52 protein-coding genes and 2 pseudogenes (2 of these 54 running past the window's edge) are annotated in these 57,019 nt (G+C 64.1%); 28 read left to right on the forward strand and 26 right to left on the reverse strand.

Going from position 1 to position 57,019, the window contains the following annotated elements; translation table 11 throughout:
- Nucleotides 1-47, forward strand: partial view of a GlxA family transcriptional regulator gene (locus OKW45_RS32300; RefSeq protein ID WP_429472984.1) — the final stretch only. It extends 889 nt beyond the left edge of the window; only the last 47 of its 936 coding nucleotides appear in the window; its start codon lies beyond the left edge, outside the window; its stop codon occupies nt 45-47.
- 102 nt (nt 48-149) lie between these two features.
- Entirely contained in the window at nt 150-575 is a 426-nt protein-coding gene (locus OKW45_RS32305) for an HIT family protein (RefSeq protein ID WP_026225530.1), read from the forward strand.
- Nucleotides 576-779: 204 nt separating this feature from the next.
- Here the strand turns inward: OKW45_RS32305 and OKW45_RS32310 are convergent, their stop codons facing one another.
- The gene (locus OKW45_RS32310) at nt 780-959 is read right to left on the reverse strand and encodes a hypothetical protein (protein WP_429473399.1); all 180 of its coding nucleotides are present in this window, start codon (nt 957-959) and stop codon (nt 780-782) included.
- Between the two features lie 618 nt (nt 960-1,577).
- Here OKW45_RS32310 and sap1 point away from each other — a divergent pair.
- Nucleotides 1,578-1,916, forward strand: a complete 339-nt coding sequence (gene sap1, locus OKW45_RS32315) for a surface attachment protein Sap1 (RefSeq protein ID WP_018418921.1) — start codon at nt 1,578-1,580, stop codon at nt 1,914-1,916.
- 252 nt (nt 1,917-2,168) lie between these two features.
- Here sap1 and araH read toward each other — a convergent pair whose 3' ends face one another.
- The 4 genes from araH to OKW45_RS32335 form a co-directional block, all read right to left on the reverse strand.
- The gene (gene araH / locus OKW45_RS32320) at nt 2,169-3,173 is read right to left on the reverse strand and encodes an L-arabinose ABC transporter permease AraH (RefSeq protein ID WP_026225528.1); all 1,005 of its coding nucleotides are present in this window, start codon (nt 3,171-3,173) and stop codon (nt 2,169-2,171) included.
- A 74-nt stretch (nt 3,174-3,247) separates the two neighbouring features.
- Entirely contained in the window at nt 3,248-4,807 is a 1,560-nt protein-coding gene (gene araG, locus OKW45_RS32325) for an L-arabinose ABC transporter ATP-binding protein AraG (RefSeq protein WP_429472985.1), read from the reverse strand.
- 92 nt (nt 4,808-4,899) lie between these two features.
- The gene (locus OKW45_RS32330) at nt 4,900-5,904 is read right to left on the reverse strand and encodes an arabinose ABC transporter substrate-binding protein (protein ID WP_018418917.1); all 1,005 of its coding nucleotides are present in this window, start codon (nt 5,902-5,904) and stop codon (nt 4,900-4,902) included.
- 151 nt (nt 5,905-6,055) lie between these two features.
- Entirely contained in the window at nt 6,056-7,513 is a 1,458-nt protein-coding gene (locus OKW45_RS32335; RefSeq protein ID WP_429473400.1) for an aldehyde dehydrogenase family protein, read from the reverse strand.
- 173 nt (nt 7,514-7,686) lie between these two features.
- Between OKW45_RS32335 and OKW45_RS32340 the strand changes: the two genes are divergently transcribed.
- Together OKW45_RS32340 and OKW45_RS32345 are read left to right on the forward strand one after the other, a co-directional pair.
- Nucleotides 7,687-8,664 carry a LysR family transcriptional regulator gene (locus OKW45_RS32340; protein ID WP_429472986.1) on the forward strand — a complete coding sequence of 326 codons (978 nt, stop codon included), beginning with the start codon at nt 7,687-7,689 and terminating at the stop codon, nt 8,662-8,664.
- 142 nt (nt 8,665-8,806) lie between these two features.
- A complete protein-coding gene (locus OKW45_RS32345; RefSeq protein ID WP_026225527.1) occupies nt 8,807-9,361 on the forward strand; it encodes a YaeQ family protein in 555 nt (184 codons plus the stop codon).
- A gap of 44 nt (nt 9,362-9,405) precedes the next feature.
- Here the strand turns inward: OKW45_RS32345 and OKW45_RS32350 are convergent, their stop codons facing one another.
- Nucleotides 9,406-9,831, reverse strand: coding sequence for a VOC family protein (locus tag OKW45_RS32350; protein ID WP_018418913.1), 426 nt, complete (start codon nt 9,829-9,831; stop codon nt 9,406-9,408).
- A 488-nt stretch (nt 9,832-10,319) separates the two neighbouring features.
- Here OKW45_RS32350 and ada point away from each other — a divergent pair, with 488 nt between their 5' ends.
- The 4 genes from ada to OKW45_RS32370 all read left to right on the forward strand — a co-directional run bounded on the left by ada (nt 10,320) and on the right by OKW45_RS32370 (nt 14,966).
- Nucleotides 10,320-11,480, forward strand: coding sequence for a bifunctional DNA-binding transcriptional regulator/O6-methylguanine-DNA methyltransferase Ada (gene ada / locus OKW45_RS32355; RefSeq protein WP_429473401.1), 1,161 nt, complete (start codon nt 10,320-10,322; stop codon nt 11,478-11,480).
- Nucleotides 11,477-12,397, forward strand: a complete 921-nt coding sequence (locus tag OKW45_RS32360) for a DNA-3-methyladenine glycosylase family protein (RefSeq protein WP_429472987.1) — start codon at nt 11,477-11,479, stop codon at nt 12,395-12,397. Before ada ends, OKW45_RS32360 begins: the two co-directional genes overlap by 4 nt.
- Nucleotides 12,398-12,610: 213 nt before the next feature.
- Nucleotides 12,611-14,227 carry a glutamate--cysteine ligase gene (gshA, locus tag OKW45_RS32365; protein WP_429472988.1) on the forward strand — a complete coding sequence of 539 codons (1,617 nt, stop codon included), beginning with the start codon at nt 12,611-12,613 and terminating at the stop codon, nt 14,225-14,227.
- A gap of 223 nt (nt 14,228-14,450) precedes the next feature.
- A complete protein-coding gene (locus tag OKW45_RS32370) occupies nt 14,451-14,966 on the forward strand; it encodes a hypothetical protein (RefSeq protein ID WP_429472989.1) in 516 nt (171 codons plus the stop codon).
- A gap of 51 nt (nt 14,967-15,017) precedes the next feature.
- Here OKW45_RS32370 and OKW45_RS32375 read toward each other — a convergent pair whose 3' ends face one another.
- Nucleotides 15,018-16,580: a DHA2 family efflux MFS transporter permease subunit gene (locus OKW45_RS32375; protein ID WP_429472990.1), complete on the reverse strand. Its 1,563-nt coding sequence runs from the start codon at nt 16,578-16,580 to the stop codon at nt 15,018-15,020.
- Between the two features lie 211 nt (nt 16,581-16,791).
- On the reverse strand, nt 16,792-17,298 hold the full coding sequence (locus OKW45_RS32380) for a MarR family winged helix-turn-helix transcriptional regulator (RefSeq protein WP_018418907.1): 507 nt from the start codon (nt 17,296-17,298) through the stop codon (nt 16,792-16,794).
- Between the two features lie 258 nt (nt 17,299-17,556).
- Here OKW45_RS32380 and OKW45_RS32385 point away from each other — a divergent pair.
- Together OKW45_RS32385 and OKW45_RS32390 are read left to right on the forward strand one after the other, a co-directional pair.
- A pseudogene (locus tag OKW45_RS32385) lies at nt 17,557-17,748 on the forward strand (hypothetical protein); the annotation flags it as partial.
- Nucleotides 17,749-18,084: 336 nt separating this feature from the next.
- The gene (locus OKW45_RS32390) at nt 18,085-19,695 is read left to right on the forward strand and encodes an efflux transporter outer membrane subunit (protein ID WP_429472991.1); all 1,611 of its coding nucleotides are present in this window, start codon (nt 18,085-18,087) and stop codon (nt 19,693-19,695) included.
- A 138-nt stretch (nt 19,696-19,833) separates the two neighbouring features.
- On the opposite strand, the gene OKW45_RS32395 is transcribed toward OKW45_RS32390, so the two are convergent.
- From OKW45_RS32395 to gspG, 8 genes are all read right to left on the reverse strand, one after another.
- Nucleotides 19,834-20,613: a type II secretion system protein N gene (locus OKW45_RS32395; protein ID WP_429472992.1), complete on the reverse strand. Its 780-nt coding sequence runs from the start codon at nt 20,611-20,613 to the stop codon at nt 19,834-19,836.
- 28 nt (nt 20,614-20,641) lie between these two features.
- The gene (locus tag OKW45_RS32400) at nt 20,642-21,145 is read right to left on the reverse strand and encodes a type II secretion system protein M (protein WP_429472993.1); all 504 of its coding nucleotides are present in this window, start codon (nt 21,143-21,145) and stop codon (nt 20,642-20,644) included.
- A complete protein-coding gene (gspL, locus tag OKW45_RS32405) occupies nt 21,142-22,551 on the reverse strand; it encodes a type II secretion system protein GspL (RefSeq protein WP_429472994.1) in 1,410 nt (469 codons plus the stop codon). The genes OKW45_RS32400 and gspL overlap by 4 nt, the downstream gene beginning before the upstream one ends.
- 28 nt (nt 22,552-22,579) lie before the next feature.
- Entirely contained in the window at nt 22,580-23,695 is a 1,116-nt protein-coding gene (gspK, locus tag OKW45_RS32410) for a type II secretion system minor pseudopilin GspK (RefSeq protein WP_429472995.1), read from the reverse strand.
- Between the two features lies 1 nt (nt 23,696).
- Nucleotides 23,697-24,371, reverse strand: a complete 675-nt coding sequence (locus tag OKW45_RS32415; protein ID WP_184003028.1) for a PulJ/GspJ family protein — start codon at nt 24,369-24,371, stop codon at nt 23,697-23,699.
- Nucleotides 24,349-24,741, reverse strand: coding sequence for a type II secretion system minor pseudopilin GspI (gspI, locus tag OKW45_RS32420; protein ID WP_429473402.1), 393 nt, complete (start codon nt 24,739-24,741; stop codon nt 24,349-24,351). The genes OKW45_RS32415 and gspI overlap by 23 nt, the downstream gene beginning before the upstream one ends.
- A gap of 52 nt (nt 24,742-24,793) precedes the next feature.
- Nucleotides 24,794-25,330, reverse strand: coding sequence for a GspH/FimT family pseudopilin (locus OKW45_RS32425; RefSeq protein WP_429294222.1), 537 nt, complete (start codon nt 25,328-25,330; stop codon nt 24,794-24,796).
- 177 nt (nt 25,331-25,507) lie between these two features.
- Nucleotides 25,508-25,972, reverse strand: coding sequence for a type II secretion system major pseudopilin GspG (gspG, locus tag OKW45_RS32430; RefSeq protein ID WP_429472996.1), 465 nt, complete (start codon nt 25,970-25,972; stop codon nt 25,508-25,510).
- A gap of 134 nt (nt 25,973-26,106) precedes the next feature.
- Here gspG and OKW45_RS32435 point away from each other — a divergent pair, with 134 nt between their 5' ends.
- A complete protein-coding gene (locus OKW45_RS32435; RefSeq protein ID WP_018418897.1) occupies nt 26,107-26,520 on the forward strand; it encodes a type II secretion system protein N in 414 nt (137 codons plus the stop codon).
- Between the two features lie 76 nt (nt 26,521-26,596).
- Here the strand turns inward: OKW45_RS32435 and gspF are convergent, their stop codons facing one another.
- The 3 genes from gspF to gspD are packed head-to-tail and all read right to left on the reverse strand — an operon-like array spanning nt 26,597 to nt 31,726.
- Nucleotides 26,597-27,814, reverse strand: a complete 1,218-nt coding sequence (gene gspF / locus OKW45_RS32440; protein WP_018418896.1) for a type II secretion system inner membrane protein GspF — start codon at nt 27,812-27,814, stop codon at nt 26,597-26,599.
- A 4-nt stretch (nt 27,815-27,818) separates the two neighbouring features.
- Nucleotides 27,819-29,339 carry a type II secretion system ATPase GspE gene (gene gspE / locus OKW45_RS32445; RefSeq protein ID WP_429472997.1) on the reverse strand — a complete coding sequence of 507 codons (1,521 nt, stop codon included), beginning with the start codon at nt 29,337-29,339 and terminating at the stop codon, nt 27,819-27,821.
- Nucleotides 29,336-31,726: a type II secretion system secretin GspD gene (gene gspD / locus OKW45_RS32450; protein ID WP_429472998.1), complete on the reverse strand. Its 2,391-nt coding sequence runs from the start codon at nt 31,724-31,726 to the stop codon at nt 29,336-29,338. The genes gspE and gspD overlap by 4 nt, the downstream gene beginning before the upstream one ends.
- Before the next feature lie 496 nt (nt 31,727-32,222).
- Here gspD and OKW45_RS32455 point away from each other — a divergent pair, with 496 nt between their 5' ends.
- Together OKW45_RS32455 and OKW45_RS32460 are read left to right on the forward strand one after the other, a co-directional pair.
- Entirely contained in the window at nt 32,223-32,666 is a 444-nt protein-coding gene (locus tag OKW45_RS32455; RefSeq protein WP_429472999.1) for a lytic transglycosylase domain-containing protein, read from the forward strand.
- 145 nt (nt 32,667-32,811) lie between these two features.
- Complete coding sequence (locus tag OKW45_RS32460) at nt 32,812-34,104, forward strand: GTP-binding protein (RefSeq protein WP_429473000.1); 1,293 nt, start codon at nt 32,812-32,814, stop codon at nt 34,102-34,104.
- A 147-nt stretch (nt 34,105-34,251) separates the two neighbouring features.
- On the opposite strand, the gene OKW45_RS32465 is transcribed toward OKW45_RS32460, so the two are convergent.
- Complete coding sequence (locus tag OKW45_RS32465; protein WP_018418891.1) at nt 34,252-34,530, reverse strand: HU family DNA-binding protein; 279 nt, start codon at nt 34,528-34,530, stop codon at nt 34,252-34,254.
- A 446-nt stretch (nt 34,531-34,976) separates the two neighbouring features.
- On the opposite strand from OKW45_RS32465, the gene mnmC reads away from it, so the two are divergent.
- From mnmC to OKW45_RS32500, 7 genes are all read left to right on the forward strand, one after another.
- Nucleotides 34,977-36,944 (forward strand): bifunctional tRNA (5-methylaminomethyl-2-thiouridine)(34)-methyltransferase MnmC2/FAD-dependent 5-carboxymethylaminomethyl-2-thiouridine(34) oxidoreductase MnmC1, encoded by a 1,968-nt coding sequence (gene mnmC / locus OKW45_RS32470; RefSeq protein ID WP_429473001.1) that lies wholly within the window; start codon nt 34,977-34,979, stop codon nt 36,942-36,944.
- Nucleotides 36,945-37,893: 949 nt separating this feature from the next.
- Nucleotides 37,894-39,099, forward strand: a complete 1,206-nt coding sequence (locus OKW45_RS32475) for a cation:proton antiporter (RefSeq protein ID WP_429473002.1) — start codon at nt 37,894-37,896, stop codon at nt 39,097-39,099.
- 87 nt (nt 39,100-39,186) lie between these two features.
- Nucleotides 39,187-40,302, forward strand: a complete 1,116-nt coding sequence (locus OKW45_RS32480) for a YbdK family carboxylate-amine ligase (protein ID WP_018418887.1) — start codon at nt 39,187-39,189, stop codon at nt 40,300-40,302.
- Nucleotides 40,303-40,873: 571 nt separating this feature from the next.
- Nucleotides 40,874-41,512: a MarR family winged helix-turn-helix transcriptional regulator gene (locus OKW45_RS32485; protein WP_026225525.1), complete on the forward strand. Its 639-nt coding sequence runs from the start codon at nt 40,874-40,876 to the stop codon at nt 41,510-41,512.
- Between the two features lie 142 nt (nt 41,513-41,654).
- Nucleotides 41,655-42,368 (forward strand): glutamine amidotransferase, encoded by a 714-nt coding sequence (locus OKW45_RS32490; protein WP_429473003.1) that lies wholly within the window; start codon nt 41,655-41,657, stop codon nt 42,366-42,368.
- A 109-nt stretch (nt 42,369-42,477) separates the two neighbouring features.
- Nucleotides 42,478-43,590: an NADH:flavin oxidoreductase/NADH oxidase gene (locus OKW45_RS32495; RefSeq protein ID WP_018418884.1), complete on the forward strand. Its 1,113-nt coding sequence runs from the start codon at nt 42,478-42,480 to the stop codon at nt 43,588-43,590.
- 212 nt (nt 43,591-43,802) lie between these two features.
- Nucleotides 43,803-44,336 carry an SET domain-containing protein gene (locus OKW45_RS32500; protein WP_018418882.1) on the forward strand — a complete coding sequence of 178 codons (534 nt, stop codon included), beginning with the start codon at nt 43,803-43,805 and terminating at the stop codon, nt 44,334-44,336.
- A gap of 83 nt (nt 44,337-44,419) precedes the next feature.
- Here OKW45_RS32500 and OKW45_RS32505 read toward each other — a convergent pair whose 3' ends face one another.
- Together OKW45_RS32505 and OKW45_RS32510 are read right to left on the reverse strand one after the other, a co-directional pair.
- Nucleotides 44,420-45,934: a sensor histidine kinase gene (locus OKW45_RS32505; RefSeq protein WP_018418881.1), complete on the reverse strand. Its 1,515-nt coding sequence runs from the start codon at nt 45,932-45,934 to the stop codon at nt 44,420-44,422.
- Nucleotides 45,935-46,101: 167 nt separating this feature from the next.
- Nucleotides 46,102-46,788, reverse strand: a complete 687-nt coding sequence (locus OKW45_RS32510) for a response regulator (RefSeq protein WP_013090980.1) — start codon at nt 46,786-46,788, stop codon at nt 46,102-46,104.
- Nucleotides 46,789-46,937: 149 nt separating this feature from the next.
- Here OKW45_RS32510 and OKW45_RS32515 point away from each other — a divergent pair, with 149 nt between their 5' ends.
- Nucleotides 46,938-47,162 carry a DUF3717 domain-containing protein gene (locus OKW45_RS32515; protein WP_018418880.1) on the forward strand — a complete coding sequence of 75 codons (225 nt, stop codon included), beginning with the start codon at nt 46,938-46,940 and terminating at the stop codon, nt 47,160-47,162.
- Nucleotides 47,163-47,266: 104 nt separating this feature from the next.
- On the opposite strand, the gene OKW45_RS32520 is transcribed toward OKW45_RS32515, so the two are convergent.
- Both OKW45_RS32520 and phhA read right to left on the reverse strand, forming a co-directional pair.
- A complete protein-coding gene (locus tag OKW45_RS32520; protein ID WP_429473004.1) occupies nt 47,267-47,557 on the reverse strand; it encodes a 4a-hydroxytetrahydrobiopterin dehydratase in 291 nt (96 codons plus the stop codon).
- 116 nt (nt 47,558-47,673) lie between these two features.
- Nucleotides 47,674-48,565: pseudogene (gene phhA / locus OKW45_RS32525) on the reverse strand (phenylalanine 4-monooxygenase).
- Between the two features lie 150 nt (nt 48,566-48,715).
- Between phhA and OKW45_RS32530 the strand changes: the two are divergent.
- Nucleotides 48,716-49,207, forward strand: coding sequence for an Lrp/AsnC family transcriptional regulator (locus OKW45_RS32530; protein ID WP_026225524.1), 492 nt, complete (start codon nt 48,716-48,718; stop codon nt 49,205-49,207).
- Nucleotides 49,208-49,293: 86 nt separating this feature from the next.
- Here OKW45_RS32530 and OKW45_RS32535 read toward each other — a convergent pair whose 3' ends face one another.
- Both OKW45_RS32535 and OKW45_RS32540 read right to left on the reverse strand, forming a co-directional pair.
- On the reverse strand, nt 49,294-49,830 hold the full coding sequence (locus OKW45_RS32535; protein WP_429473005.1) for a class IV adenylate cyclase: 537 nt from the start codon (nt 49,828-49,830) through the stop codon (nt 49,294-49,296).
- A gap of 236 nt (nt 49,831-50,066) precedes the next feature.
- Nucleotides 50,067-50,966, reverse strand: coding sequence for a LysR family transcriptional regulator (locus tag OKW45_RS32540; RefSeq protein WP_429473006.1), 900 nt, complete (start codon nt 50,964-50,966; stop codon nt 50,067-50,069).
- A gap of 145 nt (nt 50,967-51,111) precedes the next feature.
- Between OKW45_RS32540 and OKW45_RS32545 the strand changes: the two genes are divergently transcribed.
- The 5 genes from OKW45_RS32545 to OKW45_RS32565 form a co-directional block, all read left to right on the forward strand.
- On the forward strand, nt 51,112-52,665 hold the full coding sequence (locus tag OKW45_RS32545; protein WP_018418874.1) for a CoA-acylating methylmalonate-semialdehyde dehydrogenase: 1,554 nt from the start codon (nt 51,112-51,114) through the stop codon (nt 52,663-52,665).
- A 128-nt stretch (nt 52,666-52,793) separates the two neighbouring features.
- Entirely contained in the window at nt 52,794-54,509 is a 1,716-nt protein-coding gene (locus tag OKW45_RS32550) for a GMC family oxidoreductase (protein WP_429473007.1), read from the forward strand.
- 289 nt (nt 54,510-54,798) lie between these two features.
- Complete coding sequence (locus OKW45_RS32555) at nt 54,799-55,578, forward strand: ABC transporter ATP-binding protein (protein ID WP_184003068.1); 780 nt, start codon at nt 54,799-54,801, stop codon at nt 55,576-55,578.
- A complete protein-coding gene (locus OKW45_RS32560) occupies nt 55,575-56,333 on the forward strand; it encodes an ABC transporter ATP-binding protein (RefSeq protein ID WP_018418871.1) in 759 nt (252 codons plus the stop codon). Before OKW45_RS32555 ends, OKW45_RS32560 begins: the two co-directional genes overlap by 4 nt.
- A gap of 62 nt (nt 56,334-56,395) precedes the next feature.
- Nucleotides 56,396-57,019: the 5' portion of an ABC transporter substrate-binding protein gene (locus tag OKW45_RS32565; protein WP_018418870.1), read on the forward strand. 591 nt of this gene lie beyond the right edge of the window; only the first 624 of its 1,215 coding nucleotides appear in the window; it begins with the start codon at nt 56,396-56,398; the stop codon falls past the right edge of the window.

Here is a 57,019-nt window from a genome sequence, read left to right on the forward strand (position 1 = left end):
TCGGCCAGCCGCCTCAAGCGATCCGGCGTGCCGCACGCGTGGCGTAAGCGTTCGGGGAGAGAATAGGAAACCCGCGGTGCGAAGCTACGCAAAAAACAGTATCCCGCTCGACCCGTGAATCGAACCCAGCCCAAATGAAAGGAAACGCGATGAGCTACAACGACAGCAACCCGTTCGCCAAAATCTTGCGCGGCGAACTACCGTGCATCAAGGTGGCCGAAAACGACCAGGCGCTGGCTTTCATGGACTTGATGCCGCAAGCCGACGGCCATCTGCTCGTCGTGCCGAAGGAAGCGGTCGCGGAAATTTTCGATCTGTCGGATGCGGCGCTCGTCGCGTCGACGCGCATGGCGCAAAGGCTTGCGATCGCGGTGCGCGCGGCACTGCGTCCTGACGGCGTGTTCATCGGCCAGTTCAACGGCGCGGCGGCGGGACAGACAGTGCCGCACGTCCACTTCCATGTGATTCCGCGCTGGGAAGGCCAACCGCTGAAGCTGCATGCGCGCGAGGTCGCCGATCCGGACACGCTCGAGGCGCTCGCCAAACGGATTCGCGCGCACTGGCGCGCCCATTGACGCGCGACGCGAGGGCTGCCGACGCAACATCGCGCCCCACATTACGGTCACGCCCGGTAACAACTGTAAAAGCCGTTGAAACCACCGATTGGCGCGTCGCGACTAGACTGCTATTGCCTTGTGTTCAAGGCATTGAGTGTGGATCTCTTTTTTCAGCCTGCCCCTGTGGCAGACTTTTTTTTCTTTGGGACCCGCTTCGCAATCTCAGAGCCGCTTGCGCGAACGGCGTAGCGGATGCCGCCAGTCGATGCGTCGGGGACGCGCTGGCAACGGCCGTCCGTCGTGCAGGTCTCGATGCTCCTGCCACAGTTCGTCGGAAAAAAGAAACATGACGATCAGCAGCGGAACGACCAGAAAAATCCCGAGTATTACGTGCTCGTTCACGATAGCCTCCAATGTCGGAGATTCGTTTTCATTGTAGAGCACCGCCTGTACCCGCATGTCGGCTCAACGAAGATCGACTTGGATTCAGGCGGCACGCGAAGGGTACATCGCACTACGATTGCGCCCCCTCGCCTGTCCATGTGCCTTTGCGCCGCGCGGCTTTTTTCGTGCGTTTTCGGCAATGGCGCGTTGCAAGCGTGTCACCGAAACCCGTGATAGACGGCTGGCACTGTTTATTTTCTGCACCTGCCGCGTTATTGCGCATCGCAGCTTTTGCCTGCGGATTGACTTTGTGTGCGATGCACAAACCATTGATTAAATTGTATTAAATTTCTTAATTGACGCTACGCGTTTACGTGAATGCGCGCGCAAAGCTTTACCAGTTAAAGCCATGCAAGGATCGGCTTTTTAGTTATTCGTTTCATTGCCATTCGATCACGCGCGTGCTCAAGCTTTGATTAGCTTCGACAGGAGGTGCGACAATTCGCCACTGTTGCGACCGCACACAAGATGTGCTTGTCGTTTTCATCGGTTCTCCTAGAGTGCGAGATGCGGGTCCACCGTTAAAGTTAAATACATAGCTAACCGAGATTTTTTTCGGCCCGCCCGGAGGAACGAATGAAAACTCGAATTGCCGTTGTTTTCGCCATCGCGGGTTTGGCTGCCGCTAGCGTTCAGGCGCAAGACGTCGTGATCAAGCCGCAGCAAACGATCCAGTTCAAGGCCAATGCCTATGGCTGCGTATCGAAGGACAAGCTCGATGCCGCCGATCACCACGCGCAAGCCGGTGAACAGCAGCAGATGCAGGAATTCTTCTCCGGATATCAATGCGTGTCGACTCCGACCGACTCGAGTTTCCGCGTGGTGCGCGTGGTCGGCCACGACGTCGAGTTCGTGAATTCAGCCAACAGCGATACCGAGGGGCTCTGGGCGAACGACCGATTCATCAAGCAATAAGTACAACACCGGTATTCCGGCAAAAGCCGGAATACGGTCGCATGCGTATCCGCTGCGGCTTTAAAAGTCGCAGGCGTGAACGCGTGAGCTAAAAGAGACGGCTTGGGCATTCCGATGCCAAGCCGTTTTTTATTGCTATTGATACTTGCCAGGCTTCAACTGCAATAAAAAAGCCGATGCGGATTTTATCGACCCGCATCGGCAGTACGCCTTCTCGCAAAGCGCAGGAAACCGGCCACGAGCAACGGCGCGTCAGTGCACGCGCTTGCTGCGGCGGAACTGGTCGAACAGAACCGCGAGCAGCAGGATGCCGCCGCGAATCAGATACTGATAGAACGTCGGCACGTTCAGCAGGCTCATGGCGTCCTGCACGGAGCCCATGATCAGCACGCCGACCAGCACGCCGGAGATCGTCGCGACACCTCCCGTCAGCGACACACCACCGAGCACGCACGCGGAAATCACGCCGAGCTCGAGCCCGACCGACGTCTTCGGATCGCCGAGGCTCATGCGCGACGCGAGCATCACGCCCGCGAAGCCGGTCACGAGGCCTTGCAGCACGAACACGGTGATCTTGATCCGCGTGACGGGTAGCCCCGCGAGCACAGCCGCTTCGCTATTGCCGCCGACGGCCAGCACGTTCTTGCCGAACACGGTCTTTTTCAGCAGGAAGCCGAACAGAACGAAGCCGACGATGTTGCTCCAGATCGGATAAGAAATGCCGAGGAATGAGCCGCCGCCGAGATCGAAAAAGCGCTCCTCGGAGATCATCACCGCGTCGCCGTTCGACGTGATGTACGCGAGGCCGCGCACGACCTCCATCATCGCGAGCGTGACGATCAGCGAGTTGATCTTGTAGCGTGCCACCAGCGTGCCGTTGACGAGCCCGACCGCGCCGCCCGCGAGCACGCCGGCCGTGATGCCGACTAACACGCTGTGCGTCGCGGTGATCAGCACGGAAGCCACCACGCCCGAAAACGCGACGATCGACGCCACCGACAGGTCCACCTCGCCGAGCGCGAGCACGAACATCATCGTGACGGAGATCGAGCCGATCAGCGTGACCGACAGCAGCAGGCCCTGGATATTGCGCGTGCTCAGAAAGTCTGGGACCGTGAACGACAGCACCGCGAACAGGATGACGAACACCATCACGATGCCGGACTTGTTAATGAGGTCCCAGATGCGCGCGGCGCGCGCGGTCAAGCCCACGGAGGCGACGGCGGGGGTCGAGGAATCGGTGGAAGGTGTATTCATGATGTCTGTTCCATTCAATGCCGTTTTCGTTGCGGTATTCGGTAAGAGGTCTGGTGGCGCGATCCGTTGGGCGATCAGCGCGGCAATGCCAGCTTGATCAGCGCATCCGGCGTGGCCTGCGCCTTCGGCAGATCGCCGACAATGCGGCCTTCCTTCATCACGATCACGCGATCGGTCACGCCGATCACCTCGGCGAGATCGCTCGACACGACGATGACCGTGCGGCCTGCCTCGGCGAGCCCATACAGCAGTCCATAGATCTCGCTGCGCGCCCCGACGTCGATGCCGCGCGTCGGCTCGTCCATCAGGAACACGTCGATCTCTTCGGCGAGCCAGCGCGACAGGATCACCTTCTGCTGATTGCCGCCGGACAGCGTGCCGATCGGCGTATCGCCGTTGCGCGTCTTGATCGCGAGCTTGCCGATGAACTCACGCGTGGTCTGCGCTTCCTTGCGGCTGTTGAGCACGTTGAAGCGGCTGAAGTGGCGGCGGCAGCTGATGTTCAGGTTGTCCGACACCGACGCGATCGACACGATGCCTTCCTGCTTACGATCCTCGGGACACAGCGCGACACCGGCGCGCACCGCGTCGCGCGGCGTGGCGAACTGCACGCGCTTGCCCTTCAGCGCGACCTCGCCGGCGCTCGGCTTGACCGCGCCGTAGATCAGCTTCATCAACTCGGAGCGGCCCGCGCCGACGAGCCCGAAGAAGCCGACGATCTCGCCCTTGCGCGCCGAAAACGATGCCGGTTCGCGCAGGCCCGGTCCCATCAGGCCGTCGACCTGAAGCTGCACGTCGCCGTGCTCGCGCGCGCGATAGCCGTACACATCGGTGATCGAGCGGCCCACCATGCAGCTGATCAGCCGATCGCGATCGAGTCCCGCGCCGGCCTCGAAAGTGTCGATGCGGCGGCCGTCGCGAAACACGGTGACGCGATCGCACAGTTCGTAGACTTCGTCCATCCGGTGCGTGACGTAGACGATCGCGCGGCCTTCAGCCTTCAGCGCGCGGATGATGCGGAACAGTTGCGTGGTTTCGCGCGACGACAGCGAGCTGGTCGGTTCGTCGAACGCGATCACGCGCGCGTCGCGCATCAGCGCCTTGCCGATTTCGATCATCTGCCGCTGACCGATCGACAGATGCTTGACCTGCTGCGACGGATCGAGCTTTTCGCCGAGCCGTTCGAGCTCACGCATCGCACGCGCGACCAAAGCCTTTTCGTCCAGTACGCCGAAGCGATTCGGCAGGGCGCCGAGCATCAGATTCTCGGCGACCGTCAGCTCCGGCACCAGATGCAGTTCCTGATAGATGATCGCGATGCCCGCGGCGATCGCCGCCTTGGTCGTCGCGAACTGCTGCTCGATGCCGTCGAGCGACAACGCGCCCGAGACAGGATGATTGACGCCGGACAGCACCTTCAGCAGCGTCGATTTGCCGGCGCCGTTTTCGCCCATCAGGCCGTGCACCTCGCCGCGGCGCACTTCGAGCGAGACCTGGTCGAGCGCGAGCACGCCCGGAAAGCGCACGGTGATGCCGTCGAGCCGGAGATAGGGGGCGTCGGATGCGGGCGTCGATGCAGGCGAGGGCGCGAGCGCCGCCTCGCTGGCATGAGACCCGGTGAATAAGGACGTCATCGAAAAACCTCGAACGGATGAAACCTGAGCGGGCCGCGCTCGCGCTAAACGCGAGGCACGAGGCGGCCCGCCGTCTGCTGCGAGAACCTCGCTTAAATACCCAGTTCCTTGCGCACGTCCTGCCAGTTGCCGCGCACCATCAGCTTGCCGGTGGTTTGCGTGTCGGCGGGCGGCTGCTTGCCGTCCTTGATCCACTCGATAAGGTTCTCGGTGCTTTCCTTGCCGTGGTTCGTCGAGCTGACCGCGATCGTGCCGTAGAAGCCCGTCGGTTCCTTCTTCTGGAACTCGGCGAACGCCTCGCCCGCGCCGTTGATGCCGACGCCGATCACGTCCGCGGCCGGAATATGCAGCTGTTCGGTCGCGCGCACGCCGCCAAGCACGCTTTCCTCGTTGAGCGCGAAGATCACCCACTTCTTGATGTTCGGATGCTGCGCGAGCACCGGCGATACCGCGTTGAAGCCGCCTTCGTCGTCGGTGGTTTTCTGCGGCGCGTCGAAGACGTTTTCCTTCTTGAAGCCGCCGGCGAGCAGCGACTGCGTCGCGCCGTCGGTGCGCAGCTTCGCGGTCGGCAGTTCATAGTCCGTGATACGCAGCGCGCCGACTTCCTCAGGCTTCCAGCCGCGGCGCTTGATTTCGTCGGCGATCGCCTGGCCCACCTGGTTGCCGATCTTGAAGGCCGACATGCCGAGGTGCGGCACGTTCGCAAGCGGCTTGCCGGTCGAATCGACCAGCTGGTCGTCGACGGTCACGAACTTCATGTTGTAGCGCTTCGCGCGCGCCTGAATCGCCGGTCCGAGACGCACGTCGGGCGCGCAGATCACGAAGCCTTTCGCGCCTTGCGCGCCGAGGTTGTCGATCGCGGCCAGCACCTTTTCGCCGTCGGGCGTGCCGATGTTGACCACCGAGAATCCGTCCTTCTTACCGAGCGCGGTCGCGGCTTTCTGTTCGTTGATGAACCACGCCTGTTCGGGCATCTTCACGAGGAAGCCGACTTTGAGCGGCTCATCCGCGTGGGCGGACAGTTGTGCGGCGAACGGGGCGGCGAGGGCGGCGGCGGCCATCGCGGTCAGGGTCAAACGGCGAAGCTTGCTGGTCATCTACTGTCTCCTGTGGGTGAAAAGCTGCATTGATGTCGTGTAGTCGCAGCGGGGTAACGCGGGCGGCGTCAGCCGTCGCGCGAATCGGGGCGGATCTGCGCGCGGCATGCCGGGCGGTTCGCGCAAGTCGCGGTGAAAACGGTGGCGCGGCTCATTGCTTGTAGCTCGCCAGGTACGCCGTTTTCGCGGCGGTCCAGAACGCGGCATCGCTCGCGCCATAGGCCGACGCCTTGCGCCCGCCGCCGGGTCCGTGATGCTCGACGGCCGTGGTCGGCAGATTGATCGTGACGAGACCGCTCTGCACGTGGCGGCGAAAATGCCGCGCGCGTTCGAGCGAGCGCGTGCAGATGCCGGCGCACAGTCCGTAGGCGGTGTCGTTCGCGAGATGTAGCGCTTGTTCGTAATCGTCCGCGCGCAGCACGACCGCGAGCGGCCCGAAAATCTCTTCACGCGCGATGCGATGCTCCGATTCGCCAATAAACAGCGCCGGCTCGAAAAAATAGCCGCGCGTCGCGCGCTCCAGTTGCCGCCCGCCGCGCAGCAACTGCGCGCCTTCCTGCTCGCCGACGCGCACGTAGTCGAGGTTGCGTTCGAGCTGCGCGGCGTTCGCCACCGGACCGATATCGGTGCCGTGCTTCAACGCGTGATCGACGGTGAGTTTCGCGAGCTTCGCCTGCAACGCGTCGACGAACGGCGCGAACACCGCGCGTTCGACGATCAGCCGTGCGGCCGCCGTGCTGCGCTGGCCGGTCGCGCTGAAGGCACCGGTGAGCGCCGCGTCGACCGCGCCTTCGAGATCGGCGTCGGCCAGCACGACGAACGAATTCTTGCCACCCATCTCGAGCTGCACGCGCGCCTGGCGCGTCGCGGCGGCCTGCAGCACGCGCGTGCCGGTATCGGACGAACCGGTGAAGCTGATCGCGGCGACGAGCGGATGCGCGACGATGCGCGCGCCGACCTTGCGTCCGCTGCCCATCACGAGATTGAACACGCCGGCCGGCAAGCCCGCGCGACTGACGATCGACGCGAGCGCCGCCGCGCAAGCCGGTGCGGACTCGGCCGGCTTGTAGACGACGCAGTTGCCGTGCGCGAGCGCGGCGCCGATCTTCGCCGCGGCGATCGCGAGCGGCGCGCTCCACGGCGCGATGATGCCGACCACCCCGAGCGGCTCGCGCGTCACGTCGATTTCGACGCCGGCACGCGCCGACGCGAGCGGCTCGACGAACGCGCGCAGCGCCTCGGCCGCGAACAGCTTGAACAGTTGGCCCGCGCGTGTCGCTTCCGCGAGCGCCTCGGGCAATACCTTGCCGACTTCACGCGCCAGCAACCGGGCCAGTTCCTCGCGGCGCGCGAGCATTTCGCTGCCGATCGCGTCGAGCGCGTCGGCGCGGCGCTGCGCGGAGGCGAGCGACCAGTCGCGAAACGCCGCGTGCGCGGCCTCGATCGCGCTGTCGGTCTGCCGCACGTCCGCGCGCACGTATTCGCCGACCGGCTCGTCGAGATCCGATGGATTGAGCGACACGCCCGTGGTCGCGCCCGTCTCCCATCCGCCATTGATGTAATGGCGAAACGGGCTGGCAACGAGGGGGACGAGCGGATCGCGGTTCATCGGCGGGAAAAGGCGCACCGGAAGTTCACAAAAGTCCACGAATGGTATGAGCGGTGCCAATAACTTTCCAATCCCTTTTTAGGCTTATCCGATATCAGTTTCGGTATGGCATCATGGGAACTTCAGAGGAAGAACGTACAAACATCGCTCGTAAAAACCCAGGAGACCCTGCGATGACGCGTAGCTATTCGAACTGGTTCGTGCGCGCGCGGCTAAAGACGCGCCAGTTGCTGCTGCTTGCCGCGATGGAGGAGGAGGGCAACGTTCGCCGCGCGGCCGACGTGCTCGGCATGACGCAGCCGGCCGCGTCGCGCCTGTTGAAAGAGCTCGAGGACATGCTCGGCGTGAGCCTGTTCGACCGCACGCCGCACGGCATGCACGCGACGCTGTACGGCGAGGTGATGATCCGCCATGCGCGCATGGTGCTGTCGAACCTGAGCCAGGCGCACGACGAAATCTCGGCGCTGCGCTCGGGGCTCGCGGGTCAGGTGCGTATCGGCGTGATCGCCGCGGCCGCCGCGACGATGGTGCCGCGCGCGATCGCGAGCGTGAAGGAGCGTTATCCGCAGTTGCAGATCTGGACCGAGGTCGAGACCTCCGACGTGATGCTGCCGCGGCTCGCCGAAGGCGATCTCGACATCATGATCGGCCGCGTGCTCGAACGGCAGAACCAGTTCAAGACCGACGTGCGCTACGAACCGCTCGCCGACGAACCGCTCTGCGTGGTCGCGCGTCCCGGCCATCCGCTCGAAAATGAAACGGGATTGACGCTGCGCGGTATCGTCAACGCGGCGTGGGTGCTGCATCCGCCGGGCAGCGTGCTGCGCCATCGCTTCGATCTGATGTTTTCGCAGATCGGCCTGAATCCGCCGCAGAACGTCGTCAATACGAACAACTTCCTCGCGATTTCGAGCCTGCTGCTGCAAAGCGACATGTTGGCGGTATTGCCCGATGAAGTGGCGCGTCAGTACCAACAGTACGGAGTATTGAAGCGCGTACCGATCGATTTGCCTTGCAGGATGGATACATTCGGTATCATCACGCGCCAGTCGCATCTGTTGTCGCCGGCGGCCGCCGTCGTGCTCGAGGCGCTGCGAGATGCGGCTCGGGACGTGTACGGCACGGCCACGGAACTCGCGGTGGCCCGGTAAATGCTTCCTTCTGTGTCATAGGCACCGGCTGACGGCGCGGGAGGAACATACGATGTACAGCAAACACAAGAAACGGCAACGCGCCGTCGACGATTCATTTTCGCTGCGCTCCGGTGGAGCGAGCGCCTGGTTTAGCAACGGCATGGCTCTCAAATCGACGATATACAAGGCGGAACTGCAGATCGCTGACATGGACCGGCACTATTACGCCGACCATTCGCTGACGATCGCCCGTCACCCCTCCGAAACCGACGAACGGATGATGGTTCGCGTCGCCGCGTTCGCGCTGTTCGCGCAGGAACGGCTGGAGTTCTGCAAAGGTTTGTCGGATGTCGACGAACCGGATCTGTGGGCGAAGGATCTGACCGGCGCGATCGACACGTGGATCGAGGTCGGCCAGCCCGATGAACGCCGCATCGCCAAGGCGAGCGGGCGGGCGAATCACGTGGTCGTGATCGCGTATGGCGGGCGTACTTCGGAAATCTGGTGGCAGGGCGTGCGCAACAAGGTCGAGCGTCTGCGCAACGTGACGGTCTGGACGCTCGGCGAAGACGTCGCGGCATCGCTCGGCTCGCTTGCCGAACGCACGATGCGGCTGCAATGCACAGTGCAGGACGGCGAAGCATGGCTCGGCAGCGCCGAAGCCGATGCGGTGAAGATCGACTGGACCGTACTGAAGGCGCAAGCCGATGCATGATGGCTCAGGTCTGAACCGGTTTTTGCGCCGCTTCGTTCTCGCATTCAGAGCGACGTGACCCGCGCCGCTTCCGGCGCCCCCTTCAGTTCGACCATATTGCCCTCCGGGTCGAACAGATACAGCGACGGCCCGAATCCGTCCGCGCCATAACGAACTCCCTGTTCGCCGAGCCGCGCACCATGCGCGCTCAGATGCGCCTTCAGCGCGTCGGCGTCGAACGACTCGACGCGCAGACACAGGTGGTCCATGTTGCGCCCCGTGCCCGCCGCGCCGTTTTCCGCGCGATCGAGCTTCGCGCCGACCTGCAGCAGATCGATCAGCGATCGGCCCGCGCGCAGTTGCGTGAGGCCGAGTTCGCGCTGCTCCTTTTCAACGCTGCAACCTAGTACGTCGCAGTAAAAGCGCGCGAGGGTTTCGACGTGCGTCGCCCGGATCACGACGTGGTCGATCTCGCGAATGTGGATTTTCATGTCGAACGCCCTTTCGCTAGTTCGGAGATCCGATTAGGAAGTGTAGGAGAAAGGGCGGGGGTAGATCGGCGGGAAGTCGTGGGCGAACCGGACCAAATGCGGACCAGGCGCGGACAAAAAACGTAGGCAAAAAAAAGCCCGCTCAAGTGGAGCGGGCTGAATCCATATCAGGAGGAGACATGGAGGAGACAGGTACTAATATACACATGGGCTTGGTGCGACGCAATAACTTTTTAAGGGAAAACCCGATATCGTGCGAAATTGCCGCACTTTGAGGCAAAACGCCCGGCCGCAGGCATTCCAAGGCGCTTCGGATTGTGGTTTGCCGGGTTCGACCCCACCATGGGTAAGGACAAGCGCGTCCGAATGACAGAGCAAGAACCGGCGCGTACTGTGTAGCGATCGGGCCTAAATTGATGAGCATCGACACTGCCTGCCCGTCTGGGCCCCAGGACATCATGAACGCCTCCACTCGCCGTTCCGCCCTCATGCGCACCGCCGCCGACGTCGACACCACCCAGTGGCGCACCGACGACGAACGCTGGGACGCCGTCATCCACCGCGACCGCGATGCCGACGGTGCATTCTTCTACGCGGTCAGGACGACCGGCGTGTTCTGCCGGCCGTCGTGCGCGTCGCGCCAGCCGCGCCGCGAAAACGTCGCCTTCTTCACCGATGCCGCCGCCGCGCGCGCCGCGGGCTTTCGGGATTGCAAGCGCTGCCAGCCCGGTGGTCTGCCGCGCGAGCTCGACATCGTCGCCAGAGCGTGCGCCGCGCTCGACGCCGATCCGCAGCAGCGCCTCACGCTCGCGCAACTGAGCGATGCCGTGCACGTGAGTCCGTTCCATTTGCAGCGGCTGTTCAAGCGCGTGGTCGGCGTCTCGCCGCGTCAGTACCAGGCCGCGCGGCGCGGCGCCGCGTTGCGCGATGCGCTGCAGGGCGGCGCCGACGTCACGCGCGCGACGCTCGACGCCGGTTTCGGCTCGCCGTCGCGAATGTACGACAGCGCGCCGGCCGAGCTCGGCATGGCGCCGTCCGCGTATCGCCGAAAGGGCGCGGGCCTGACGGTGCGCTATGCGAGCGCGCCGACCTCGCTCGGCTTCGTGCTGGTCGCCGCGACTGACAAGGGCATCTGCAAGATCGGTTTCGGCGACGACACCGCGCTGCTGATCGACGAATTGCGCGGCGAGTTCGCGAATGCCGAGCTGCGTGAAGACGCCGGCCGGCTCGCGCCGTTCATCGCGCAGATCGACGCGTATCTGCGCGGCACGCGCCAGGACTTCGAGTTGCCGCTCGATATCGCGTCGACCGCATTCAAGCAGCGCGTGTGGGAGGCGCTGCGGCGGATCCCGTACGGCGAGACACGCAGCTATTCGCAGATCGCCGAGGCGGTCGGCTCGCCGCGGGCGGTGCGCGCCGTCGCGAGCGCATGCGCGACCAACCCGGTCGCGCTCGCGATTCCTTGCCATCGCGTCGTGCAGAAGGGCGGGGCGCTCGCCGGCTATCGCTGGGGGCTGCCGCGCAAGGCCGCGTTGCTCGACAATGAGGCGCAGCACGCAGGCGGCGTTTCAGCCAGCGATGCGCCCCGCCGCGACGCAAGCCGCACGGATGCCGACTCCCACAACTCCCAACTGGATCACGCCGCTTGAGCACGCTTAACGAGGTTGCAACTCTCGAATTACCGTTCAAGGCACCGTTCGACTGGCCGCGGCTGCTGCGCTTTTTCAGCGGCCGCGCGACGCCTGGCGTCGAAGCCGTCGAGGACGGCGCGTATCGTCGCGCGATCGACTGCAACGGCGACGGCGGCACACTCAGCGTGCGGCTGCATCCGCGCAAGCGCTGCATCGTCGCGAGCATCGAAGGGCCGGCGAGCCGCCACGCCGATGCACTGGCCGCGCCAATCGCAAGAATGTTCGATCTGCGCGCCGATCCAAAGAAGATCGCCGCCGGACTCGCGGCGGACCCGTGGCTCGCGCCGCTCGTCGCCGCGGTGCCCGGCCTGCGCGTGCCGGGCGCGTGGTCCGGCTTCGAACTGGTGGTGCGCGCGATCGTCGGTCAGCAGGTCAGCGTGAAGGCCGCGACGACCATCATCGGACGGCTCGTGCAGCGAGCGGGCGAACGCATCGACGGGCATCCGCACGAAAACACCGCGTGGCGTTTTCCGACGCCGGCCGCACTCGCCGAAGTCGATCTCGCGCAGATCGGCATGCCGGGCAAACGCGTCGCCGCGTTGCAGGGCTTCGCGCGTGCGGTCGCGAGCGGCGACGTGCCGCTCGACAGCAGCGACACCGTCGACGCCGCGAGCCTGCGCGCCGCATTGCTCGCGCTCGCGGGCATCGGCCCATGGACTGTCGAATACGTCGCGATGCGTGCATGGCGCGATCCCGATGCATGGCCCGAGTCGGATCTCGTGCTGATGCAATCGATCTGCGCGCGCGATCCTTCACTCGTACGGCCCGCGCAACAGCGCAGCCGCACCGACGCGTGGCGGCCGTATCGCGCGTATGCCGCGATGCATCTGTGGAACGAGGTGGCGGATCGGGCGGGCGCGGCGCGCGGGGGATGAGGTGAGGGTCGTCGCGACGTGCTGATGGGGATGGCGTAGTTCAGCGCGAACTCGACATGCCTGCTGAAACTCCGGCGAAGCGACCGCAAGCAGCGGTTCTGGCGAGATGTTAAAGTGCCCGCTACTGAAAATTCCGCCGAACGTTGTCAGCCGCTATACCGTCTGTGAATCGTCCGGCGATACACGGCGACCGGCAACGCGCGACTTGCATCAATGCCAAACACCACACCCTCCTGCACGACCGACGCGCTTTCGCACCGCCTGTCCGTGCTCGACTCGAGCCCGCATCGCGATGTGCTGATACGCGGCCTGCGCGGCATCGAAAGGGAAAGCCTGCGCGTGACACGCAACGGCCAACTCGCGATGACTCCGCATCCGCGCGCGCTCGGCTCGGCGCTCACGCACCCGTCGCTGACGACCGACTACTCCGAGGCGCTGCTCGAGCTGATCACGCCGGCTGAGCAGGACGCCGCCGAAACCCTCGCGCAACTCGACGTGCTGCATCGTTTCGTCTACGCGGAGCTCGGCGACGAGATCCTGTGGAACCACTCGATGCCGGGACTGTTGCCCGCCACCGACGATGGCATTCCGATCGCGCACTACGGCACGTCGAACATCGGCAAGCTGAAGTACGTGTACCGCGTCGGCCTCGCGCTGCGCTATGGCCGCACGATGCAGTGCATCGCGGGCATCCACTACAACTATTCGCTGAGCGAAGACGTGTGGCGCCTGCTGCACGCCGATCAGCAATCCACCGCGAACGCCGTCGACTTCCAGTCCGACCGCTACCTCGCGCTGATCCGCAATTTCCGCCGCACGAACTGGCTGCTGATGTATCTGTTCGGCGCGTCGCCGGCGCTCGATCGGCGCTTTCTCCGCGATCGCAAACCCACGCTCGACACGTTCGACGCCGACACGCTGTACCGCCCGTACGCGACCAGCCTGCGCATGAGCGATCTCGGCTATTCGAACACGACCGCGCAAGCCGCGCTGCACGCCGACTACGACACGCTGCCCGGCTATCTCGACGCGCTCGCGAAAGCCGTGAGCCAGCCGTATCCCGCCTACGAGCAGATCGGCACGCAACGCGACGGCGAGTGGGTGCAGATCAACACCAACGTGCTGCAGATCGAAAACGAGTTCTATTCGACGATTCGCCCGAAGCGCGTCACGTATCCGGGTGAGCGGCCGTTGCACGCGCTCGCCGCGCGCGGCGTGCAATACGTCGAAGTGCGTTGCATGGACATCGATCCGTTCGAGCCGATCGGCATTTCGCTCGAAACATCGCGCTTTCTCGACGCGTACCTGCTCGTGTGTGCGCTCGACGACAGCGCGCCCCTGCCTCCGCCCGCGTACACCGAAGCGAACCAGAACTTCGGCCGCGTGACGATGGAAGGTCGCAAGCCAGGCCTCGAACTGGTTCGCGACGGCAAGCCGGTCGCGATGATCGACTGGGCCGACGAACTGCTCGTGAAAATCGACGCCGCGGCGGCCGTGCTCGACAGCCTGAAGGGCGGCGACGAACACGCGCGTGCGGTCGCCGCGCAACGCGCGAAGCTCGCGGACGTGTCGCTGACGCCGTCGGCGCGCGTGCTGCAAACGATGCGCGACCAGCAGCAAAGCTTCCTCGCGTTCGGCCTCGCGCAAAGCGAAGCGCACGCCGCGTACTTCCGTGCGCGTCCGCTCGATGCCGCGCAGTCCAAGGCGTTTGCCAACCTCGCGGTGCAATCTCTCGACGAACAGGCGAAGCTCGAACGCGACGAGGTTGGTTCGTTCGATGCGTTCGTCGCTGCGTATCGGGCCTATACGCTCAATCGCTTCAGCGTCTGAGCGTTCGGACCACAGCATTTCGGAAGTGCTTCAAGCGGCCCGCGTGGCCGCTTTTTCTTTGCCCCGAGTAACGCGCAGGTAACCTCTACGGATTGAGCTCTTCAGGCGTCCGCGGAATCGGCAAATACTCCGCGCGACGTCGCGATTCTCTGATCTGGGTGAAACACCGCTTCGATGGGGTGGTCCAAAATGTTATGACGTGCTCCACAGGGGAGGTATCGACGTGAAGAACAAAGCTCTGTTGGCCGCGCTTTGTCTCGTGGCGACGGCGGCATGCTCGACCCAGGGTCAGGTCGATCCCGATGTCATGCAGATCGCGACCAGGCCGTTGACGTGTTCGAACAAGGCCGAATGCGACCTCTGGTGGCAACGGGCGCAAACGTGGGTCGCGAGTCATTCGAAGTACAAGATCGAGACCGCTAACGACTCGCTGATCCAGACCGCCGGCCCGGACGGCGGCACGCGCGCGCTCGCGTTTCAGATCACGCGCGCCGCAGGTCCCGATGGCACCACCACGATCGGCTTTTCGGCGCATTGCGACAGCTCGCTCGGCTGCAAGCCGAATCCGTGGGAAGCCGGTGCGGATTTCAAGCAGTATGTGAGAGGCACCGCGGGCACAGGCGCCAGCGCGCCGCAAGGCAGCGCGACGCCATCGCAGAACGCGCCCGATGCGACGCATCCGGAGACGATGCCCCGTAACACGACCAGGCTGCCGAATGGCGAGGCGATGTCGCAATAGATCGAGCGGTGGCCGCAGCGGCGATGCATTCGCCGCTGCCGCGCATTTGCTTCAGTGTCCTAATGAAGGCCCGGTGCCTTCGCGCGGCTTCGTGATCCACACGAGCACCGCCAGCACGATAAACGCCGCGCCCGAGATGCGGAAGAAGTCGTTGGTGGCCATCATGTACGCCTGACTCGTCACCACCTGGTTCAGCTGCGCGGTCAGGCTGTCGCCGGACAGCCCGGCGCCCGCCAGCGCATTCGTATAGGCGTTGGTGTTCGCCGAATACGTGTTGACCGTATCTGCAAGCATCGCGTGGTGATAGATCGTGTCGTTTTCCCAGAACGTCGTGCTGATCGCGGTGCCGATCGCGCCCGACAACGTGCGGAAAAAGTTCGACAGACCCGACGCGCTTGCAAGACGCTCGTCGGACACGCTCGACAGCGTGATCGTCGTCATCGGCACGAAGAAGCAGGCGACGCCGATCCCCTGCACGAGCCGCGGCAGGATCACGTGGCCGAACGGCACGTCGAGCGTGAACGTCGAGTTCCAGATCGATACGATCGCGAAAACGATGAACGCGAAGCTCGCGACCATGCGCAGATTCAGCCGATGCATGTTCTTGCCGATCATCGGCGACAGAAACAGCGCGAGCAATCCGACCGGTGCCGTGGCGAGACCCGCGAGGCCGGCCGTGTAGCCCATCACCGTTTGCAGCCATAGCGGGAAGATCACCACCGAGCCGAAGAACGCCATGAAGCCGAACGAGATGATCACGACGCCGAGCGCGAAGTTGCGATCCTTGAACAGCGACAGGTCGACGATCGGCTCTTTCTCCGTCAACTCCCACACGAGCAGAAACGCGATCGACACGAGCGCGATCACGGCGAGCGCCACGATGAACGTCGAGTTGAACCAGTCGCGGTCCTTGCCGAGGTCGAGCATCATCTGCAGGCACGACACGCCGGTCACGAGCAGCACGAGACCCACCGCGTCGATGCGCTGGTGCGTCGTCTGCGTCTCGCGGCCACGCAGCAGCAGATACGCGCAGAACGCCGAGAACAGGCCGATCGGCACGTTGATGTAGAAGATCCACGGCCATGTGAAGTTATCGGTGATGTAGCCGCCCATCACCGGGCCGAAGATCGGCGCGCAGATCACGGTCATCGCCCATAAGCCGAGCGCGAGTCCACGTTTGGCGGGCGGGTAGGAGCGCATCAGGATCGTCTGCGACAGCGGCACCATCGGCCCGGACACGAGCCCTTGCACGAGCCGGAAGGCGATCAGCGATTCGAAGTTGTGCGCGAAACCGCAGGCCGCCGACGCGATCGTGAACAGCAGCACGGACAGCGTGAAGAGTCGTACCTCGCCGACGCGTCGCGCGAGCCAGCCGGTCAGCGGCACGGCGATCGCCGAGGCGACCGAGTACGACGAGATCACCCAGGTACCCTGGCTTGCGGCAACGCCGAGGCTGCCGGAAATGGTCGGCACCGCGACGTTCGCGATCGAGGTGTCGAGCACCTCCATGAAGGTGCCGAGCGCAAGGCCGACGGTCAGCAGCGCGAGCGTGCCGCCCTGGAGCGGGGCGAGTTCTGCTGCGGGCAGCGTGGCGTTGGAAGCCGTGGCATCCATAGGTTTGTTCTCCTCAGGCGGCGAAAGCTTGTCACGGCAGCCTTATCGCGTGTTTCATACACGATGCTTGCATGCCGCATCACCCTCTGCCCAGACAGATATCTGATGACAATGACGCCTTGGAAAAGCGCCTCGTGATTGTCCTGCTAGTACTTCGTGATGACGCGCCGTCGCCATCCGACGACGACCGTTGTTTGACACATGCTTCGGCTCATCCCGGCGGCTCGTCCGGCGGTGGCGCCGGGCCGCAACCCACGTCGGCATCTCCCTCGGGACCGTTTGCGATGAAACGGGCGAGCAGGTGAATCAGCGTCGCGTGCTCCTCGGCGGTAAAGCCGCGCAACTGGTCGTTCAGCACAGTTGCGCCGAGGTTCGGCAACTGGCGCGCGGCCTCGTGGCCCTGCTGCGTCAGCTCAAGTTTCACCATGCGTCGGTCGTCGCTGCTGCGCGTGCGCACGACGAAGCCCTTCTTTTCCAGCCGGTCGAGCAGACGCGTCATCGAGCCGCTGTCGTACGACATCGCGCGCGACAGCTCGAATGGCGTGCTCGCGCGCCGCGACGACAGCATCAGAATCACGCCGATCTGCTGCGCGGTGAGCCCGAGCGGCTTGACCGCACGGTCCGTGCGCTCGACCAGCACGTTGCGCGCTTTCGTCAGGTAGTAGCCGAGACTGCTCGTGAGCTCGACCTCGTCCGCTTTATAGGGGCCATCAGTCATGGGGTATCCGCAACATCCAGGCAAAACGAAGTTTAGCTGCCTAAGCAGACAAGTCAAACCGCATTTTGCGGTGCGCAACGAGGCCAACCGAAATACAACAGTCGAATCATTTCCGCCGCACAGTATCTTGAAATTTAATTGCATAGTCAATATTATGACAAGCAATGAGTTTCGCGCGTCCTGCGCCATTCGAGACCATGTTCTGACCGATCGACCGCACGCCGCCCGCCTCGCGACGCGCGCCAAAGGATTTCACCGATGCTGTACCTCAAAAACACGCTTGGCGGCCTCAGCCGCTCACTGACCGATTCCGCACTCCATAGCTTCCAGGGCCGGCACCGCTGGTGGAAGCTCGCGCTGTTTGCGGGACTGTTCGTGCTGCCGGGTGGGTCGGTTGGTGTCGCGTTGCTCGCGTGGGCCGCGCATCGAAGGGGGGACGAAGCGGGCGAGGCAAGGCAGGGTCAACGTCAACGCCAGCAGACCCAATCAACGGAATCGCGGCTCTGACGATGCACCGATTCGCAGCGCGCTTTTCGGCACACAGTTTCGCTTCGTCTCGCCATCTGAACCAGCGCGAACCCGCAGCCCCTCGCGCCGCCGGTAACAACGCGTAACCATCGCGTCACCGCAAGTAACACACCTGCGCACCGCCTCGCATTAACCTTTCGGCTTTCAGTTTCCCGCGCTCGCGCGGGCTCATACGCTAACATTCCGGCAGACCACGATCTCGCCCGGCCGGTGGCGCCATTCCCGGCCGCGCCGCGGCGTCCAGAAGGAATTCATTGCATGCAGTCTGATCGAATCTCGCGCGCGCGGGCGCTTGCGCCGCGCGTCCTGTCCCTTGCCGTCAGCGCGGCCTGCGCGACGCTCCTGGCCGCCTGCGCGGTCGGCCCGAACTATCAGCGGCCGGCCACCGAGATCCCCGCGTCGTTCAAGGAAGCCGCACCCGGCTGGAAGGTCGCCGAACCCGCCGATCAACACGACCGCGGCGACTGGTGGGCGATCTACGAAGACCCGAAGCTCAACGAACTCGAAGACAAGCTCAACACCGCGAACCAGACCATCGCGCAATTCGCCGCGAGCTACCGGCAGGCGCGCGCGCTCGTCGGCGAAGCGCGGGCAGCGTACTTCCCGACGATCGGTGCGTCGGCGGGCGCGACGCGCTCGGGCAACGGCACGCAAACCAGTGGCAATGCGACTACGGCGACCAGTCGCGAGGGCATCACCAACAGCTTCAACGTCCAGATGACGGCGAGCTGGGAGCCCGACCTGTGGGGCTCGGTCACGCGCTCGGTCAATGCGCAGAAAGCCGGCCAGCAGGGCGCGGCCGCCGACCTCGCGAACGCGCGCCTGTCCGCCCAGGCCACGCTCGCGCAGACCTACTTCCTGCTGCGCGCGCTCGACTCCACGCAGAAGCTGCTCGACGACACCGTGATCGCCTATCAGCGCTCGCTGCAACTCACGCAGAATCAGTACGCGGCCGGCGTCGCCGCGCGCTCGGACGTGATCCAGGCGCAAACGCAGCTGCAATCGGCGCAGGCCGCCGCGATCGACAACGGCATCCAGCGCGCGCAGGACGAGCACGCGATCGCGGTGTTGGTCGGCGTGCCCCCGTCGATGTTCTCCCTGCCGCCGATGCCGCTCACCGCGACGCCGCCCGCCGTGCCTGCGCAGATGCCGTCCGCGCTGCTCGAACGCAGGCCGGATATCGCATCGGCGGAACGCAAGGCCGCGGCGGCGAACGAGCAGATCGGCGTGGCGATCGCCGCCTTCTTCCCGTCGCTGACGCTGTCGGCGACCGGCGGCTTCGAGAACTCGGTGTTCTCGCAATTGTTGACGTTGCCGTCGCGCTTCTGGACGCTCGGCCCGCAACTGGCCGGGACGATCTTCGACGCCGGCCTGCGCAAAGCGCAAACCGAGGCCGCGCGTGCCAGCTATGACGCGGATGTCGCGACCTATCGGCAGACGGTGCTCGCCGCGTTCGAGGACGTCGAGGACAACCTCGCGTCGCTGCGCATCCTCGAACAGGAAATCGTCGTGCAGCGGCAGGCGGTCAACTCGGCGCGCCAGGCGCTCGCCATCGTGACGAACGAGTACAAGGCGGGTACGGTCGGCTTCGTCAATGTGCTGACCGCGCAGACCACGGCGTTCACGGCCGAACAGAAGCTCGAGAATATCGCCGGGCAGCGGATGGTGTCGTCGGTGGGGCTCGTGAAGGCGCTCGGCGGCGGCTGGGACGCGTCGCAGATGAATCGCGAGACCGGCGATGTCGCGGCGCCCGCGCCGCTGCCGGCATCGGCGCCGACGGCTGCGGCCACGTCAGTCGGCGCGCCGTCCATCGCACAGAGCACCGCGTCGGGCACAGACGCGCCGCAAGCGCGGGTGCAGAGCAAATAATGTCCGCTGCGCTCGCCGCGCAGCAACGCCACAAAATAGAAGAGGCATGGTCGCAACTCGCGGCCATGCCTCTTTTTTCGTCGCGCCACGCGCGCGAAACACGCGCCTCGGCACACATCAGCGCGCGTCAGCCCCACCTCAGTGCACGAACGTCAGCGCCACCGTATCCGGCCCGCTAGGCCGGCCAAGCAGATTCAGCAGGCCGGCGAGGTTATCGTGCTGTTCCGGCGCGGCGCTCGCCGTGCCACGAAACGACGTCGATGCGGCCGACACCGTGCCGCTGCCGGTCAGCGTCAACGGACCCTTGATCGTGCTCAGATCGAGCGCCGACGACGCGCCCTGCGCCTGAAACCTGACCCGGTACGACCCGAGCGGCTTCACGAGCGACACTCGCGAGCTGACGTTGTCGAGCATCATCGTCAGCTGGCCGAACGCTTCGCCGTTGAAACTGCGCCAGTCGGACCACGACAGCTGCACGTTGCCCTGCAGATCGAGCGTGTTGAATGGCGCGCCAAGCCCCGCGAGCAGCGACGCCGGCACCGCGAGCACGCCTGGCGTGACGGTTGCGCCGCGCGGCGTCGCTTCGACCGTGACCGGGTCGGGCATCGCCTCGCTATGGCGCATGACCATGCGCACGCGTCCGGTGAAAAGCGGCCAGAACGCCGTGCGCCATTCGATCCGGCCAGGCAACAGCGTCGCCGCGCTCATATCGGCGCCGGCGGCCAGCATCACGGTCGCCGAGCCGTGCCACAGCGAGCCCTCGGCGTCGACGAGATTGACGTGCCCGTGCGTTTGCCGCGCGAACTGCGGCGTAATCCAGGCGGCCGGCAGTAACGCGAGCGTCACGGCCCCCACCGACAAAACGGCGACCACCAGCCACGGCAGCGCCGCACGCAGGCGCCACATCCAGTAATTCATGCGAGATCCTGTAGCGAGCGGGGCGTTGCTATTTCGCGGTCGACGGTTGCAGCGCGACCGTCAGATCGACCTGGCCGTCGTCTTTCAACGCGGTGATGTGCGCCTCGGAGACCTGCACCTTGAACTGCTTGCGCACGTCGTCGACCCACGCGGTCCAGGCCGGAAACGCCACGTTTTTCATTTGCACCTGCACCGCGTTGCCGACGAACTGCACCTGCGTCGCGGCGAGGCCATGTTCGCCGAGCGATGCGGAAAGCGCGTCCTTCAGCGCCGCGCCGGTCGGCGCGACACCTTGCGCGGCCGCCGACAGCGAGCGCGCCTCGTTCGACTGCGCGGTCATCTGCGCGAGCTGCCGCTGCAGGCTGGGCAGCGAATCACGCAGGTGCGCGCGGCCGTCCTGCGCGGGCGCCCACAGCACCGACCAGGCAATCGCCACGGCGAGCGCGGCGCCGCCCCACGTCAGCAGCGCCTTTTCGCGATCGGTGCGCTGGTCCCAGAAGCCAGCCCAGGTTTGAGCGAGTTCAGCTTTCATTGTCCGTTCCTGATGGTCCACTTGCCGGTACTGCTGTCGATCGCGCCGGTGAGGCCGTTGCGCGCGAGGCGCTTGGCGAAGTCGGGGTCGACCTTGACCGCGGGTTTGAAGGTCACGTCGAGGCGGTGCTCGTGATAGTCGAGCGCGGCAATGCCGTTGACCGGCAGCGGCGACAGCGAGCGCGCGAGGCCGTCGGCGAGCGACAGGAAATCCTCCGGCGACAGCTCGCCCGCCGCCACGCGCAGCTGTTGCACTTGACGCGCCATCTGACCGGGCGCGTCGAGTACGACGGTCGTCTTCGGGAACGTGTTGAGCAGCAGCTCCGTCATCTGCGTGTTGATCGCGTCACGCTGACGCGCAAGCATCAGCCACTGCACGTTCGCGCCGATGATCGCGACGACGAGCGCGGCGACCGCGAGCACGATCGGCAGACGCAGACGCCGCAGCGTCGCGCGATCGAGACGCCACGGCTGCGACGCGAATTCGAACTGGCACAGGTCGAAGCGGCATTCGAGCGCGCGCCGCGCGAGCTGCTCGAACGGCAGCGGACTCGCGCCGTGAATATGCGAGGCGAGCCGCGCGGGACTCGTCGTGGATTGGTTCGGCTCGTTGCCGGGCACCTCGGTCAGCATGTACAGCGACACCGGCGCCGCACCCGCTAGCGCGGACAGCGTCGCGTTCACCGCATCGGCCGGCGCCGCGAAACCCTCGCCCTGGACACCGCGTGCAATCGCCAGTTCTACGCGCGGCACGCCGCTGTCGAGCGCGCCTTCGATGAGCAGCGCGGGTGCGGTCTGCACGACCGCACCGAGCACCGCGGCCACCATCGGCACGACGGACGGCGCTTCGGGCGCGACCACCGGCGCGACGCCCGGTAGCGACGTCGCGACGCTCGCCGCGCCGGCCATCGCCGGCTCGCGCGCTTCGGCTGTTTCATCGGCGTTCGCGGCAATTTCGGTCACCGGCGGCAGCGGCAGGCAACGCGTGACCGGCACCGCGCGCAGACTGCGATGACCGGCCGCCGTGAACGCCTCATAGATGAAACGGAACCAGCCGCGATCAATGACCGCGAGCAGGTGCCGACCTTCACCAAGCCCCTGCGGATCGACCGCGATATGGCAGGTCTGCGGGTCCTGGATCAGTTGATCCTCGACGATATTGGGCAGCGCCTGGCGCAGCTTCGGGCCACGCAGCGGCGGCAGCGTCGCGGGCATCAGCAGCAAGTCGCGCGCGGCGAGCATCAGCACCGTCGTGCCGCCGCGCGGCAGCAGCGCGAGCGCCGAGCGGCCGGCGCGCTGCGTGCGCCCCGTCTTGTCGAGCAGCACGAACGGCAGCTCGGGCAGTTGCCATTCCTGCGAGGGCACCGCCGGATCACGCGGCGGCAATAGGACGATCAGCGTGCTCAAAGGCCACTCTCTCTATGGATTGCGTTGTTCACAGTTGGTCTTGTACCCGCACGATACGCGTGGTGTGAGTCAGTGGATCGCGATAGACGAGCGTCGTGCGATCCACTTCGGCGCGCTCGTGCTGCACACTGCCGTGGACTAAAAAGTAGCTCGAATTGACGTCGAACTGATTCGGATCGATCGACACCGATTGCACGCCGGCTGCGGTCAGTGCGAGCTGCACGTCGCCGACGTTGCGGAAAAACACGCTCTGGCGCCGCGCGACGAGTGCTTGCGCCTGCGACACGGTCATGCCCGGCACAACCGCCGCGATCACTTCGGCCGACGCGGTGTTCATGTTGATCGCGGTGGTCGTAGGCAGCACGGTGACGAACGGCCGCAGCTTCGCGACGATCTCCGGCGTGTAGCCCGGAATGTCGAGCAGCGAATCGACGCTCGTCATCAGCAGCGGCGCGACCGCCACGTTGTCGTCGCCGTCCTCGATGCCGGGCTGGTTCGTGAAGTTGCCGCCCGTCATACCGCCGCCGCCGCCCACCTGCGGCGTGCTGCTGATCGACGTGCCGGTCTGAAAGCGCGTCGCCGATTGCGACAGCCCCGCGCGCACGTGCAGCGCGGTCGCTTTGGCGAGCTGCCCGCTCAGGCCGAGCGACACCAGCAGGCGCTGATACGCGGCCATCTGCTCGGCGCTGATTTGCGTCACGCCGGGCGCCGGACTTGCGACCAGATTGCGCAGATTGAATCGGGACTGCGCGTCCTCGATCGAGCCCGACAGGTAGGTGGCCGCGCCTTGTTCAGCGCGTACCTCGCCAATCTGGCCGAGAAAATCCGACAGCCGGGTTTTCGCGATCGGCACGCCCCACAAGCCGCCCAGATACGTGATGCCTGCCGACGTATCGCCTTCGGAGCGCAGGATCAGCCGGGTCCAGTCGAGCGCGCCACGCGCGACCCATTGCGCCTGCGACAACAGCCGCTGATTCTCGATGCGCCGGATTTGCACCTGCTGGCGCCACAACATGCCGGACACGAGGATCGCCGACAGCGCGACGACGAGCAGCGCGCTGATGATGGCCACACCGCGCTCGCGCGCGCCGGCCACGCGCGAACCGGATGCCGGCTTTTTCGACGACGACGAGGAGAACGTCATGTCATTCTCCGACCAGAAAAACGCGCGTGACCGGCCGCGCGAGCGATGTTGCGCCGATGCTGACCTCGAGCCCCGTCACCGAGCGTGGCATCGGCGCGTTGCCGAGCTGCGGCACCTTCAGGTTGTTGACGGCCTCGTTCATCGCGGTTTGTACGTCGTTCATCCGTATGGTCCAGCCGAGCTTCGGCACGTACATGCGCGCCGAGATCGAGCCGACGCCAGCCATCAACGGCACCGCGCTCCAGCCTTCGTCGCTGCCGTGCAACGCGCGCCGCAATTCGCCGACGTTGCCGAGCGGCGGCGACGCGTAGCGCACCACGCGGCCGTTCGAGATCTGATAGCGCACCACCTGCAGACGCGGCGCGGTGGCCGGCAGCACCATGTGCCGCACGATCTGCAGCGCGTTGCCGGACACCGAGACCGCTGCCTGGCTGGATTCGTCGTCGCTGGCGGCCTGGCGCGCATCGATGCGCATCTGATCGAACAGCTGCGCGAACACGCGTTCGTCTTCCATCGCGTTCGTGATCGTGGTGCGGCCGCGGATGATCTGATCGAGCCCGCGCCATGACAGCACCGCTATCACCGCGAGGATCGCGATCGCGACCAGCAGTTCGATCAGCGTGAAGCCGCGCTCGCCATAACGGCGGCGGCGCTCACAGCGAGCGGTTGTTTTCATTCGCGACCACCGTGACCATCTGCGCGAGATTGCCGGACTGCCCAGGCATCGTCACCATCACTTCGACACGGCGAAACACCGGATTCGGCGTCGCCGTCACATGCTCGGTACAGCGCAGTTGCAGATTGCCTTGCGAGCAATCGAAGCTCGTTGAGCCGATGCTGGGCCATGCATGCTTCAGATGAAGATCCGCGAGCGCGTTGTCCGCGCTCCAGCCAGCGAGCAGACGCCGGTGCAGATCGGCTTCGCCGCTCGCGAGACTGCCGACCGCGCGCAGCGACGCGGCAAGCGCGACCGCGATGATGGCGAGCGCGACCAGCACCTCGATCATCGTGAAGCCGCGCTCCTTGCGGCACCCGACATCGCGCATCGTGAAGAGGGAAGGGGCACGAACCGACGGGCCATAGCGAAGCATCCGCATCTCAGCGCACCTCGTAGCGGCCATTGCCGGTACCGACGATCGTCGCCTGGCCGGCCGCCGAAAACAGCGTGACCTGCACCGGCACATCGATCGCCTCGGTACCGAACACGATGCGATCGGCGTGCGAATCCGAGCCCGGGTAACTGATCGCGACACTGGTCACGCCGCCTTCCCACTGACGCGGTCCGAGCAGATCGTCGCGCAGCGGACGCCAGCCGTCCTGGGTGCGCTGATCGAAACGGAAGCCGCCCTCGAACGGCTGCCACGCGATCGGCCGCGCGCGCACCTGCGCTTCATCGCCAGCCGATTCGAACAGCAGCGCGAGACGCTGCGCTTCCTCGTTCAGATCGGTGCGCGGATTGCGGGTCATCGTGACCGCGGTCAGCGACACGAGCAGGCCCGCGATCACGAGCACGACCATCATTTCGAGCAGCGTGAAGCCTGCCGCGCGGCGGCGCAGGCGGGAGCGCGGCCGCGAAGCCGTACACGGAGTGTCCACACGGGACTTGCAAGCGGACGTGCGCATAGTGCCGGGCATCGACGATCAACGGAAATTCATACAGCAATGCATCGGTGAAGCATGCACACTTGCACGCGCCGCGAACATAACGGCGTGGCGGGCAGGGCGCCTGGCGACACAAGCGGCCGAACCGGTGGCAAGGAGGGCGCGTGCATGAACATCATCGAGTCTGGCGGGATGCCAGGTTCAGCCTGTTCATTGCCAGGACCCGACGTCGGAGTCGTTGCCTTCGCCGCCCGGTTTGCCATCGGCGCCGTAGCTGAACACGTCGATCTCGCCGTGCACGCCCGGATTCAGGTACTGATACGAATTGCCCCACGGATCGTTCGGCAGACGCTCGAGATAGCCGCCGTCCTTCCAGTTGTTCGGCACCGGGTCGGTGGACGGCTTTTCGATCAGTGCGTGCAGGCCTTGCTCCTGGGTCGGATAGCGGCCGTTGTCGAGGCGATAGAGCTTCAACGCCTGCATCACGGTGCCGATGTCCTGCTTCGCGGCAACGCGCCGCGCTTCGTCCGGACGGCTCATGATCTTCGGCACGATCAGCGCGGCGAGAATGCCGAGAATGGCGATCACGACCATGATTTCGATCAGCGTGAAACCGCGTTGACGACGGCCGCGCGAACCCGCGTTGTCAGCGCGGCGAATGGTCGACAGTTGCATAGGTTGCTACCTCTTTCAGGTGAAATTTTCGGCCCGGGTCATCAGATTGAACACGCCGGGCCGTCATTTTAATGTCATGCAGTTGAAGGGTTTCAACCCACCGCAATTTTCACAATAGTCCGTACAATGTGCACATGAACGCCATCCAAATCCGCCTTCTGTCGCTCGCGCTGTTCGCCGCTTTCTGCGCGACGCTGACCTACTGGGTCATCACGCTCACCACGCTGTCCGGCGCGCCGTTGCCGGCGGCGGCGGCGCATGCGCAGGTCTCGACAGATCAGGCCGCGACGCTGTTCGGCGGACAGCTCACGCGCAACGTCAATCAGGACATCCATCTCTTCGGCATCCTCGCGTTGAGCGAAGGCGCCGCGGCGATCGTCAGCGTCGGTGGCGAGCCGCCGCGCGCGGTGTCGCTGGGCAGCACGCTGATGCAAGGCACCAGGCTCTCCGAAGTCCGCGCCCGCTCGATCATCATCGACCGCAACGGCGCCCACTCGGAAATCTTCCTGCCCGCAAACACCAGCGGTCCCACCATTTACGTGCGCTGAAACCCGAAGCGGTTGCGCGGCTGATACCGCACGCCGCGCAAATCCTTTCTCTTCCTTCCTCGCGCTACGACGACTACTACTGCACGAGGTTGTTCAGTTCGATGATCGGCAGCATCACCGCGAGCACGATCACCAGCACCACGCCCCCCATCGCCAGGATCAGCAGCGGCTCCAGCAGGCTCGTCAGGAACATCGTGCGACGCTCCAGCTCGCGCGCTTCGCCATCGGCCGCGCGATCGAGCATCGTCGTCACGTCGCCGGTCGCTTCGCCCGAGCGGATCAGGTGCACGAGCACCGGCGGAAACGTCTTCGTGTTGCCGAGCGCGCGCGACAGCGACGTACCTTCGCGCACTCGCACGATCGCGTCGTCGATGTTCTCGCGCATCGCATTGTTGCTGAGCGTTTCGGCCGCGGCTTGCAGCGCGCGCAGAATCGGCACGCCCGCCGCGGTCAGAATGCCGAGCGTGCTAGCGAAGCGGACCGTGTTATAGCCGCGCACGAGCTTGCCGATCAGCGGCGCGGTCAGCAGCCAGCGGTCGAAGGCGAGCCGCGGGCCCGGTTGCCTGAGCGTCGCCCGAACCAGATAGACGATCACGATCACGCCGATCAGCATCGCCCACCACCAGTGCCGCACGAAGCCGGACAGCGCCATCATCACGATCGTCAGAAACGGCAATTGCTGTTTGGTGCTCGCGAACACGTTGACGACCTGCGGCACCACATAGCTGAGCAGGAACGTGACGATGCCGAACGCGATGATCGTGACGATCGTCGGATACGTGAACGCCAGCACGATCTTCTGCTTCAGTGCATTGCGCTGCTCGATGTAGTCGGCGAGCCGCGACAACACCAGGCCGAGCTTGCCCGTGTGTTCGCCGGCCGCGACGAGCGCCCGGTAGATCTCGGGGAAGTCCTTCGGATGCTGCTGCAGCGCATTCGCGAGCGAATGACCGCCGAGCACCTCGGCGCGAATCGCCGCCATCAGCTCGCGGATGTAGTCGCGCTCCGACTGCTCGGTGAGCACCGCGAGCGCTTCGTCGAGCGGCAGGCCCGCGATCAGCAGACTCGCGAGCTGCCGCGTCAGAATGGCCTGCTCGCGCTGCGACAGACGACGCCCGAGCGCGAGCCGCTGATTGCGCTCGCCGCGCGTACGCGACGCCGCCGGTTCGACGACGAGCGGAGTGAGTCCCTGCGAGCGCAGGTTGGTCCGCGCGCCGCGTGCACTGTCGGCGTCGAGCACGCCCTTTTGTGCCTTGCCCGCCGCGTCGATCGCTTCGAAACGGAATGCCGGCATGCGCTTATGCTCCGCCCGTCACGCGAATCACTTCTTCGAGCGACGTCAGTCCCGATGCGAGCCAGCGCTCCGAATCCTCGCGCAGCGTGCGCATGCCGTGCGCGCGGCCCGCTTCGAGAATTTCGGCGTCCGCCGCGTTGCGGTGGATCAGCGAACGGATCGTTTCATCGATCAGCAGCAGCTCGTAGACGCCGCGCCGTCCCGCGTAACCGGATTGGCCACAACGGTCGCAGCCGACCGGATGCCAGCGCTTGCTGCCGTCTTCCTCGGTACGCTCTTCGCGGCACACCGGGCACAGACGCCGCACCAGCCGCTGCGCGAGCACGCCGAGCAGCGACGACGCGAGCAGATACGGCTCGACGCCCATGTCGGTCAGACGCGTGACGGCGGATGCCGCGTCGTTCGTGTGCAGCGTCGCGAGCACCAGGTGGCCGGTCAGCGAGGCCTGCACCGCGATCTGCGCGGTTTCGAGGTCGCGGATTTCACCGATCATGATGATGTCCGGGTCCTGACGAAGGATCGAGCGCAACGCGCGCGCGAAGCTCATGCCGATCCGCTCGTTGACCTGGGTCTGGCCGATGCCGGACAGGTCGTATTCGATCGGGTCTTCCACCGTCATGATGTTGGTGGTCGCCGTCTCCAGTCGCGACATCGACGCATACAGCGTCGTGGTCTTGCCGGAGCCGGTCGGCCCCGTCACGAGCACGATGCCGTGCGGCTTGCCGATCAGCTTGTCGAACTTGGCGAGCGTGTCGGATGCCATGCCCAGCGCTTCGAGATTCAGTCGCGCCGCGTCTTTTTCAAGCAGCCGCAGCACCGCGCGTTCGCCGTGGCCGGTCGGCAGCGTCGATACGCGCACGTCGACCGGACGACCGCCGACGCGCAGCGTAATGCGGCCGTCCTGCGGCAGACGTTTCTCCGCGATGTCGAGCTGCGCCATGATCTTGATCCGCGAGATCAGCGCGCCGTGCAGCGCTTTTTTCGGCCGCACCACGTCGCGCAGCGTGCCGTCGACGCGAAAGCGCACCACGGACGCATTCTCGAACGGCTCGATATGAATATCCGATGCTTGTTCGCGCGCCGCTTGCGTGAGCAGCGCGTTGATCATGCGGATGATCGGCGCGTCGTCTTCCGATTCGAGCAGATCCTCGACCTCGGGAATGTCCTGCATCAGACGCGATAGATCGACTTCGCCTTCCACTTCACCGACCACCTGCGCGGCGCTGCCGTCCTGGCGCGCATAGGCCTGGTTGATCGCCTGCGCGAGATCGTCGGCGGGCACGCGCACGACCGATACCGCGCCGTAGTTGCGCGCGACTTCGGCAAGCGCTGCTTCGCTCGTGCGCTCGCTGATCCAGACTTCGAGACTATCGGCATACTGATGCGCGACCAGGATCTGGCCGCTGCGCGCGAAACCGTACGGCACGAGCCGGGCGGCGAGCGGCGAGGGCGCCGCCCGCTCGCCGGCGGCGTCGCCGTTCAACAGACCTTGCGATGGCGCGGTTTGCGCGGGCGCCTGCGTCACGGATGCGCTCCCGGCGACACCGTGCTCGGTACCACGCCGCTGGCCGGATTGACGACCGCCGGTTGCGGCACGGTTTGCGGCATCGTTTGCGGCACGGGTTGCGTCGTGGGCTGCGCGTTGGCTTGCGGCACGGCCTGCGGCGGTACCTGTTGAGGCACCTGTTGCGGTGCCTGCTGCGGCATCATCTGCTGGCGGCGCATCTGGTTCAGATCGAACAGGTTCAGCGCCGGCACACCGCCCTGGCTCGGGCCGAGCGGCATGGGCGGCACGACCGGATCGTCGTGATCCTTCATGATGTTGTTGTCCGAACGGTACGCACCCTGCACGCCCTGGATGTAGTCATAGCGGTTCGCCGTGACGGCCTGGGTGGTGTCGTGATCGGCGAGAATGACCGGGCGCAGGAATACCATCAGGTTAGTCTTGTCGCGCGTCTTTTGCTCGGAGCGGAACAGCTGGCCCAGCCACGGAATGTCGCCGAGCAGCGGCACCTTGCTGTTGCTGACCTGGTAGTTGTCCTGCATCAGGCCGCCGAGCACGATGATCTCGCCGTTATCACACAGCACGGTCGACTGGATCGAACGCTTCGTGAATTCCGGGCCCGCCGGGTTCGTCGCCGCGTTGTTCGTACCGTTCACGATCGCCGAATCTTCCGTGTAGAGCTGCAGCTTCAGGATGCCGCCGTCGGTAATCTGCGGCTTCACGTGCAGCGTCAGACCGACGTCGACACGGTCGAACGTGTTGAACGCCGCGCTCGTCGTGCCGCTCGTCAGGTTCGAGTAAGAACCGGTCTGGATCGGCACGTTGGTACCGACGATAATCTTCGCTTCTTCGTTATCGAGCGTGATCAGGTTCGGCGTGGACAGCACGTTCGCGTCGGCTGTCTGCGACAGCGCCTGCAGCAGCGCGCCGAGACCCTGCACGCCGAAAATGTTGTGAATCCAGCCAACGTTCAGGCCCTGCTGCAGGGCTCCGTTGCCGAGCGCCGTGGCGAGACCGCCGGTCGAGCCGGCAGCGGCCGCGGCCGCCGTCAGGTTGATGATGCTGTTGCCCGAGCCAGTCGCCAGGTTGGTACCGGCAAACAAGTTACCGTTCGCGACCTGCCACTGAATCCCGAGGTTGCCGCTCGTATTCGAGTTCAGCTCGACGATCAGCGCCTCGATATACACCTGCGCGCGACGTGCATCGAGCTGGTCGATCACCGCGCGCAAGTTGCGGTACGTCGCTTCGGGCGCCGTGATGATCAGCGAGTTGGTTGCGGGATCGGCCGTGATCATGCCGCCGCCCTGGTCTTCGCTCTTCTCCTTCTCTCCGCCGAGAAAGCCGCCACTACTATTCGAGCCCGAGGCGCCGCCGCCCATCGGCGAGTTCATCGAGCTGCCGCCGAGTCCGCCAGACGGCAACGGTGGCGTCCCCGACGTGCCCGTCGAATTGCTGGCGTTCGACAGACCGCCCCCGCCGCCACCACCACTGCTGTTCTGGTTGAACGAGTTCGCCTCGTTCGCGCCGCCCGACGAGCCTTCGCCGCCGCCCTTGCCGAGCATGTTGCGCAGCGTGCGCGCGAGCTTGGTCGCGTCCGCGTTGCGCAGCGGCACGACGTGAATGTTGCCCGGCATCGTGGTCGGCACGTCGAGCTGTTTCGCGAGCTCCTTTGCCGCCGCGAGACGTGCGGTGTTCGACGCGCGCATCAGTAGCGAGTTGGTGCGCGGATCCGACGCGATCGACACCTTCAGCGTCGCGTCCGTGCTGCCGATCGCGCCCGGATCGAGCATCTTGTTCATCTGCTGCGCGATGTCGATCGCATTCGCATTTTTCAGCGGTACGACCGCCACCGACTGGCCTGCCGCGCTATCGATGCCCGCGATGATCTGCGCGATGCGCCGCACGTTGTCGGCGTAGTCGGTGACGACGATCGTATTGTTGGCGGGGTAGGCCGCGACGGTGTTGTTCGGCGAAATCAGCGGACGAAGTACCGGCAGCAGGTTGTTGGCCGATTCGTTCCTCAGCGTGAAGACCTGCGTGACGACCTGGTCGCCGCGCGCCGTCGGCGCGTTGCCGACGTACGTCGGCACGCCTTGCAGCTTGGCGTCGGCCTCGGGCACCACTTTCAGCACGCCGTGATCCTGCACGAGCGCGAAGCCCTGCATGCGCAGCGCGGACTGCAGGGTTTTGAGCGCCTGATCCTCGGGTACCGCGTTTTCGGACACTAGGTTCAGTTGCCCCTTCACCCGCGGATCGACGATGATCGTCTTGCCGGTCGCCGCGCCGATCGCCTTGGCGACCTGGTCGATGTCGGCGTTGACGAAGTTGAGTGTCACGTCTGCCTGTGCTGTGTGCGCGGTGATCAGTCCAGCCACCAGCAGCGCCGTTGCCACGCGACGCAAAGCCATACAATTTCTTCTCATGGAATGTGATATCGATGCCGGCAGCCTCTGCCACCGACGGTCATGCGATGCGGACCTGGCAGCAAGCCACCGCCCGGTCGGTCTGTGAGCCGGCCCCAAAAGCGAGTTTCGCTTCGAGCACCAGCGTCCCGACGTCCGAAAAAAACGAACAGTAACAGCTTTTCATGTCGGATTTGAAACAAAACAAAGGGCCCCATGCGAATCCTTAGGGAATCGCAGGGTTGTTATTAAATTGAAAGCTAACGGCACCGTACACAGACGCCATTACCCGGCTTTGTACGGTCTTATGTCGGTTAGCCAACTTGACGAAGGTCGGACTGCCGGTATGATACGAGCCGTTCGACTCACTGCTATGCGTTTGCTGACACGGGTTTTCCCCGATGCTCGACAAATGCCCGGCCAGCTTGCCGTTGCGGCCGAAATGCGGCCGGCAAACTGCCTTACCGATTCTTACCTCGGGTTTATCTAGTCCTGTTGACCGATGAAACGTCCGCTCGTCACCGTCGCCGCCATGCTCGCGCTGCTCGTCGCAGCCGGCTCCGCGCGCGCCGACTGCTTCGACGAAGCGGCGAAGTATCAGAAGGTCAACCCGTTGATTTTACGGGCTATCGCGTGGCAGGAGTCACACAACCGGCCGGATGCGCAGCACAAGAACGCGAACGGCTCGACCGATTACGGTGTGATGCAGATCAATTCGGTGCATCTGCCGGTGCTCGCCCAGTACGGGATCTCGCAGGGCACGCTGATGGAGCCGTGCAAGAACGTTTATATCGCGGCGTGGCATCTGCGCCGCCAGATGAACAAGTACGGCAATACCTGGCAGGCGGTCGGAGCATACCACTCTGAGACGCCGGCGTTGCGGGACAAATACTCGCAACAGATCGCCGCGATTCTGCGCAGCTGGAAGTTGATGCCCGCGCGGTAGGCTTCTCCAGCGCTGTCGCTCGCGCAGGCCGCGCCCGTTTTAATGCACAATGCGGCTTCATGCTGCTGTCGCGCCGTCGCAGCGACGCCGACCATTTGGCCCCGCCCCCGGCACGCCTTTCAATCCTCCCGTATTCCGTACCGCGATGAACCAGCCGCTATTGCCCATCACCGTGCTCTCCGGTTTTCTGGGCGCCGGCAAGACCACGCTCCTGAATCACATCCTTGCGAATCGCGCCGGTTTGCGCGTCGCCGCGATCGTCGACGATCTCGCCGCGGTCAATATCGACCCGACGCTCGTGCGCAAGGCGGCCGATCTGTCGAGCGCCGACGAGCAGGTCGTTGAACTCAAGAACGGCTGTATCTGCTGCGCGCTGCGCGACGAGCTGCAAAACGAAATCCGTCGCTTCGCCCGCGAAAATCGCTTCGACGCCATCGTGATCGAATCGAGCGGCATCGCCGAGCCGATGCCGAGTGCCGAAACCATCACATTCGAGGGCCACGAAGGCGCGTCGCTCGGCGACGTCGCGCGGCTCGATACGATGGTCACGGTCGTCGATGCGTTCAACTTCCTGCGCGATTACGCGTCGGCCGACGCGCTCGCCGAACGCGGCATCACGGTCGACGAAGACGACGACCGTACGATCGTCGAATTGCTGATCGAGCAGATCGAGTTTTGTGACGTGCTCGTCGTGAACAAGATCGATCTCGTCAGCGCCGACGAGCTCGCGCGTTTGCAGCGCATCCTCGCACGCCTGAATCCGCGCGCGGTGCAGCTCGTAAGCCGCTTCGCCGACGTGCCGCTTGATCAGATCGTGAACACCGGACGCTTCGATTTCGACGAAGCGTCGAATGCGCCGGGCTGGCTCGCGGCACTCGAGCACGAGCACGGCGGTGAACACGGCCACATGCATCGCAGCGAAGCCGACGAATACGGCGTCGGCCATTTCGTCTATCGGGCACGCCGGCCGTTTCATCCGCAGCGGCTGTGGGAGCTGCTGCATCAGGAGTGGAAGGGCGTACTGCGTAGCAAGGGATTCTTCTGGCTCGCGACGCGCAACGATATCGGCGGTTCGCTATCGCAGGCCGGTGGCGCGTGCCGGCACGGTCCGGCGGGCATGTGGTGGGCCGCGCAGGATCGCAGCGAATGGCCGGCAGGCGACGAGGAGCTGGCGGCCGAAATCGCCGCCGACTGGTACGGCGCGCCGGACGATACCAGCATCGGCGATCGTCGTCAGGAGTTCGTGCTGATCGGCGTGAATATCGACCCCGCCATCTGGCGCGCGAAGTTCGACGCCTGTCTGCTCACCGACGACGAATACGCGCTCGGGCCGCAAGCCTGGCAGCAGTTCCCTGATCCGTTCCCGGCGTGGGAGTTCGACGACCACGATCATGATCATGATCGCGGCCATCATCATCACGGGCACGGCGACGGCTGAGAACATTACGGACATGACCACGGCGAGAACGCACATCGTCATGACTGAACGAAGCACCCCCGCGCTTGAACCACAATGCGTGGACGAAAAAAAACCCGCCGCTGGCGGGTTTTTCTCGCGGGTGTCAACTGCCCGGCAGGAATCTGCCTAGCGCTTGTTGACCGAGTCCTTGAACGCCTTGCCTGCCGTGAATTTGACGGTCTTGGCAGCCGGGATCTTGATAGTTTCGCCGGTCTTCGGATTACGACCCGTACGCGCTGCGCGCTTGCCCGAACCAAAGCTACCGAAGCCAATCAACTGGACCGCCTCACCCTTCGACACAGACTTCTTGATCACTTCAAGCAACGTGTCCAGCGTTTCACCGGTTTGAGCCTTGCTGGCGCCCGTCTGTCCTGCGACAGCGTCGATCAGTTCCTGTTTGTTCATTAAGGTTCCTTTCTGAGTTTAGGTTGATACGAACAGCGCGACCGCGCCGATTATACGTGCGCGCACCGCGCCGTCGAGCAGCTGCGGCCCTGATCCTGAAGATCTCCCGCGCCGGACAGAACACCGTTCGGCGGCCGTGCTGCCGCTCCCTTCGCGGCGCTTGCTATGATAGCGCAGCGCAAACCCAATCAGGATAAGGGTTTCGAGGAATTGCACGGTTTTCGGGCCGTTCTTGCAAGGAAATCGAAATTTTGCCCTCAGCATCCCCTAAACGAGGGCTGAAACCCAGTCCTGGCGGGGGGTTAGCGTTGGTTTTTGCCAACGCAGCAAAGCGTCTAGACGCGTCCTGTTGGGTCTTTTACGGCGACTCGCGCGCAGCGCGCGCCGGCTCGAACCATCGAACCCGCTCTTTCGAGCGACCTTTTGAGCGTGTTTTCCCGTCGCGCATGACCGATCCGCTGATCCCCGCCGTCCTCGCTTTCCGCGACAATGGCAGCCCCTTTTCACCACACTACGACGACATCTATCACAGCGCCGTCGGCGCGCTCGAGCAGGCTCACTACGTCTTTCTGCGCGGCAACGAATTGCCCGAAAGATGGCAGAGCCGGCGTACGTTCACCGTGCTCGAAACCGGCTTTGGCATCGGCATCAACTATCTCGTCACGTGGGCCGCATGGCGCGCCGATCCGGCTCGCTGCGAGCGGCTGCATTTCGTGTCGACCGAAAAGCATCCGTTTAGCGCCGCCGATCTGCGCCGCCTTCACGCAACGACAATCTCCGATCCGCTGGTCGCCGAGCTCGCGGACACGCTCGCGAACGCTTGGCCGATGCTCGTGCCCGGCACGCACCGGCTCGAATTCGAAGGCGGCCGCGTCGTGCTGACGTTGATCTTCGCCGATGCGCTCGACAGCCTGCCCACATTGCGGCTGCGTGCCGATGCGTTCTATCTGGATGGCTTTGCGCCCGCGAAAAATCCAGAGCTGTGGAGCCCGGCGATCTTCAAGTCGCTCGCGCGCGTCGCGGGCGATGACGCGACCTTCTCCACCTATAGCAGCGCGGGCGACGTCAAACGCGCGTTGACGCAAAGCGGCTTCGAGTATCGCAAGGTCGACGGCTTCGGCTGGAAACGCGCAATGCTGGTCGGTCGCTTCGCGCCGCGCTGGCGTGTGCGCCGTTATGAGCCGCCCGCGCCGTTCGGGCACGACGAACGTCACGCGGTCGTGATCGGTGCGGGACTGGCCGGCTGCGCGGTGATCGAGCGGCTCGCGGCGCGCGGCTGGCGCGTGACTTCGCTTGAGCGGCATGCGTCGGTTGCACAAGATGCGTCTGGCAATCCAGCCGGCGTATTCCACCCAATGATTTCGCGCGACGACAGCGTCGCGTCACGCGTCACGCGGGCGGGCTTTCTGTACGCGCTCAATCGTTGGGCCGCGCTCGAAAGTGTAGGGCATCGGCTCGCGCGCGGCGATCGCGGTCTGCTGCAGATCGCCGCGGACGACGACGAGGCGCGCGCAATCGGCGAGGCCATCGGCGCGTTCCGCTATCCGTCCGACTACGTGACGCCGGTGTGCGCGTCCGATGCCGAGCGACTCGCCGGCGTGCCGCTCGCGCGTGGCGGCTGGTTCTTTCCGCGCGGCGGCTGGATCGATCCGGCTTCGCTGTGCACGGCGCAATTCGCATCGGCAGGCGGCTTGCTCGAACGACGCTTCGGGGTCGACGTCGCGCGGCTCGAACGTTCCGGCGATCAGTGGAGCGTCTTCGATATCGCTGGAAAGGTGGTCGCGCGAGCGCCGGTCGTGATCGTCGCTGGTGCGCATGAAGCTGCGCGCATCGCTGGCTTGCGTCATGCGCCGACACGCAGCATTCGCGGCCAGTTGAGCTTGCTGCCGGCGGGTAGCGTCGCGCCGCTCGCGCTGCCGGTGATCGGCGAGGGCTACGCCGTGCCGCTCGCGAACGATGTCACGCTGACAGGCGCGACCTATGAACTCGACGACCCCGACACGTCGCTGCGCGCGGACGGTCATCGCGAGAATATCGAGCGCGTCGCGCAGATGTTGCCGTCGTTCGCAAGCGCACTCGATGCCGCGCCGCTGACCTCGCTCGCCGGACGCGTTGCGTTTCGCTGCGTGACCTCGGATCGCATGCCGATGATCGGCCACCTCGCCGACGAAGCCGCTGCCGCCCGCGATGCTGCCCGCCTGCGCGGCGCATGGCCGCTCGATCTGCCGCGCGTCGACGGTCTGTACGGCGCATTTGCTTATGGTTCTCGCGGGCTGGTGTGGGCCGCGCTCGGCGCTGAACTGATCGCCTCGCAGATTGAAGGCGAGCCGTGGCCGCTCGAACGCGATCTCGCCGAAGACATCGACCCTGCGCGTTTTTTGCTACGGTCGTTGCGGCAGGGAACGATCGGATAACCGGCTTCGATCATTGCGAAGTTATCTCTGCGCCCGGCACGTTAGCTCCGCCGCCTGTAAGCGAGGTTAACCAGGACTCCGGCTTATCCACCGCGACTTGTGGATAACCGCGCGGTTAACCGGCGCAAGTCGTGTGGAACCGTTGTGGACGTAAACGGGGTAACTCGGACACCGCGAAAAAGTGCGAAAAGTTGCTCGCGTATACCGGCAGGCGCCGCACATGCTGTGCATCCGGTTATGCGGCCGGGAAGTCGATGATTTGTTTCGGTAAACGCAGGTTATCCACAGAAACCGGGGCAGCTTGTTAACTGTTACTACGTATACATACGGTAAACAAGTAAACAGCAAAGACGGGGGCTAACGCCCCGCCTATCGGGCTAGTGAATTTCATTTGAGTTCGCCTAAAACGGATCGCTCAAGGCGCTGCGTTAACGACAAACCCGCGCATCGAAATCACCGACGCAGCGGTAACGCCTGGGAACGGATTCGCCGTTCGCGAGGTAGTCGAAACTGACGCGATACCTCGGAAAAAGGTCGCTTTTTCCGTTCATTGAGAAAATAACGTACTTTTTTACCGTTTTGCCTGCGAGTTAACGTCTTTTCGGTTAACGCGGAAAAAGCTATGGCACAATCCCCGTTCTTTTTCGCGTCGTGCCACGGCAACTGACGGCACGCGCAGCAATGGAACGGTGCCGGTCAAACAGAATCTGATTCAGGGTCGACGGCGTTCCTTCACCGTGCCTGTTGCTACTGTCGCATCCCGTGAACGTGCCCGACTCCGTGCGGTTTTTCGCGGCCGCGGCGCATTCCGATCATCCGATCATTGAAACCTCGCAACGCTGATTTCGCGAAGCGCTTGCGACAACGAGCGCTCCCGGTGCGCTCGCGACGGCGTGCGTGTACGCCAGTTCGTGTTGTCTGCCGTTGCTGCCAAGGAGAACCCATTACGATGAATTCGGCGTTTTCGTTTTTGCCAGCGTGGCCGCTTTCGCCCGACGCCATTTTCTGGGCGGGTCTTGCATTGCTTGCCGCCGGTCTGTGCGGCGAGCTTTGTTTTCGCGCATGGCGTTTACCGCGCATTTCCGGCTATGCGGTGATCGGACTCGTGGCCGGCTCGGCAGGCTTTGGCGTGATCGATGCGGATTCCGCGAGCGCCGCGCGGCCGCTGCTCGACGTCGCGCTCGGCCTGTTGCTGTTCGAACTCGGCAGCCGGCTCGATCTGCGCTGGATCCGTCGTAATCCGTGGCTGATTCTGTCGAGCGTCGCCGAAGCCACGCTGACTTTCGTGCTGGTGCTGCCCGTATTGCTGTTTCTGCACGTGCCGCTGATGGTCGCGACCGTACTCGCCGCGATCGCGATGGCGACATCGCCCGCGATGGTGATCCAGCTCAAAACCGAACTACGCGCGGAAGGCCAGGTCACGCAGCGTCTTCTGACCTTGACCGCGCTGAATAGCATGTACGCGGTCGTGATCGAGAAGCTCGTGTCGAGCTGGCTGCATCAGGAGGTTTACGGCAACGTGTTCGCGACCATCCTGCAGCCGTTGTACCTGCTGGTCGGCTCGCTCGTGCTCGCATATCTGCTCGCGCGCACCTGCACGTTTTTCTATCGGCGCCTGAACATGCAGGACGAGCATTCGTTCGTGGCGCTGTTCGGTCTCGTGCTGCTCGCGATCGCGATCGCGCATCTGTTCAAGCTGTCGACGATTCTCGCGCTGCTCGCCGCGGGCATCATAGTGAAGAATCACGAAGTGCGTCCTCAGTTGTGGCCAGAGCATTTCGGTACCGCGGGCTGGCTGCTGACGGTGATCCTGTTCGTGCTGACCCTGACGTCGTTCGAATGGAAGCACATCGCGTTGGGCGGACTCGCCGCGCTGGGTCTGATCGTTGCTCGCCTCGTCGCGAAGCTGGTCGGCGTGCTGGCGTTCGCGAAGCCGAGCGGTCTGAACTTGAAGCAGGGCATCGCGCTCGGCCTGTCCTTGTCACCGATGTCGGCGCTCGCGTATCTGCTCGTCGACGACACGTACAACCTGTATCCGAACTTCGATCCGCAACTGCGCGCAATCGTCATGTGTTCGATTTTCGTGCTGCAGATTCTCGGGCCGTGGCTCGTCTATCGCAGCCTCGCGCTCGTCTCCGAGCGGCGCGAGGGGTAAGCGTGAAACGCGCCTGGGCTGCCATGCGCGTTTCACGAACCCGTCTTTCAATTCCTTCGCCTCAAACGACCTGACTCAGGGGACGCCATGTCACTCGAACCCTTCATCGACTCGAAACCGTTCACGTTCGGTATCGAGCTCGAAATGCAGATCGTCAATACGCACGACTATGATCTGACCAAAGCCGGCACGGATCTGCTGCGCCTCATCAAGGACGAAAAAATCCCCGGCAATATCACGCCGGAAATCACCGAAAGCATGATCGAGCTGTCGACCGGCATCTGCACGTCGCACGAACAGGCGGTCACCGATCTGCGCAAGATTCGCGACACGCTGGTGTCCGCGGCCGATCATCTGAACGTCGGTCTGTGCGGTGGCGGCACCCATGCTTTCCAGCAATGGAGCGAGCGGCAGATCGTCGATACGCCGCGCTTTCAGTATATTTCCGAGCTATACGGCTATCTCGCGAAGCAGTTCACCGTGTTCGGCCAGCACGTGCACATCGGTTGCCCGAATCCGAACAGCGCGCTGTATCTGCTGCATTCGATGTCGCGCTTCATCCCGCATTTCATTGCGCTGTCCGCGTCGTCGCCTTTCGTACAGGGCGTCGATACCGGATTTCATTCGGCACGACTGAATTCCGTGTTCGCGTTTCCGCTGTCGGGCCGCGCGCCGTTCGTGCTGACGTGGGACAGCTTCGAGGAGTATTTCTCGAAGATGGTCCACACGGGCGTGGTCAACAGCATGAAGGATTTCTACTGGGATATCCGTCCTAAGCCGGGCTTCGGCACGATTGAGGTCCGCGTGATGGATACGCCGTTTTCGGTGGATCGCGCCGCGGCGATCGCCTGCTACATCCAGACGCTCGCGCGTCATTTGTTGCTCGATAAGCCGATCATGCCGCAGGAAGACGACTATCTGGTCTACACGTTCAACCGTTTTGAAGCCTGCCGCTTCGGACTCGGTGGCACCTGCATCAATCCGCAAACCGGTGAACGCAAGACGATTTCCGAAGATATTCTCGAAACGCTCGAACAGATCCGACCGCATGCGGAAGCGCTCGGCTCGGTGAATGCGCTGGCCGAAGTCGGCGCGATCGCGCGCGGTCAGGTCAACGACGCGACGTGGCTGCGCAGTGTGTTTGCGCAGGAAAAGTCCTTGCACGAAGCGGTACGCCAGCAGTGTCTGCAGTGGCGCGCCTAGTCGCGAAGAGCTTCATGAAACCGTTTGCGTGCGCCAGGTAGGCGACGTTCCGACGAAACCCGCCGCGTGCGGGTTTTTTTTCGTAAGAAAATTTTTATGATTTTTCGCGCGCGCAACCCTTCAGATTTCTCGAAAGTTTACGTATACCAGCGTAGTAGTCGTAAGCAGGCATTGCCAAAGCCTGTGGACAACTGAATAATTTCCTGCAAAGTCAATGCGCTGGGGAAATGATAACTGGGCTCTAAAACGGGCTCCGGCCACGCTTGGCAAGCGCAACCGAGGAAACGTTCAACACGCTGCAAATGCTTGTTGCAAAACGGTACACAGGCTGTCCAAACGTTTTCCCCTGCTTATCCACAGCTCGCGTTGGATAAGTTAGCTGTACGATTAGCCGCTGTCGCATAGAATGTCGTTTTTTCGCCGCCTTCGGCTTCCAAGACGGTGTATTTTTGAGATAGTACAAACGGTTTCATCCGCGGTTGGACGAAGCTACCCCACACACGCAACGGGTGTACCCCGGCAGGCAGCCGCCGGCATTGCACCAAAGCGGTAAATAAACGAATCGAAGATTATGAGCGAAGGCGTATACGGAGAACAGGCTAAGGGGCGAGTGACCCACAGCCTCTTGCGATTGAGCACGGCGATGCGAAGCCAGGCTTGGGAATGGGCGGAAGGCGCGGGCCTTACGCCGACCCAGGGCGAAATCCTCGTGCTGTTGATGCAACGTAAGGGGCCGATGCGTCTCGGCGAAATCGCGCGTGAAACGGCACTGACCGCCGCGACCACCAGCGATGCGGTCAGCACGCTGGAGACCAAGGGCCTCGTCGAAAAGCGTCGCGCACTCGACGACGGTCGCGCGCTCGCGGTACGTCTGACCTCGCGTGGTCGCACCGCTGCCAAACGCGCCGCGCAATGGCCGGACTTCCTCTCGAAGGCGGTCGGTACGCTGCGCGACGACGAGCAGTCCGTGTTCTATCGCACGCTGCTCAAGACCATCTATCAGCTCGAAGCGCAAAACACGATTCCGTCGCATCGTATGTGCCTGAGCTGCACGCATTTCCAGCCGAGCAAGAATCCGAAGAAGACGCCGCATCACTGCGCGCTGCTCGACCTGAACATGTTGGACACCGATGTGCGTCTCGACTGTTCCGTGCATGAAACGGCGGACGTCGCCACCCAGAAGAAGACCTGGAAGATCTTCGCCCAATAACCGGCGTCTTCCTGGGCAATCCGCTAACATGGCCTGGCCGGCGACGGCGCGCGGTATGCGCCGCCTGCTTGCCGGCTGGTGCCGTGCAAGGATAAAGTCGTTGGCGGCAGGTCGTTAGTCAACCTGAAGATAGGGCAGGCCGATGAATCGGGAAGTACTCGCCATCCGCCATGTGCACTTCGAGGATCTGGGCAGTCTCGAGCTCGTGCTCGGCGAGCGCGGGCGTCCGGTCCGTTATCTCGATGTGGGCGTCGCCCGTATCGAGGCGCCCAATCCGGTTGCCGCGTCGCTGATGGTCGTGCTGGGCGGCCCGATCAGCGCTACCGACGACGCGCTGTACCCCACGCTCGCACCGCTGCTGTCGTTGATCGAAAAACGCATCGCGGCCGGTCTGCCGACACTCGGTATCTGCCTTGGCGCACAACTGATCGCGCGGGCGCTCGGTGCGCGCGTCTACGCCGCGGCTCAGGCCGAACTCGGCTGGACGCCGCTCAAGCTGACCGATGCCGGCCGCGCCTCGCCGCTGCGTCATCTCGATGGCGCTCATACCTCGATGCTGCATTGGCACGGCGACACCTTCGATCTGCCGGCCAACGCGACCCGTCTGGCATCGACTCAGGCTTGCGAGAATCAGGCCTTCGCATGGGGCGATCACGTACTGGGCTTGCAGTGTCATCCCGAGATCCGCACCGATCGGTTCGAACCCTGGCTGATAGGGAATGCGAACGAACTCTCGGGCCACGGCATCGACGTGCGTCAGTTGCGCGCCGACACCGGCCGATACGGTCCCGTGCTCGAGGTCGCCGCGTGCCGCATGTTCGGCGAATGGCTCGATCACGTCGAGACAAAACCCTGAATGGCTAGCCGAATGGCGACGTAAGCGGCCAGCCAGGTGCCACGTTCATGCAGTAAACCGCATGCGGTGCTATGCTCGATCGCTCTCGGGCTTTCACTGGGCGTAATCCATGAGCGCGCTTTTCTCTCCGCTCACGCTGCGTAGCGTGACGCTTCCCAATCGTATCGTCGTCTCCCCAATGTGTCAGTACTCCGCCGAACGCGGCGAAGCGACCGCTTGGCACATGATTCACCTCGGCGGTCTCGCGCTGTCCGGCGCGGGCATGCTGTGCATCGAAGCAACCGCCGTCGAGCCGGACGGGCGCATCACCCCCGGCGATCTCGGCTTGTGGGACGACGCGACCGAAGAGGCGCTCGTGCCGGTGCTGGCGGCGATCCGCAGGCATTCGCACATCATCGTGACGATGCAACTGGCGCACGCGGGCCGCAAGGCATCAAGCCACGTGCCGTGGGAAGGCGGCCAGCTGATTACGGTGTCGCAAGGCGGGTGGCTGCCGCATGCGCCGTCGGCGTTGCCGCACAAGCCGGGCGAGGAGCCGCCGCTCGCGCTCGATGTCGCCGGCCTGAACCGGATTCGCGAGGCGTTCGCCGCGGCCGCGCGGCGCGCCGCGCGTCTTGGCATCGATGCGCTCGAAGTGCATGCCGCGCATGGCTATCTGCTGCATCAGTTCCTGTCGCCGATCGCCAATCAGCGCACCGACGACTACGGCGGCTCGCTCGAAAACCGCATGCGGTTTCCGATCGAAATCTTCGACATCGTGCGTGCCGCATTTCCTGCTGACAAACCGGTTGGCGTGCGCGTGTCGGCGACGGACTGGGTCGAAGGCGGCTGGACGCTCGAAGACACGATCGCGTTTGCACACGAGCTGGAAAAGCGCGGCTGCGACTGGATCGACGTGTCGTCGGGCGGTGTCTCGCCGCTGCAGCGAATTCCGCTCGAGCCGGGCTATCAGATTCCGTTCGCGAAGGCGGTCAAGCACGCAACCGGTCTGACGACGATCGGCGTCGGACTCATCACCGATCCGCTGCACGCCGAGCAGCTGATCGAAGCGGGCGATGCCGATCTGATCGCGCTGGCTCGCGCGCTGCTCTATAACCCGCGCTGGCCGTGGCATGCCGCCGCTAACCTCGGTGCGACCGTCGAAGCGCCGCCGCAGTACTGGCGTTCGCAACCGCGCGAGCAGAAAGCGCTGTTCGGCGACATTACGTTCGGTCAACGGTGACGCCCGCCGCGCGTTGAACGAACGCATCGGCTGACGGTTGAAGGAAGCCGTGGACAGCGTGTAGGATGCCGGTTGTGGCGCGGTGCGCGTCGCAAGTCGACGCGGCGCTCGCAGGGCGCCGCGTTTGCTATTCGCGTCAGAAAAATCTGCGCGCACGACGCGCCTGACGATTGCCAGATTTGATTCCCCAGTTCTTCACAAGGATTCATTCAATGAATTCACGCAGGATCGCCGTGCGCCGTTCGGGTGTGCACGGCAAAGGCGTGTTTGCTCTCGAACCGATCGCGGCCGGCGAGCGACTGATCGAATACAAGGGCGAGCGGATTACCTGGAAAGAGGCGTTGCGCCGCCATCCGCATAATCCGGCTGAACCGAATCACACGTTTTATTTCGCGCTGGATAACGGCAAGGTCATCGACGGCAAGGTGAACGGCAATAGCGCGCGCTGGATCAATCATTCATGCGCGCCGAACTGCGAAGCCGAGGAAATCGACGGACACGTGTACGTGCATGCGCTGCGCGATATCGCGGAGGGCGAGGAAGTCTTTTACGACTACGGCCTCGTGATCGACGCGCGTCAGACGAAGAAGCTGAAAAAGGAATACGAATGTCGCTGCGGCGCGCGCAAGTGCCGCGGCACGATGCTGGCGCCGCCGCAGAAGGGCAAGGGCGGCGGCAAGTCGGGCAAAGGCGCCGACAAGGGCGAGAAGTCGAGCAAATCGGCGAAGAAATCGAAGAAGAAATGAGCCGCGGGTCGGTGCACGGCGGTAGCTGTCTGCGCTGATCGAAGCGCTGAGGCGAACGCCGCCGCGGCAGCCGGGCAAACCTTCTACAAATCGACCGGCGCCGAGTGCGCCGGTTTTTTCGTGGCGCGCCGTGCATTGGCATCGTTGGCGGTGGCAGCGCCTGCCGACGCACCGGGCGGCAGCAACGGAATCCTGACGATAAAGCGTGCACCGCCCTCCGGTGCGTCCTCGTAATGCACGCTGCCATGATGCAGCACCATGATGTCGTGGACGATCGCGAGGCCCAAACCCGCGCCGCTGTCGACGCCCGCCTCGGTCTGCCCGTCGCCGCGGAAGAATCGCTTGAACAGATCCGCCTGCTGCGAACGCGGCACGCCCGGGCCGTTGTCTTCGACGACGATCTCGGCCATGCGCAGATCGTCGATCAGGGTCTGCGAAACTGTGACCGTGATACGCCCGCCGTCGGCCCGCGAAGGCGGCACGTACTTCAGCGCGTTATCGAGCAGATTCGCGATCACTTCATGGAGCAGCACAGGGTTGCCGCGCGCCATCAGCGGGTCATCGTTAGACGGATCGTCGAGGCGCTGGAAGCCGAGGTCCACGTGTACCGGTAGCGCGCGCGGCACCCATTCGGCGCCGGTGTCGAACGCGAGCGCGGCCATGTCGACATTGACGAAGCGGGCCGCCTGTTCGCCCGGCTCGGCACGCGCGAGCGACAGCAATTGATTCGACAGCCGCACGGCGCGGTCGGCCGCGGCGCGCAGTTCGCGCACGGCAGCGAGCGTCTGCTGCGGATCGCGCGCGACGACCGCCTGCTCCGCATGCAGCTTCACGGCGGTGAGCGGCGTGCGCAACTGATGCGCGGCATCGGCGATGAATTTACGTTGCGCATCGAGGGCGGCTTTCAGACGATCGAGCAACGCGTTCAGCGCGCCCGTCAGCGGACGGATCTCGACCGGTACATAGGTTTCGTCGACCGGCTCGAGCGACGTGTGCGTTTGCCGGTTCAGCGAATCGGCGAGCGCGGTCAGCGGATTGAGCTGCTGATTGACGACGCGCCACACGATCACCCAGCCGGCTAGCAGCAGCAGCAATAACGGCATCATGATCGCGATGAGGAACTCGGCGGCGATGCGGAAGCGGTGATGCACGGGCTGGCCGACTTCGACGACGATCGGATTACCGCTCGGCTGATCGACGCGCACCTGAGCGACCCGCACGGCCACGCCTTCGTGCTGCGTCTCGAACACGTACGCGTAATGCATGCGGCGCACGTTGGTGCCTTGCAGCGGCAGATTGTGGTCGCCGGCGATTTCGGTGTCGCCGGTGCTGATCCGGTAGACCAGATGTTCGACCGGGTCGGAGAACATCGCCTGCGCGAGCGGTGGCACCGTGATCGGCGCTTCCGCTCCGGCAATCTGGATCTGTTTGGAGATCGCCGTCGCGAGGTCCGCGAGCGAACGGTCGACCACGTGCTGCGTGTACTGCCATGCGAGCCAGTAAGCGATCAGACCGCTCATCAGCGCGAGCAGAGAGAGGGGAGCAGCGAGGCGCCGCAGCAGCGTGCGGCGCAGACTATTGGCGGCCGGCTGGTGCATGATCGAACGCGCGGGAAGGTTGTGACTGCGGTGGCAACTGCGGTAGTAATGGCGCGAACCGCCTTGAGACGGTCCGGAGCCCCGCACAACGCGCTGCGGGCACAGCCGGTCTGCGGCGCCGCTCCGGCGCCGTCAGGCCGCGACGCAATGCGCGGCTTTCACGACGATCATGCGGCCTGGCGAATTTCCTGCAACAGGTAGCCAAAGCCACGCACGGTGACGATTTCGACACGGCAGTTCTCGAGCTTCTTGCGCACGCGGTGCACGTAGACTTCGATCGCGGTATCACCGAGGTCGCCGCCGAAGTGCGTCAGATGATCCTGTAGTTGCGCCTTGCTGACGACGCGGCCGTGACGCAGCAGCAGCATTTCGAGCACCGCGAATTCGCGCGGCGACAGTTCGAGCGGTTTGTCGTCGTTGAAGATGCGGCGGTCGACGCCCGACAGCCGCACGCCGCCCAGCGACACTTCCGGACGCGGCATGTCACCGTGCGGACCGCTGCGGCGCATCACCGCGCGAATACGCGCTTCGAGCTCGGCCGGCTCGAACGGCTTCAGCATGTAGTCGTCCGCGCCTGAGTTCAGGCCTTGCACGCGGTCGTTCAGTTCGTCGCGCGCGGTCAGGATGATCACCGGCGTGTGACGGTTGCTCTGGCGGAAACGCGACAGCAGCGTCATGCCGTCGATGCCCGGCAGACCCAGATCGAGGATCACGAGTTCGTGGCGATTTTGCGTGAGGGCCTGCTCGGCAAAGATGCCGTCATGGACCATGTCGACGGTGAAGCCGGCTTGTTCGAGACTGCTTTGGATGCCGCGTGCGATGGGGCGGTCATCTTCGATCAGAAGGAGTCGCATGGATTTCGCTCAAGTACAATGGGTTTAGGCGTTTGGGCAAGCGGTTCGCCGGGGCGCCTGCTACACAGCCAGCGTGCGAAGCGGCGGCAGACGTGCCACGAAGCAGCTGTCGAGCCGAATCGAAGCACCGTGCCAGCCATCACGAAGTCATGTCCGAGATCAGCATTCACGAACTGGAAGCCGCGATCAACTTCTGGCGCACCCGCTCACCTTCAAGCGGCGACGAACACGTTCTGTGCAAGGAGGCAAGCGCGCTCTCCAAGCCGTATGCGCTGCTGATTGTACAGCGTCAGCAGTCGCTATCACTCGATCGTTTCGACCCGATTGCAAGGCAGGCTTGGGAAGCTTACGTTCAACTTAAGGATAGCCTGTAGAACTGAAGGTTTGCCTAGGGAATTGCCTGCATTGTCCTTTCAAGGCCGCCTGATTACGCGGAGAGTTATGCATAAACACGCATAAAAGCCCGTAATTATTTGTATTACGTAGTAATACCATCGATGAATGCGGCAAGCGCGATGTCGCGTTCGGTCACGCCGTTCGCTTCATGGGTTGACAGCGTGATGTCGACCTTGTTGTACACGTTGATCCACTCGGGATGGTGGTCCATCTCCTGCGCCTTGATCGCGACGCGCGTCATGAAGCCGAAGGCCTCGTTGAAGTCGGCGAACTCGAACGCGCGGCGAATCGCATCACGCTCAGCCACGCTTTGCCAGCGATTCAGTTTCGCCAGTTGCTGGGTTCGCTCGTCGGACGTCAGTTTCTGAATCATGGTGTTACCTCGCTCGTCGAACTCGCTCGCCGGCAGGCGGACGAATCCGTCATTTTTTCATGGTTGCGCAACGCTCGCCGCACGCAGGTCCGGATCGGTTTGCGATGGCTTTTCGTTCAAACGTCGCCGCCGGTGTTCCAACCCTCGCGGGTTCCACGCGTAATCACGCAGTCGCCGTCGAACACGTCGCCCGCCGCGTAGGCAGGTGCGCTGGCGAGCTTCGTCAGCAGCGGCATGAAGTCGGTTTGCGCGACGTGGAAAAGTTGCGCAAAGTCATCGACGACGAAATAGGTTTGTTGGAACGTATCGATGCGATAACGGGTGCGCATCACGCGTTCCAGCGCGAAGCCGAGTCGGTTCGGCGCTGCGCTGCGCTGGCTAAGCAGCGTCTCTGCCTTGCTCGAGACGATGCCCGCGCCGTAGATCTTCACGCCGTTCGGACTCGCGTCATCGCGGATCAGCCCGAACTCCACTGTGTACCAATAGAGCCGCGCGAGCAGCGGCAGCGCGCCCGCGTCATTGGCAGCGAGCGCGGCGCGGCCGTACGCGTGCATGTAGTCCGCGAACACCGGGTCGATCAACAACGGCACATGGCCGAACAGATCATGAAAACAGTCGGGCTCTTGCAGGTAGTCGAGTTGGTCGGGGCGGCGCATCCACCACGTGACCGGCAAGCGGCGATTCGCCACATGCTCGAAAAATACCTGATCCGGTACGAGGCCAGGCACCGCGACGATGCGCCAGCCGGTTGCGGGCGTGAGCTTCGCGTTGACGTCTTCGAAGGACGGCACGCGCTCGGACGCCAGGCCGATGCGCTCGACGCCCGCGAGGAATTCATTGCAGGCACGGCCTTCGAGCAAGGCTGTTTGGCGCGCGTACAGTTGTTGCCAGACCGCATGGTCAACCGTGCCGTAACGCTCAAGCGGCTGATCGATCGTGAAGTCGGCGCGGGGTCTCGAGACCGGCGTCGAACTGTTCCTTGAGTTCGGCAGTGCTGGCGGTGGACATGGCGAGGCTGCTGTAAAAAGACGAATTGCATGAAATCGGTGTATGCGAGTGTAGAGCGGAGCACATGCGGAAGGGGCGCAGGCTTCGCGTGTAAGCAGTTCGATATGTGATAATCGTGCGTTAAATGACCGATTAATGCGGGACATCACCATGCTTGAACTCGACCACTTCGATCTCGCGCTGCTCGACGTGCTGCAGCGCTTCGGCCGCGCCACGCATCAGCAGTTGGCGGAGCAGGTGCCGCTGTCGCCGTCGCAGATCGGGCGACGCCTGCAACGGCTGGAACAGGTCGGTGTGGTGGATGGCTATCGCGTCGTGTTGCGGCCCGAAAAGCTTGGGCTCGGCGTCACCGCTTTCACGAGCCTGAAGCTGAAGCATCACGGCGATTCGATCATCGAGCAGTTTCAGCAGCAGATCGACGTGCTACCCGAAGTGCTCGAATGTCACGCGGTCGTCGGTGATGCCGACTATCTGCTGCGCATCGTCGCGCCGGATCTGAATTACCTGTCGACCTTCGTGATGAAGAAGCTGATGCGCGTGCCGGGTGTCGATAGCGTGCGCTCGAATATCGTGCTGACTACGTTCAAGCGCAATGGGCCGTTGCCGCTCGGGCATCTGGCGCCGGGGGCGGCGGCGGTTTGAGGATTTGAGGCCGTTGCCGGCCGTGCCGACTGACTGGAAGAGGGAGCCGCGCATGCCGTGCCGCGGCCCCTGCGGTGACGGGATCTTTATGCCGCCCGCTTCGCCTCATCGTCGGCATTCAGCAGATCCACATACGCGACCGGCACCAGATCCGCTTCCGATACGCCGAGGCTCTTGAACATCGCTTGTGCTTCCGCGTGGCCGCCTTCTTCATCGTCGTCCTGCGCGAGCACCACTTCGAGTTCGACGAAATCGCCGAGACCGTCGACGCGATCCAGATGAATCCGCGTGCGCCCGCTCAGATATACGTGCCGCTCTTTCGAGACGATGCCGCGCGTGGTCAGCGCGGTCGCGAGCAGCGCATGCATCGCTTCGGGATTCGTCACCGGACTGCGCGTGTAGTACGACGCCTTCGGGCCGTCGCGGTCGTCACGCTGATAGAAGATCAGCTCGGCCGGCGTGCCGTCGTCGAACTGGCGCAGCTTCAGGCGGCCGCGCGGCACGTCGTAGAAAAAGTCCTGCTGGCGGAAGATCAGCGGCGCGTCCGTCGCAAGCTGTGCGGCGCGCTCGCGCAGTTGGTCGAAATGCTGGGCGCGGGCTTTGATTTCGATGTTGCGTGCCATGTCAGGCTCCTGTGGATGGGGGAAGTGACCGGCGGCTCCGGAGTTGCTGGCGTTGCCGGGCGGACGCCGCCGGGAAGGACGAAGCCAGGCGGAACGAAAAGCTGCCAAGGCGCTGCGCGAGCGCAAACCGACAATCTAGCAAAATCTTCGTGACGGAGCGGTTTCAGCTCGGCGGGCGAGTGGGAGAGGGCGGGCATTAGCGAGACTCATATCGCAACGCGTCAGACCGTCCCCGCTCAAATCGTCCACTGCTGTTCGATCAGCTTCAACGCCGCCGCGATCGCTGGCTCGTCCTTGCGCTCGTCGAGCGTGATGAAGCTCAGCTGCGTCGGCACCGTTATGCCATCGACGATCGTCAGCGCGTGCGCATGCGCCTCGGCGATCGCGGTCGCGTCGCGCGCAAGCGTGAGACCGACGCCCGATTTGACCAGATCGAGCATCGACGGCTCCTGGTCCACCTCGGCCACCTTGACCGGCTTCACACCCGCTTCGCCGAAACAGCGCGACAGCAGCCGGTTATGCGCGGACGCCGGCGGCGTCCAGATCCACGGCAGCGCCGCGAGCGAGCGCCAGTCTCGCGCACCCTTCACGCGATCTTTCCAGCCCGCCGGCGCGAGCACGCGATACTGGAAATGCGTGAGCGTGACCGCGTGAAACGTGGCGCCGTCGCGCGTGTCGTCGTCGGCGGGCAGGCCAATGTAATAGCCGACGTCGAGCTCGCCCGCGCAAATCTGTTCGCGCACCCAGCCCGACATGCCGTGGCGCAGCGCGGTTTCGATCTGGGGCCAGGTCTCGACGAGCTGCTTCAGGAAACCGCCAAGGCGCAAAAACTCCGGGTCGAGAATGGTGCCGATGCGCAGACGCCCGCGTACTTCCTGGCGCAGCGTCTGCGCCGCCCGCTGGACGTCGGCTGCCGCGCCGAGCGCGCGTTCGGCATGCGGCAGTAGCGCCTGGCCGTCGCGTGTCAGCGCGAGTCCGTGCGAAGTCCGCGTGAACAGCGTCACGCCGAGGGTCTCCTGCAAGTGCTTGATTTGCAGGCTGACGGCAGGTTGGGTCAGATGCAGTTGCACCGCGGCACGCGTAAGATTGCCCTCGCGTGCGACGGTGACGAAGGCCCTAAGGAGAGTCAGTTCCATATGCTGATATTAGCGTGGCTTATAGCGCAGTTGAGCATTACTCATTGGATTTGTCGCTCGTAAGGGCCGTACGCTTGGTGTTCAGCACGCTTGTGCGCGCGGCATCGAGCGCGAAGCGGAAGATTTCACAGGAAAGAGGAACGAGATGAGCGAGACATATTCCGACGCAACCGCGCAGGACGAAGCCGCACGCAGCGCGGCGAGTGCACGCGCGCTGAGCCATTTCATCAACGGCAAGACCGTCGAAGGCACGAGCGGACGCTTCGGCGACGTCTTCAATCCGGCGCTCGGCAGCGTCAGCGCACGCGTGCCGCTCGCGAGCGTCGCCGAGGTGGACGCCGCGGTCGCTGCCGCCAAAGCCGCGTTTCCCGCCTGGAGCGAAACCGCGCCGATCAAACGCGCGCGGGTGCTGTTCAAGTTCAAGGAACTGCTCGACCGTCATCACGATGAGCTCGCGGAGCTGATCACGCGCGAGCACGGCAAGGTGTTTTCCGACGCCAAGGGCGAGGTGATGCGCGGCATCGAGATCGTCGAATTCGCGTGCGGCATCCCCAATCTGCTGAAGACCGATTTCACCGATCAGATTGGCGGCGGAATCGACAACTGGAATCTGCGGCAGCCGCTCGGCGTGGTCGCGGGCATCACGCCGTTCAATTTTCCGATGATGGTGCCGTGCTGGATGTTCCCCGTCGCGCTCGCATGCGGCAACACCTTCGTGCTGAAACCGTCCGAACGCGATCCGTCCGCGTCGAACCGGCTCGCCGAACTGCTGAAGGAAGCGGGCCTGCCGGACGGCGTGTTCAACGTCGTGCACGGCGACAAGGTCGCGGTCGACGCGCTGCTCGGGCATCCGGAAGTCAGCGCGCTGTCGTTCGTCGGCTCGACGCCGATCGCCGAATACATCTACACCGAAGGCACGAAGCACGGCAAGCGCGTGCAGGCGTTGGGCGGTGCCAAGAATCACCTCGTCGTAATGCCCGACGCCGATCTCGACCAGGCCGTCGACGCCCTGATCGGCGCCGCCTACGGCTCGGCCGGCGAGCGCTGCATGGCGATTTCGGTGGCGGTCGCGGTGGGGCATATCGCCGACGAGCTGATCGAGCGTCTGGCGCCGCGCGTGAATAGCCTGAAGATCCTCAACGGCATGGAAGCGGCCGCCGAGATGGGGCCGCTCGTCACCGGCGCGCATCGCGACAAGGTGCTCGGCTATATCGACGCTGGCGTCGCCGCGGGCGCGAAGCTCGTCGTCGACGGGCGCGGTCATCAGGTCGCGGGGCACGAGAAGGGTTTCTTCCTCGGCGGCACGCTGTTCGACGACGTGTCGCCCGACATGAAGATCTACCGCGAGGAGATTTTTGGACCGGTGCTATGCGTCGTGCGCGTGCCCGACTTCGCCTCCGCAGTCGAATTGATCAACGCGAATCAGTTTGCGAACGGCGTGTCGCTGTTCACGTCCGACGGCGGCATTGCACGCGCGTTTTCCCGGCAGATCGAGATCGGCATGGTCGGCATCAACGTGCCGATTCCGGTGCCGATGGCCTGGCATTCGTTCGGCGGCTGGAAGAAGTCTCTGTTCGGCGATCATCATGCGTACGGCGAGGAAGGCGTGCGGTTTTACACGCGCTACAAGAGCATCATGCAGCGCTGGCCTGACAGCATCGCGAAGGGCGCCGAATTCACGATGCCGGTCGCCAAATAAGCTGGCGGCTTTGCGCGGCATCAAGTCGGCAAGCGCGCCAGGAAAACAATAAAAGCGCTTCGCGGCGCACGCGTGGAAGCGATCCAGCAGCCACGCATGCGCCGCAAAAATGCCTGGGAGACTGAACGATGAGTCATACCGACAGTACGCCTCGCGCCGCACGGCGACTCGAAGGCGAGTTCGACTACGTCATCGTCGGCGCGGGTACCGCCGGCTGCGTGCTGGCGAACCGGCTCACCGAAGATCCCGACATCCACGTGCTGCTGCTCGAAGCCGGGGGGAAGGACGACTATCACTGGATTCACGTGCCGGTCGGCTACCTGTATTGCATCGGCAATCCGCGCACGGACTGGCTGTACAAGACCCAGGCCGAGCCGGGTCTGAACGGCCGCACGCTGTCGTATCCGCGCGGGCGTGTGCTCGGCGGCAGTTCGTCGATCAACGGCATGATCTACATGCGCGGTCAGCGGGAAGACTACGACGAGTGGGCGCGTGTGACGAACGACGGCAAGTGGTCCTGGAACGCGGTGCTGCCGGTCTTCAGGCGCAGCGAGGATCACCACGGCGGTGCCAACGAAGCGCACGGCGCGGGCGGACCGTGGCGCGTCGAGAAGCAGCGCCTCAAATGGAAGATTCTCGAAGAGTTCGCGCAAGCCGCGCAGCAAACCGGCATCCCCGCCACCGACGATTTCAATCGCGGCGATAACACCGGTGTCGGCTACTTCGACGTCAACCAGAAGCGTGGCATTCGCTGGAATGCGTCGAAGGCATTTTTGCGGCCCGCGTTGAAGCGGGAGAACCTCACTGTCATCACCGGTGCCCACACGCAGCGTGTCGTGTTCGATGGCCGCCGCTGCACCGGAGTCGAATATCGTGGCGGCGAGGTCGACTATCTCGCCAAAGCGCGTTGCGAAGTGATCCTTTCCGCCGGCGCGGTCAACTCGCCGCAGCTGCTCGAATTGTCCGGTGTCGGCAATGGCGCGCGTCTGCAGAATCTCGGCATCGAGGTGGTTCAGGATCTGCGCGGTGTCGGTGAAAATCTGCAGGACCATCTGCAACTGCGCATGGCGTATCAGGTGCAGGGCGTGCGAACGCTGAATACGATGTCCGCGCACTGGTGGGGCAAGCTGATGATCGGCATGCAGTACGCGTTGTTTCAGAGCGGACCGATGTCGATGTCGCCGTCGCAACTCGGCGCGTTCGCGAAGTCCGACGCCGACGATCGCTCGCTGTCGCGACCCGATCTCGAGTATCACGTGCAGCCTTTGTCGCTTGATCGCTTCGGGGAACCGCTGCATCGCTTCAATGCGTTCACGGCTTCGGTGTGTCAGCTGCGCCCCACGTCGCGCGGCAGCATTCATATCGCGTCGGCCGATGCTTCCGCACCACCGTTGATCGCGCCGAATTATCTGTCGACCGACTACGATCGCCACGTCGCGGCGAACGCGCTACGTCTGACGCGTCGCATCGTCGCGGCGCCCGCGCTCGCGCGCTATCAGCCGCGGGAGATCCTGCCGGGCCTCCAGTATCAAAGTGAAGAAGAATTGCAGCAGGCCGCGGGCGCGGTCGGCACGACGATCTTCCATCCGGTCGGCACCTGCCGCATGGGCACGACTGACGATCCCGCCGCGGTCGTCGACAACCGGCTACGAGTTATCGGAGTCGAGGGCTTGCGTGTCGTCGATGCGTCGGTGATGCCCAACATCACGTCAGGTAACACCAATTCGCCGACGCTGATGATCGCCGAGCGCGCCAGCGACATGATCCGCGAGGATCGTCGCGCGCGCGTGAGCGGCAGCATGGCCGCGCATACCGGTGTTGACGCGTCGATGTCAGCTGTGTGACATGACTCGGTGAGCGCATCGGTGAGGTTTTCCGCCGCTTACGTGAAGCGTGTGAACCGCGCGTCACATACGCACGGCGCGGGCCTCGTTCCCTAAGTGCAAATCCCAATGATTGCGCTGCATCATTGGCGCGACAATGGCAGCCATGCTGCGTGCCGCGCCATGGCTCACCGTCCGGATTGGTGCAGCACGCCAACGAGCGGCACGGGGTGCCGCAAAAATAACAAGTCGCGCAGAGCTTCGCGCGGAAAGATCGTAGTGCTTCGCCTTACTCCGTATGGAAGGGAACATGATTCTCGGCGATACGATTCTCGAAACGCGCGGTCTCACCCGCGAGTTCAAAGGCTTTGTCGCCGTGAACGGCGTGAACCTGCGCGTGCGCCGTGGCTCGATCCATGCGCTGATCGGCCCCAATGGAGCGGGCAAGACCACCTGCTTCAATCTGCTTACCAAATTTCTCGAACCCACCGCGGGCCAGATCGTTTTCAACGGTGTCGATATCACCGGCGAACGGCCGGCTCAGATCGCGCGGCGCGGCATCATCCGTTCGTTCCAGATTTCCGCGGTATTTCCGCATCTGACGGCATTGCAGAATGTGCGCATCGGGTTGCAGCGCTCGCTCGGCACCGCGTTTCATTTCTGGAGGAGCGAGCGTACGTTGCGCCGTCTGAACGATCGCGCGATGGATCTGCTGACCCAGGTCGGCCTGACCGATTTCGCCGATGTGTTGACGGTCGAGCTCGCCTACGGCCGCAAGCGTGCGCTCGAAATCGCGACCACGCTCGCGATGGAGCCGGAATTGATGCTTCTCGACGAGCCCACCCAAGGCATGGGTCATGAGGACGTCGACCGCGTGACCGCGCTGATCAAGAAAGTGTCGGCGGGCCGCACGATCCTGATGGTCGAACACAATATGAATGTGATCGCCGGTATCTCCGACACGATCACCGTGCTGCAACGGGGTGAAGTGCTCGCCGAGGGCAGCTATGCGGAAGTGTCGAAGAATCCGCTCGTGATGCAAGCCTACATGGGCAGCGCCGACGCGGCGCTCGCCGGAGCCCACGCATGAATACGACGGTCGAGCGCGAAGGCCTCGAAGCGAACCAAACGAAAAGCGGCGCACCCGCGCTGGAAATCGCGGGACTGCAAGCCTGGTACGGGGAATCCCACATTCTGCACGGCGTCGATCTGGCGGTCGGCCGCGGCGAGGTCGTGACGCTGCTCGGGCGCAATGGCGCGGGCCGCACCACGACGCTACGCGCGATCATGGGCCTCACGGGTCGCCGTACCGGCTCGATCCGTATCGACGGACGCGAAACCGTCGGCTTGCCCACGCATCGCATCGCGCATTGTGGCATCGGCTATTGCCCAGAAGAGCGCGGCATTTTTTCCAGCCTGTCGTGCGAGGAAAATCTGCTGCTGCCGCCGCCCGTCGGCGACAAGGCGCGCATGATGTCGCTCGAGGAAATCTACGCGATGTTCCCGAATCTGCACGAGCGGCGCATGAGTCAGGGCACGCGGCTCTCGGGCGGCGAACAACAGATGCTCGCGGTCGCGCGGATTCTGCGCACCGGCGCGAATCTGCTGCTGCTCGACGAAATCTCGGAAGGGCTCGCGCCCGTGATCGTGCAGGCGCTCGCGCGCATGATCGTTACGCTGAAGGCGCGCGGCTACACGATCGTGATGGTCGAGCAGAACTTCCGCTTCGCCGCGCCGCTCGCGGATCGTTTCTATGTGATGGAGCACGGCATGATCGTCGAGCATTTCGGGGCTAGCGAGCTCGAAGGCAAGATGCCGGTGCTGCATGATTTACTGGGCGTATAGACACGGACACACGTGCGCCCGACTGCCTCTGATAACCACAAGCGAAGAACCAGGAGACATGCATGAAAAAGAACCCACTCGCGCGAGTTGCCTCACTCTGTTTCGCGGTCGCCGCCGGCACCGCACTGACGCTGGGCAGCGCGCAAGCGGCCGACGATGCCGTGAAGATCGGCTTCATCACGGACATGTCGGGCCTGTACGCGGATATCGACGGGCAGGGCGGTCTTGAAGCGATCCGGATGGCTGTCGCCGACTTCGGCGGCAAGGTCAACGGCAAGCCGATCACGGTGCTGTACGCGGATCACCAGAACAAGGCGGACATCGCGGCTTCCCGCGCTCGTGAGTGGTTCGACCGCGACGGCGTGGACATGGTGATCGGCGGCACGAACTCGGCGACCGCGCTATCGACTAACACCGTCGCGGGCGAGAAGCACAAGGTCTATATCAGCGTCGGCGCCGGCGCCGATACGTTGACTAACGAGCAATGCACGCCGTACACGATCCACTACGCATACGACACGACCGCGCTCGCGAACGGCACGGGCTCGGCCGTGACGAAGCAGGGCGGCAAGACCTGGTACTTCCTGACGGCAGACTACGCATTCGGCAAGGCGCTCGAAAAAGCGACCGCGGAGGTCGTGAAGGCGAACGGCGGCCAGGTGCTCGGCGAGGTGCGTCATCCGCTG

It is taken from the genome of Paraburkholderia lebeckiae (assembly GCF_050436225.1).
Classification (GTDB): Bacteria; Pseudomonadota; Gammaproteobacteria; order Burkholderiales; family Burkholderiaceae; genus Paraburkholderia; species Paraburkholderia tuberum.

Bases quoted from the DNA above. Each gene is read 5' to 3' on its own strand.
- araH (WP_026225528.1), bottom strand. From the start codon at position 3,173: ATGAATACACCTTCCACCGATTCCTCGACCCCCGCCGTCGCCTCCGTG.
- OKW45_RS32480 (WP_018418887.1), top strand. From the start codon at position 39,187: ATGTCACTCGAACCCTTCATCGACTCGAAACCGTTCACGTTCGGTATC.
- OKW45_RS32560 (WP_018418871.1), top strand. From the start codon at position 55,575: ATGAATACGACGGTCGAGCGCGAAGGCCTCGAAGCGAACCAAACGAAA.
- OKW45_RS32495 (WP_018418884.1), top strand. From the start codon at position 42,478: ATGAGCGCGCTTTTCTCTCCGCTCACGCTGCGTAGCGTGACGCTTCCC.
- OKW45_RS32490 (WP_429473003.1), top strand. From the start codon at position 41,655: ATGAATCGGGAAGTACTCGCCATCCGCCATGTGCACTTCGAGGATCTG.
- mnmC (WP_429473001.1), top strand. From the start codon at position 34,977: ATGACCGATCCGCTGATCCCCGCCGTCCTCGCTTTCCGCGACAATGGC.
- gshA (WP_429472988.1), top strand. From the start codon at position 12,611: ATGCCAAACACCACACCCTCCTGCACGACCGACGCGCTTTCGCACCGC.
- sap1 (WP_018418921.1), top strand. From the start codon at position 1,578: ATGAAAACTCGAATTGCCGTTGTTTTCGCCATCGCGGGTTTGGCTGCC.
- OKW45_RS32540 (WP_429473006.1), bottom strand. From the start codon at position 50,966: ATGGAACTGACTCTCCTTAGGGCCTTCGTCACCGTCGCACGCGAGGGC.
- OKW45_RS32400 (WP_429472993.1), bottom strand. From the start codon at position 21,145: ATGAAAGCTGAACTCGCTCAAACCTGGGCTGGCTTCTGGGACCAGCGC.
- OKW45_RS32535 (WP_429473005.1), bottom strand. From the start codon at position 49,830: ATGGCACGCAACATCGAAATCAAAGCCCGCGCCCAGCATTTCGACCAA.
- OKW45_RS32330 (WP_018418917.1), bottom strand. From the start codon at position 5,904: ATGACCAGCAAGCTTCGCCGTTTGACCCTGACCGCGATGGCCGCCGCC.
- OKW45_RS32345 (WP_026225527.1), top strand. From the start codon at position 8,807: ATGGCTCTCAAATCGACGATATACAAGGCGGAACTGCAGATCGCTGAC.
- gspG (WP_429472996.1), bottom strand. From the start codon at position 25,972: ATGCAACTGTCGACCATTCGCCGCGCTGACAACGCGGGTTCGCGCGGC.
- OKW45_RS32475 (WP_429473002.1), top strand. From the start codon at position 37,894: ATGAATTCGGCGTTTTCGTTTTTGCCAGCGTGGCCGCTTTCGCCCGAC.
- OKW45_RS32515 (WP_018418880.1), top strand. From the start codon at position 46,938: ATGTCCGAGATCAGCATTCACGAACTGGAAGCCGCGATCAACTTCTGG.
- gspF (WP_018418896.1), bottom strand. From the start codon at position 27,814: ATGCCGGCATTCCGTTTCGAAGCGATCGACGCGGCGGGCAAGGCACAA.
- OKW45_RS32555 (WP_184003068.1), top strand. From the start codon at position 54,799: ATGATTCTCGGCGATACGATTCTCGAAACGCGCGGTCTCACCCGCGAG.
- OKW45_RS32500 (WP_018418882.1), top strand. From the start codon at position 43,803: ATGAATTCACGCAGGATCGCCGTGCGCCGTTCGGGTGTGCACGGCAAA.
- OKW45_RS32460 (WP_429473000.1), top strand. From the start codon at position 32,812: ATGAACCAGCCGCTATTGCCCATCACCGTGCTCTCCGGTTTTCTGGGC.
- OKW45_RS32380 (WP_018418907.1), bottom strand. From the start codon at position 17,298: ATGACTGATGGCCCCTATAAAGCGGACGAGGTCGAGCTCACGAGCAGT.
- OKW45_RS32520 (WP_429473004.1), bottom strand. From the start codon at position 47,557: ATGATTCAGAAACTGACGTCCGACGAGCGAACCCAGCAACTGGCGAAA.
- OKW45_RS32305 (WP_026225530.1), top strand. From the start codon at position 150: ATGAGCTACAACGACAGCAACCCGTTCGCCAAAATCTTGCGCGGCGAA.
- OKW45_RS32335 (WP_429473400.1), bottom strand. From the start codon at position 7,513: ATGAACCGCGATCCGCTCGTCCCCCTCGTTGCCAGCCCGTTTCGCCAT.
- OKW45_RS32375 (WP_429472990.1), bottom strand. From the start codon at position 16,580: ATGGATGCCACGGCTTCCAACGCCACGCTGCCCGCAGCAGAACTCGCC.
- OKW45_RS32465 (WP_018418891.1), bottom strand. From the start codon at position 34,530: ATGAACAAACAGGAACTGATCGACGCTGTCGCAGGACAGACGGGCGCC.
- OKW45_RS32390 (WP_429472991.1), top strand. From the start codon at position 18,085: ATGCAGTCTGATCGAATCTCGCGCGCGCGGGCGCTTGCGCCGCGCGTC.
- OKW45_RS32505 (WP_018418881.1), bottom strand. From the start codon at position 45,934: ATGCACCAGCCGGCCGCCAATAGTCTGCGCCGCACGCTGCTGCGGCGC.
- OKW45_RS32530 (WP_026225524.1), top strand. From the start codon at position 48,716: ATGCTTGAACTCGACCACTTCGATCTCGCGCTGCTCGACGTGCTGCAG.
- OKW45_RS32425 (WP_429294222.1), bottom strand. From the start codon at position 25,330: ATGCCCGGCACTATGCGCACGTCCGCTTGCAAGTCCCGTGTGGACACT.
- gspI (WP_429473402.1), bottom strand. From the start codon at position 24,741: ATGCGCGATGTCGGGTGCCGCAAGGAGCGCGGCTTCACGATGATCGAG.
- OKW45_RS32485 (WP_026225525.1), top strand. From the start codon at position 40,874: ATGAGCGAAGGCGTATACGGAGAACAGGCTAAGGGGCGAGTGACCCAC.
- OKW45_RS32510 (WP_013090980.1), bottom strand. From the start codon at position 46,788: ATGCGACTCCTTCTGATCGAAGATGACCGCCCCATCGCACGCGGCATC.
- OKW45_RS32545 (WP_018418874.1), top strand. From the start codon at position 51,112: ATGAGCGAGACATATTCCGACGCAACCGCGCAGGACGAAGCCGCACGC.
- OKW45_RS32340 (WP_429472986.1), top strand. From the start codon at position 7,687: ATGACGCGTAGCTATTCGAACTGGTTCGTGCGCGCGCGGCTAAAGACG.
- OKW45_RS32550 (WP_429473007.1), top strand. From the start codon at position 52,794: ATGAGTCATACCGACAGTACGCCTCGCGCCGCACGGCGACTCGAAGGC.
- OKW45_RS32350 (WP_018418913.1), bottom strand. From the start codon at position 9,831: ATGAAAATCCACATTCGCGAGATCGACCACGTCGTGATCCGGGCGACG.
- OKW45_RS32415 (WP_184003028.1), bottom strand. From the start codon at position 24,371: ATGAAAACAACCGCTCGCTGTGAGCGCCGCCGCCGTTATGGCGAGCGC.
- OKW45_RS32395 (WP_429472992.1), bottom strand. From the start codon at position 20,613: ATGAATTACTGGATGTGGCGCCTGCGTGCGGCGCTGCCGTGGCTGGTG.
- OKW45_RS32455 (WP_429472999.1), top strand. From the start codon at position 32,223: ATGAAACGTCCGCTCGTCACCGTCGCCGCCATGCTCGCGCTGCTCGTC.
- ada (WP_429473401.1), top strand. From the start codon at position 10,320: ATGCGCACCGCCGCCGACGTCGACACCACCCAGTGGCGCACCGACGAC.
- araG (WP_429472985.1), bottom strand. From the start codon at position 4,807: ATGACGTCCTTATTCACCGGGTCTCATGCCAGCGAGGCGGCGCTCGCG.
- gspK (WP_429472995.1), bottom strand. From the start codon at position 23,695: ATGACGTTCTCCTCGTCGTCGTCGAAAAAGCCGGCATCCGGTTCGCGC.
- gspD (WP_429472998.1), bottom strand. From the start codon at position 31,726: ATGGCTTTGCGTCGCGTGGCAACGGCGCTGCTGGTGGCTGGACTGATC.
- OKW45_RS32435 (WP_018418897.1), top strand. From the start codon at position 26,107: ATGAACGCCATCCAAATCCGCCTTCTGTCGCTCGCGCTGTTCGCCGCT.